The 57,671-nt window shown below is 53.5% G+C and carries 49 protein-coding genes and 3 pseudogenes (2 of these 52 cut by a window edge); 23 read left to right on the plus strand and 29 right to left on the minus strand.

Annotated elements, in window-relative coordinates; all coding sequences use genetic code 11:
- Nucleotides 1–1,570, plus strand: partial view of a choline dehydrogenase gene (gene betA / locus JCM12308_RS16905; protein ID WP_008550369.1) — the 3' portion only. It extends 83 nt beyond the left edge of the window; 1,570 of the gene's 1,653 nt are visible here — the last part of the coding sequence; its start codon lies beyond the left edge, outside the window; the stop codon is at nt 1,568–1,570.
- Between the two features lie 48 nt (nt 1,571–1,618).
- Nucleotides 1,619–3,082, plus strand: a complete 1,464-nt coding sequence (betB, locus tag JCM12308_RS16910; protein WP_174519198.1) for a betaine-aldehyde dehydrogenase — start codon at nt 1,619–1,621, stop codon at nt 3,080–3,082.
- A 47-nt stretch (nt 3,083–3,129) separates the two neighbouring features.
- On the opposite strand, the gene JCM12308_RS16915 is transcribed toward betB, so the two are convergent.
- The 6 genes from JCM12308_RS16915 to JCM12308_RS30215 all read right to left on the minus strand — a co-directional run bounded on the left by JCM12308_RS16915 (nt 3,130) and on the right by JCM12308_RS30215 (nt 9,894).
- The gene (locus JCM12308_RS16915; protein ID WP_008550662.1) at nt 3,130–4,443 is read right to left on the minus strand and encodes an HlyD family type I secretion periplasmic adaptor subunit; all 1,314 of its coding nucleotides are present in this window, start codon (nt 4,441–4,443) and stop codon (nt 3,130–3,132) included.
- Nucleotides 4,443–5,426 carry a type I secretion system permease/ATPase gene (locus JCM12308_RS32790; protein WP_306303350.1) on the minus strand — a complete coding sequence of 328 codons (984 nt, stop codon included), beginning with the start codon at nt 5,424–5,426 and terminating at the stop codon, nt 4,443–4,445. Before JCM12308_RS32790 ends, JCM12308_RS16915 begins: the two co-directional genes overlap by 1 nt.
- 80 nt (nt 5,427–5,506) lie before the next feature.
- Nucleotides 5,507–6,106 (minus strand): type I secretion system permease/ATPase, encoded by a 600-nt coding sequence (locus tag JCM12308_RS32795; protein WP_306303351.1) that lies wholly within the window; start codon nt 6,104–6,106, stop codon nt 5,507–5,509.
- A gap of 182 nt (nt 6,107–6,288) precedes the next feature.
- Nucleotides 6,289–7,314 (minus strand): hypothetical protein, encoded by a 1,026-nt coding sequence (locus JCM12308_RS30205; RefSeq protein ID WP_208978661.1) that lies wholly within the window; start codon nt 7,312–7,314, stop codon nt 6,289–6,291.
- Nucleotides 7,229–9,529: a hypothetical protein gene (locus tag JCM12308_RS30210; RefSeq protein ID WP_208978662.1), complete on the minus strand. Its 2,301-nt coding sequence runs from the start codon at nt 9,527–9,529 to the stop codon at nt 7,229–7,231. The genes JCM12308_RS30205 and JCM12308_RS30210 overlap by 86 nt, the downstream gene beginning before the upstream one ends.
- Nucleotides 9,530–9,546: 17 nt before the next feature.
- The gene (locus tag JCM12308_RS30215; RefSeq protein ID WP_208978663.1) at nt 9,547–9,894 is read right to left on the minus strand and encodes a hypothetical protein; all 348 of its coding nucleotides are present in this window, start codon (nt 9,892–9,894) and stop codon (nt 9,547–9,549) included.
- Nucleotides 9,895–10,521: 627 nt separating this feature from the next.
- Between JCM12308_RS30215 and JCM12308_RS16930 the strand changes: the two genes are divergently transcribed.
- Nucleotides 10,522–10,737, plus strand: a complete 216-nt coding sequence (locus JCM12308_RS16930; protein ID WP_054784524.1) for a hypothetical protein — start codon at nt 10,522–10,524, stop codon at nt 10,735–10,737.
- A gap of 51 nt (nt 10,738–10,788) precedes the next feature.
- Here the strand turns inward: JCM12308_RS16930 and JCM12308_RS16935 are convergent, their stop codons facing one another.
- From JCM12308_RS16935 to JCM12308_RS16945, 3 genes are read right to left on the minus strand one after another with little or no spacing between them, the layout of a single operon-like run.
- Nucleotides 10,789–11,601: a heme ABC transporter ATP-binding protein gene (locus tag JCM12308_RS16935; protein ID WP_054784525.1), complete on the minus strand. Its 813-nt coding sequence runs from the start codon at nt 11,599–11,601 to the stop codon at nt 10,789–10,791.
- 9 nt (nt 11,602–11,610) lie between these two features.
- Nucleotides 11,611–12,714 (minus strand): FecCD family ABC transporter permease, encoded by a 1,104-nt coding sequence (locus tag JCM12308_RS16940; protein ID WP_054784526.1) that lies wholly within the window; start codon nt 12,712–12,714, stop codon nt 11,611–11,613.
- A gap of 12 nt (nt 12,715–12,726) precedes the next feature.
- Nucleotides 12,727–13,602: a heme/hemin ABC transporter substrate-binding protein gene (locus JCM12308_RS16945; protein ID WP_054784527.1), complete on the minus strand. Its 876-nt coding sequence runs from the start codon at nt 13,600–13,602 to the stop codon at nt 12,727–12,729.
- Nucleotides 13,603–14,053: 451 nt separating this feature from the next.
- Here JCM12308_RS16945 and hmuQ point away from each other — a divergent pair, with 451 nt between their 5' ends.
- The 4 genes from hmuQ (at nt 14,054) to JCM12308_RS16970 (ending at nt 16,457) form a co-directional block, all read left to right on the plus strand.
- Nucleotides 14,054–14,377, plus strand: a complete 324-nt coding sequence (gene hmuQ, locus JCM12308_RS16955; protein ID WP_014283349.1) for a heme-degrading protein HmuQ — start codon at nt 14,054–14,056, stop codon at nt 14,375–14,377.
- Between the two features lie 121 nt (nt 14,378–14,498).
- Complete coding sequence (locus JCM12308_RS16960; protein ID WP_054784578.1) at nt 14,499–14,903, plus strand: MarR family winged helix-turn-helix transcriptional regulator; 405 nt, start codon at nt 14,499–14,501, stop codon at nt 14,901–14,903.
- Nucleotides 14,904–14,936: 33 nt separating this feature from the next.
- On the plus strand, nt 14,937–15,374 hold the full coding sequence (locus tag JCM12308_RS16965; RefSeq protein ID WP_054784529.1) for a PaaI family thioesterase: 438 nt from the start codon (nt 14,937–14,939) through the stop codon (nt 15,372–15,374).
- Nucleotides 15,375–15,740: 366 nt separating this feature from the next.
- Nucleotides 15,741–16,457, plus strand: a complete 717-nt coding sequence (locus JCM12308_RS16970; RefSeq protein WP_008550236.1) for a GntR family transcriptional regulator — start codon at nt 15,741–15,743, stop codon at nt 16,455–16,457.
- Between the two features lie 107 nt (nt 16,458–16,564).
- On the opposite strand, the gene gyrB is transcribed toward JCM12308_RS16970, so the two are convergent.
- The 11 genes and pseudogenes from gyrB to mtnA all read right to left on the minus strand — a co-directional run bounded on the left by gyrB (nt 16,565) and on the right by mtnA (nt 29,234).
- A complete protein-coding gene (gyrB, locus tag JCM12308_RS16975; RefSeq protein WP_008550360.1) occupies nt 16,565–19,018 on the minus strand; it encodes a DNA topoisomerase (ATP-hydrolyzing) subunit B in 2,454 nt (817 codons plus the stop codon).
- Between the two features lie 244 nt (nt 19,019–19,262).
- Nucleotides 19,263–19,886 (minus strand): LysE family translocator, encoded by a 624-nt coding sequence (locus JCM12308_RS16980; RefSeq protein ID WP_054784530.1) that lies wholly within the window; start codon nt 19,884–19,886, stop codon nt 19,263–19,265.
- Nucleotides 19,887–19,973: 87 nt separating this feature from the next.
- Entirely contained in the window at nt 19,974–20,594 is a 621-nt protein-coding gene (locus tag JCM12308_RS16985; protein ID WP_054784531.1) for a LysE family translocator, read from the minus strand.
- 13 nt (nt 20,595–20,607) lie between these two features.
- Complete coding sequence (locus tag JCM12308_RS16990; protein WP_054784532.1) at nt 20,608–21,237, minus strand: LysE family translocator; 630 nt, start codon at nt 21,235–21,237, stop codon at nt 20,608–20,610.
- Nucleotides 21,238–21,401: 164 nt separating this feature from the next.
- On the minus strand, nt 21,402–22,532 hold the full coding sequence (gene recF / locus JCM12308_RS16995) for a DNA replication/repair protein RecF (protein ID WP_008550254.1): 1,131 nt from the start codon (nt 22,530–22,532) through the stop codon (nt 21,402–21,404).
- 121 nt (nt 22,533–22,653) lie between these two features.
- Nucleotides 22,654–23,772 (minus strand): DNA polymerase III subunit beta, encoded by a 1,119-nt coding sequence (gene dnaN / locus JCM12308_RS17000; RefSeq protein WP_008550340.1) that lies wholly within the window; start codon nt 23,770–23,772, stop codon nt 22,654–22,656.
- Nucleotides 23,773–24,062: 290 nt separating this feature from the next.
- A pseudogene (gene dnaA / locus JCM12308_RS17005) lies at nt 24,063–25,531 on the minus strand (chromosomal replication initiator protein DnaA).
- 175 nt (nt 25,532–25,706) lie between these two features.
- On the minus strand, nt 25,707–26,141 hold the full coding sequence (locus JCM12308_RS17010) for a rhodanese-like domain-containing protein (RefSeq protein WP_008550732.1): 435 nt from the start codon (nt 26,139–26,141) through the stop codon (nt 25,707–25,709).
- A gap of 679 nt (nt 26,142–26,820) precedes the next feature.
- Complete coding sequence (gene rpsT / locus JCM12308_RS17015; RefSeq protein ID WP_037037191.1) at nt 26,821–27,087, minus strand: 30S ribosomal protein S20; 267 nt, start codon at nt 27,085–27,087, stop codon at nt 26,821–26,823.
- 178 nt (nt 27,088–27,265) lie between these two features.
- Entirely contained in the window at nt 27,266–28,039 is a 774-nt protein-coding gene (locus tag JCM12308_RS17020) for an enoyl-CoA hydratase (RefSeq protein WP_054784533.1), read from the minus strand.
- 90 nt (nt 28,040–28,129) lie between these two features.
- A pseudogene (mtnA, locus tag JCM12308_RS17025) lies at nt 28,130–29,234 on the minus strand (S-methyl-5-thioribose-1-phosphate isomerase).
- 237 nt (nt 29,235–29,471) lie between these two features.
- On the opposite strand from mtnA, the gene JCM12308_RS17030 reads away from it, so the two are divergent.
- Nucleotides 29,472–30,326, plus strand: coding sequence for a GNAT family N-acetyltransferase (locus tag JCM12308_RS17030; RefSeq protein WP_054784534.1), 855 nt, complete (start codon nt 29,472–29,474; stop codon nt 30,324–30,326).
- 45 nt (nt 30,327–30,371) lie between these two features.
- On the opposite strand, the gene JCM12308_RS17035 is transcribed toward JCM12308_RS17030, so the two are convergent.
- From JCM12308_RS17035 to JCM12308_RS17045, 3 genes are all read right to left on the minus strand, one after another.
- The gene (locus JCM12308_RS17035; RefSeq protein WP_208608900.1) at nt 30,372–30,821 is read right to left on the minus strand and encodes a GNAT family N-acetyltransferase; all 450 of its coding nucleotides are present in this window, start codon (nt 30,819–30,821) and stop codon (nt 30,372–30,374) included.
- A gap of 62 nt (nt 30,822–30,883) precedes the next feature.
- Nucleotides 30,884–31,234, minus strand: a complete 351-nt coding sequence (locus JCM12308_RS17040) for a type II toxin-antitoxin system TacA family antitoxin (RefSeq protein WP_083416829.1) — start codon at nt 31,232–31,234, stop codon at nt 30,884–30,886.
- Between the two features lie 36 nt (nt 31,235–31,270).
- Complete coding sequence (locus tag JCM12308_RS17045; RefSeq protein ID WP_054784536.1) at nt 31,271–32,194, minus strand: LysR substrate-binding domain-containing protein; 924 nt, start codon at nt 32,192–32,194, stop codon at nt 31,271–31,273.
- A gap of 310 nt (nt 32,195–32,504) precedes the next feature.
- Here JCM12308_RS17045 and amaB point away from each other — a divergent pair, with 310 nt between their 5' ends.
- The 3 genes from amaB to JCM12308_RS17060 all read left to right on the plus strand — a co-directional run bounded on the left by amaB (nt 32,505) and on the right by JCM12308_RS17060 (nt 36,611).
- Nucleotides 32,505–34,043: an L-piperidine-6-carboxylate dehydrogenase gene (gene amaB / locus JCM12308_RS17050; RefSeq protein WP_054784537.1), complete on the plus strand. Its 1,539-nt coding sequence runs from the start codon at nt 32,505–32,507 to the stop codon at nt 34,041–34,043.
- 12 nt (nt 34,044–34,055) lie between these two features.
- Nucleotides 34,056–35,255 carry an acyl-CoA dehydrogenase gene (locus JCM12308_RS17055; protein ID WP_008550412.1) on the plus strand — a complete coding sequence of 400 codons (1,200 nt, stop codon included), beginning with the start codon at nt 34,056–34,058 and terminating at the stop codon, nt 35,253–35,255.
- A 171-nt stretch (nt 35,256–35,426) separates the two neighbouring features.
- Nucleotides 35,427–36,611, plus strand: a complete 1,185-nt coding sequence (locus JCM12308_RS17060) for an NAD(P)/FAD-dependent oxidoreductase (RefSeq protein WP_054784538.1) — start codon at nt 35,427–35,429, stop codon at nt 36,609–36,611.
- On the opposite strand, the gene JCM12308_RS17065 is transcribed toward JCM12308_RS17060, so the two are convergent.
- Complete coding sequence (locus JCM12308_RS17065) at nt 36,608–37,564, minus strand: LysR family transcriptional regulator (protein WP_244271931.1); 957 nt, start codon at nt 37,562–37,564, stop codon at nt 36,608–36,610. The genes JCM12308_RS17060 and JCM12308_RS17065 overlap by 4 nt on opposite strands.
- A gap of 55 nt (nt 37,565–37,619) precedes the next feature.
- Between JCM12308_RS17065 and JCM12308_RS17070 the strand changes: the two genes are divergently transcribed.
- On the plus strand, nt 37,620–38,603 hold the full coding sequence (locus JCM12308_RS17070) for an aldo/keto reductase (RefSeq protein ID WP_054784580.1): 984 nt from the start codon (nt 37,620–37,622) through the stop codon (nt 38,601–38,603).
- A 626-nt stretch (nt 38,604–39,229) separates the two neighbouring features.
- A complete protein-coding gene (locus JCM12308_RS17075) occupies nt 39,230–40,078 on the plus strand; it encodes a hypothetical protein (protein ID WP_054784540.1) in 849 nt (282 codons plus the stop codon).
- Nucleotides 40,079–40,117: 39 nt separating this feature from the next.
- On the opposite strand, the pseudogene pap reads toward JCM12308_RS17075, so the two are convergent.
- Nucleotides 40,118–41,667: pseudogene (gene pap / locus JCM12308_RS17080) on the minus strand (polyphosphate:AMP phosphotransferase).
- A gap of 272 nt (nt 41,668–41,939) precedes the next feature.
- On the opposite strand from pap, the gene JCM12308_RS17085 reads away from it, so the two are divergent.
- Nucleotides 41,940–43,943, plus strand: a complete 2,004-nt coding sequence (locus JCM12308_RS17085; protein WP_054784541.1) for a bifunctional DedA family/phosphatase PAP2 family protein — start codon at nt 41,940–41,942, stop codon at nt 43,941–43,943.
- An 11-nt stretch (nt 43,944–43,954) separates the two neighbouring features.
- Here the strand turns inward: JCM12308_RS17085 and JCM12308_RS17090 are convergent, their stop codons facing one another.
- Nucleotides 43,955–44,272 carry an ArsR/SmtB family transcription factor gene (locus tag JCM12308_RS17090; protein WP_008550373.1) on the minus strand — a complete coding sequence of 106 codons (318 nt, stop codon included), beginning with the start codon at nt 44,270–44,272 and terminating at the stop codon, nt 43,955–43,957.
- Between the two features lie 438 nt (nt 44,273–44,710).
- Between JCM12308_RS17090 and JCM12308_RS17095 the strand changes: the two genes are divergently transcribed.
- From JCM12308_RS17095 to JCM12308_RS17115, 4 genes are all read left to right on the plus strand, one after another.
- Nucleotides 44,711–46,072, plus strand: a complete 1,362-nt coding sequence (locus tag JCM12308_RS17095; RefSeq protein ID WP_054784542.1) for a DEAD/DEAH box helicase — start codon at nt 44,711–44,713, stop codon at nt 46,070–46,072.
- Nucleotides 46,073–46,084: 12 nt separating this feature from the next.
- Nucleotides 46,085–47,155, plus strand: coding sequence for an alpha/beta hydrolase (locus tag JCM12308_RS17100; protein ID WP_208978666.1), 1,071 nt, complete (start codon nt 46,085–46,087; stop codon nt 47,153–47,155).
- Between the two features lie 74 nt (nt 47,156–47,229).
- Nucleotides 47,230–47,730, plus strand: a complete 501-nt coding sequence (locus JCM12308_RS17105; RefSeq protein WP_054784543.1) for an MmcB family DNA repair protein — start codon at nt 47,230–47,232, stop codon at nt 47,728–47,730.
- Nucleotides 47,731–48,037: 307 nt separating this feature from the next.
- Entirely contained in the window at nt 48,038–49,684 is a 1,647-nt protein-coding gene (locus tag JCM12308_RS17115; protein WP_054784545.1) for a GMC family oxidoreductase, read from the plus strand.
- Between the two features lie 60 nt (nt 49,685–49,744).
- Here JCM12308_RS17115 and coaBC read toward each other — a convergent pair whose 3' ends face one another.
- From coaBC to JCM12308_RS17130, 3 genes are all read right to left on the minus strand, one after another.
- Nucleotides 49,745–50,947, minus strand: a complete 1,203-nt coding sequence (coaBC, locus tag JCM12308_RS17120; protein ID WP_054784546.1) for a bifunctional phosphopantothenoylcysteine decarboxylase/phosphopantothenate--cysteine ligase CoaBC — start codon at nt 50,945–50,947, stop codon at nt 49,745–49,747.
- Nucleotides 50,948–51,087: 140 nt separating this feature from the next.
- A complete protein-coding gene (locus tag JCM12308_RS17125) occupies nt 51,088–51,453 on the minus strand; it encodes a VOC family protein (RefSeq protein WP_054784547.1) in 366 nt (121 codons plus the stop codon).
- Between the two features lie 157 nt (nt 51,454–51,610).
- Nucleotides 51,611–52,843, minus strand: a complete 1,233-nt coding sequence (locus JCM12308_RS17130; protein ID WP_054784548.1) for a penicillin-binding protein activator — start codon at nt 52,841–52,843, stop codon at nt 51,611–51,613.
- A 356-nt stretch (nt 52,844–53,199) separates the two neighbouring features.
- Between JCM12308_RS17130 and rsmI the strand changes: the two genes are divergently transcribed.
- From rsmI to JCM12308_RS17155, 5 genes are all read left to right on the plus strand, one after another.
- A complete protein-coding gene (gene rsmI / locus JCM12308_RS17135) occupies nt 53,200–54,120 on the plus strand; it encodes a 16S rRNA (cytidine(1402)-2'-O)-methyltransferase (protein ID WP_008550519.1) in 921 nt (306 codons plus the stop codon).
- On the plus strand, nt 54,086–54,493 hold the full coding sequence (locus tag JCM12308_RS17140) for a YraN family protein (protein WP_008550364.1): 408 nt from the start codon (nt 54,086–54,088) through the stop codon (nt 54,491–54,493). Before rsmI ends, JCM12308_RS17140 begins: the two co-directional genes overlap by 35 nt.
- A gap of 117 nt (nt 54,494–54,610) precedes the next feature.
- On the plus strand, nt 54,611–55,585 hold the full coding sequence (gene gshB, locus JCM12308_RS17145; RefSeq protein WP_083416828.1) for a glutathione synthase: 975 nt from the start codon (nt 54,611–54,613) through the stop codon (nt 55,583–55,585).
- Between the two features lie 192 nt (nt 55,586–55,777).
- A complete protein-coding gene (locus JCM12308_RS17150; protein WP_054784549.1) occupies nt 55,778–57,304 on the plus strand; it encodes a YifB family Mg chelatase-like AAA ATPase in 1,527 nt (508 codons plus the stop codon).
- Nucleotides 57,305–57,371: 67 nt separating this feature from the next.
- Nucleotides 57,372–57,671: the 5' end (the start) of a response regulator gene (locus tag JCM12308_RS17155; protein WP_208608898.1), read on the plus strand. It continues 1,944 nt past the right edge of the window; 300 of the gene's 2,244 nt are visible here — the first part of the coding sequence; its start codon is at nt 57,372–57,374; its stop codon lies beyond the right edge, outside the window.

Genomic DNA, 57,671 nt, shown 5'->3' on the forward strand with positions numbered 1-57,671 from the left:
GGTGGTTTTGCTGGAGTTTGGCGGCACGGATATCGGTCCGTTCATCCAGATGCCTGCCGCTTTGTCTTATCCGATGAACATGTCCCGTTACGACTGGGGCTATGAGAGTGCACCTGAGCCGCATCTGGACGGACGTCGGCTTGCGCTGCCACGCGGTAAGGTGATTGGCGGCTCTTCCTCCATCAACGGCATGGTGTATGTGCGCGGGAATGCCTGCGACTTTGACACCTGGGAAGAGATGGGCGCGAAAGGCTGGGGCTATCAAGATGTCCTGCCTTACTTCGAGCGTCTTGAAAATGCGACCTCTGGTGATGAAGGCTGGCGCGGCCGGTCTGGTCCGTTGCATGTTTCTCGCGGATCGCTGTGGAGCCCGCTTTACGAAGCCTTTGTTAAGGCTGGTGAAGAAGCTGGTTATGCACGTACCGAGGATTACAACGGTTATCGCCAGGAAGGCTTTGGCGAGATGGAAATGACGGTGCATGATGGCCGTCGCTGGTCCGCTTCCAACGCCTATCTCTGGCCGATCAAAGGGCGTGAAAACCTTGAGATCATCTCCGGCGCACATGTGAACCGTGTCCTCATGGAAGGTAAGCGTGCTGTTGGTGTTGAATACATGCGTGGCGGACAGCTGCATCAACTGAAATGCACCCGCGAAGTGATTGTTTCTGCCTCTTCCATCAACTCACCAAAGTTGCTGATGCATTCCGGCATTGGTGATGCGGCAGCTCTTTCTGCGCTGGGTATTGATGTGGTTGCTGACCGTAAAGGCGTTGGCGCGAACTTGCAGGACCATCTGGAGCTTTACATCCAGCAGGCCTGTACGCAGCCGATCACGCTCTACAAGCACTGGAACCTGCTCTCCAAAGGGGTGATTGGCGCACAGTGGCAGCTAATTAAATCTGGTCTGGGCACTTCAAACCACTTTGAAACCTGCGGCTTTATTCGCTCAAAAGCAGGCGTAAAGTATCCTGACATTCAGTTCCACTTCCTGCCATTTGCGGTTCGCTATGACGGACAGGCAGCGGCTGAAGGCCATGGCTATCAGGTTCATGTGGGACCGATGCGCTCCAAGTCTCGCGGTGCAGTGACTTTGCAGTCTGCTGATCCGATGGAGAAGCCAAACGTGCTGTTCAACTACATGAGCCACGAAGAGGATTGGGAAGACTTCCGAGCTTGTATCCGCCTGACCCGTGAGCTCTTTGCTCAGCATGCGTTTGATCCATTCCGCGGCAAGGAAATTCAGCCGGGCAGTGACGTTGAAACAGACGAACAGCTGAACGGGTTCATCAAGGAACACGTTGAAAGCGCGTTCCATCCATGCGGCACTTGTAAAATGGGTGACGCAAACGACGAAACTGCTGTGGTAGACAGCGAATGTCGTGTGATTGGCGTTGACGGTTTGCGCGTTGCGGATAGCTCCATCTTCCCGCAGATTACGAACGGAAACCTCAACGCGCCTTCCATCATGGTTGGTGAGAAGGCAGCTGACCATATTCTTGGAAAAGGTATGCTTCCTGCCAGTGACAAGCAGGCGTGGGTACACCCGAACTGGCAGAACGAACAACGTTAAGTGTTGGATTAAGAAATGACGAAAACAGATACTCTGACAAATGCATCCCTGCGTGCGCAGCCTAGTGGGTCTCACTTCATCGGCGGCACTTACGTTGAAGATACGATGGGTGAGGAGATCCTGAGCCTTTACCCGGCAACGCAGGAAGTGATTGCGCGCGTTCATTCCGCAACACCTGCGATCATCACCAAAGCGGTTGCTTCGGCCCGTACCGGCTTTGCAATCTGGCGCTCCATGGCTCCAGCTGAGCGCTCTCGCGTTCTGCGCAAGGCTGCTGATCTGATGCGCGAGCGGAACCGCGAGCTTTCCGAGCTGGAAACCCTTGATACCGGTAAGCCGCTTCAGGAAACACTGGTTGCTGATGCGGCTTCTGGTGCTGAAGCACTGGAATACTTTGCGAGCGTTGCTGCGACCTCCAACGGCGAGCACATCGACCTTGGCGGTTCTTATGCGCTGACGAAGCGCGAGCCACTGGGCATCTGCCTTGGCATTGGTGCTTGGAACTATCCTATCCAGATTGCTGCATGGAAAGCGGCACCTGCTTTGGCTGCTGGCAACGCGATGATCTTCAAGCCTTCTGAAGTGACCTGCCTGTCTGCTTTGAAGCTCGCTGAGATCTTCCGTGAAGCTGGTTTGCCAGATGGTGTGTTCAACGTGGTACAGGCGGACCGGGAAGCAGCGGCGGCTCTCGTGGCGCATCCTGAAATCGCAAAGGTTTCCCTGACCGGTTCTGTACCAACAGGCATGAAGGTTGCTGAAAAGGCGGCTTCTCAGTTGAAGCATATGAGCCTTGAGCTGGGCGGCAAATCTCCGATCGTGATTTTTGAAGATAGTGACATCGACAATGCTGTTGCTGCGGCGATGAATGCTAACTTCTATTCCACTGGTCAGATCTGCTCCAACGGCACACGCGTATTCGTTCATTCTTCCATCAAGGAAGAGTTCCTGAAACGTCTGAAAGAGCGTACTGAGAAGATCCTGATTGGTGATCCACTCAACGAAGACACACAGCTTGGTCCTCTTGTTTCCAAAGCTCAGCTGGAAAAAGTGATGGATTACATCGCTATCGGCCAGAGCGAAGGTGCTGTGCTGTATGCTGGCGGTGGTCGTCCGCAGGTGGATGGTCTGGGCCGCGGCCTGTTTGTGGAGCCAACCATCTTCACCGAAGTCAAAGACGACATGCGCATTGCGTGTGAAGAAATCTTTGGCCCTGTGATGTGTGTGCTGGACTTTGATGATGAAGCTGATGTGATCCGCCGTGCAAACAACACCGAGTTTGGTTTGGCTGCTGCTGTGTTCACTAAGGACATTCAGCGTGCCTATCGTGTGATTGATCAGTTGGAAGCAGGTACTTGCTGGATCAATAACTACAACCTGACCCCGGTTGAGATGCCATTTGGTGGTTTCAAGCATTCCGGTATTGGTCGTGAGAACGGTCAGTGGGCGCTGGATCAATACTCTCAGGTCAAGAGCATCTATGTTGAGATGGGTGATGTTGAGGCTGGCTGGTAAGCAGCCTCAAGCACCTTCTTGAATAAGCAGAATAGGGGTGCTTACCCCTATTCTCTCATGGCATGGGCGATCTGATCGACCATTGGCTTCATGATGTACGAGATCACGGTGCGGTTCTCGGTCTGAATGAATGCCTCAACCGGCATACCTGGCACCAGGTTCTTGCCGCCCAACTTATCCATTTCATCCTCGGAGATGGTCAACTCGGCCATATAGAAGCTGAGACCGGTTTTCGGGTCTTCCAGCAAGTCAGGCGAGATGGTTTTCACAGCTGCTGTCAGCTCTGGCGTTGTGCGCTGATCAAAGCTTGGCAGGCGGACTGTTGCTTCCTGATTTGGAGTAAGCTGGTCCACATCAATCGGCTGAACCTGCGCTTCAATCACGAGCACATCTTCTCGTGGCACGATTTGCATTACCACTTCACCGGGAGCGATCACACCGCCGATGGTGTGAATGGTGAGGTCGTGAACTGTGCCAGATTGCGGTGACTTGATTTCCATGCGCATCAGCTGGTCCTGAGCTGCGATCTTTTTCTCTTCAAGCTGAGCGATTTCCGCCCGTACCTGCTGAAGCTGTTCCAACGTCTTGGTCATGACGTCTTCTTCGATCTGCATGATCTGGATGTTGCGTTCTGCGATGGCTTCTTCGGTCTTTGCAATCTGAGCAATGAAATCGCCGTATTCACCCTGAAGCTTGGTTTTTTCACGCTTCAGAGCTGTCACACGGGACTCAGTGACCAGCTTCTTGGCGAGCAGTTTGTGCAAGTCTTCCAGCTCTCCATCGATCAGGCCAATTTCAATTTCCTTGGCATCACGCTGCTGAGACAGGCCGTCAATCTGCTTCTTGTACTGCTCAATCTGCGCCCGCATCTGGTCCTGACGACCGCGCAAGTTCTTGGTCTTTGCCACCATCATGCGGCGCTGACCTTCCTGGATGGTGTTCAGAACCTGTGAATGCGCATCGTCAGCAGCCCGTGACGGGAACAGGATTTCCTCTTCGCCGTCCCGCTCTGCAATCAAGCGAGCTTCCTGAGAGTAGAGGTTGTCCAGCTGTTTGGTGACGACAGCAAGGTTTGCTCTGGTGACCGTATCATCAAGACGAAGCAGAGTGTCGCCAGCATCTACGGTGTCGCCGTCGGTCACCATGATGGAGCGAACAATGCCGCCTTCCATGTGCTGTACGTTCTTGGTGTTGGTTTCAACAACGATGGTGCCGGGAGCGATGATCGCACCACGGATTTCCATCAGGCCTCCCCAGAGGCCGACGCCTCCAACGAGAATGACGACCAGAAGACCAGCGCAGATCAGGTGGAACCGGATGCTGCCTTTCAGCTGTTTGTCGCTTTCAGAATGGTTATGCATCACGCTGCTCCCTGTTTCTGCGGAGCCTTAGCTGGTTGTTTCGGTTTTACCTGCGGGGTCTGTACCGGAGTGACGAGTTGCTTCATCACCTCATCACGCGGACCAAACGCAGCCTGACGGCCTTCGTTGAGCACGAGCACCTTATCTACGGCTGCAATTGCGCTTGGGCGGTGGGCAATCACGATGACGATCTTGCCGCGACCACGCATGAGCTTGATCGCATGGGTCAGGCACGCTTCACCTTCGGAATCGAGGTTGGAGTTCGGCTCATCCAGCACGATCAGGAATGGCTCGCCATACATGGCACGGGCAAGTGCGATCCGCTGGCGTTGTCCGCCGGAGAGGGCATAGCCACCGGTGCCGATGACGGTGTTGTAACCATCAGGCAAGCCAGTGATGAACTCGTGCACGCTGGCGATTTTCGCAGCTTCGATGACATCATCCGGGTTCGCATCTTCCTTGAAGCGGGAGATGTTTTCCGCAACCGTTCCGTCAAACAGCTGAATGTCCTGAGGTAGGAAGCCAATGAATTGACCGATACGGTCGGACGACCATTGGTCCAGCTCGGAACCATCAAAGCGGATGGAGCCGGTGAGGGCGTTGGTGATGCCAACGATAGAACGGGACAGGGTGGATTTGCCGGAACCAGATTTACCGATTACGCCCAGACCTTCACCTGCTGCGAGGCTGAATGAGATGCCTTGCACGATTGGTTGGCGGATACCAACGGGACCACATGCCACGCCATCCAGATCTATCTTCTGGTGAGGCAGGGGCAGTTCCATCACATTGTTGGCGTCAGTCTTGTTTTCAATCACACGGCGCAGACGCGCCAGACCCTGACGGGCTGCGAGGAAGCCTTTCCATTGGGAAACGGCCTGCTCAACAGGTGCCAGCGCACGGGATGACATGATTGAGGACGCAATCATCACACCGGAGGTGACTTCCTGCTGGATAACAAGCCAGGCCCCCATGCCGAGCATGGCGGACTGGAGTACGAAGCGGAAGGTTTTAACTGCCGTTGCAAAGAATGCTGCTCTGTCGCCTGATTTGCGTTGTTTGATCAGGTAGCATCATTTCCCTGATGCCATCTGTTCTTCATGGTTTCCATCATGCCCATGGCCTGAATGACTTCGGCATTGGCACGGCTGGCTTCCACGATTGCGGAACGGCGGTTGGTTTCAGCAGCGGCTTCACTGGATGGCCGGCGGGAGGTGAACTCGTTCAGTCCTACCAGCGCGCAGATCACCAGCGCACCACCGATCGCCATCATGCCCAGATATGGGTGGAACAGATACACGATCGCGAAGTAGAGCGGCATCCAGGGCAAATCGAAGATGGCAGAAGGACCCGGGCCGGAAAGGAAGCTGCGCACCTGATCCAGATCCTGAACCGGGCGCATCTTGGAGCCTTTCGGACCAAGGATGAGTGGCAAGCTTGTTGAGATTTCGTAGGAGACGCCAGAGAGCTGGGCGTCAACACGCTGTCCAAGACGTGAAAGAACACGACTGCGGAGCGTTTCCAAAATGCCATAGAAAAGAAAGAGGACGCCTACAAGTGTTGCCAGAACGAGCAGTGTTGGCACTGATCCACTTGCGAGGACGCGGTCATAGACCTGCAGCATAAAAAGGGGGCCAGTCAGCATCAAAATGTTCAACAGCATGCTGACGCCGCCGATTCCAAGCAGTGCGGACCTTAGAGATCTGAATGCATGGGTGATTACAGATTCTTTTTGTCGTTGGCTGCCGGGCATAAGCTTTCTCCCAATTGTCTTCGGGGATTAAAGCAAGAAACCCCCTCCCGGTATTCGCCGGGAGGGAGCAGTTCGCTAGGTTACTTTGTTGATCAGATCAGGTTGTCGTCCTGGTTGATCGAATGGATCTGATCCACAACACCGCCGTCTTCCGTTACGATGGTATTGAAGTCATCTGCCTCAAAGTTTGCCTCTGTCAGATCATCAGCACTGATGCCGTTCAGGGTGTAGGTGTGACCACCATTGTCCAGAACTTCGATCACAACACTGTTGTTCTCTTCAGTGATCTGAACTTGAGATGCGTTCAGGTTGCCGAAATCGATAGTATCGGTTGCAGGATCGAAGTTCGTGATGACTTCTTCTGCTGCCCAATCCCAATTGATTTCTACGGTATCGCCACCGATTGCACCGTTGCCGTTGTTGGCTGCAGCTGCGAGAGCTGGTTCCGGAGCATCCTGTGTTTCGCGAGGACCTTCCTCCTGTTCAGTTTCTTCAGCTGGTGCTGCAACTGCATCATCGTCTCTGCTGCTGGAAGCGGCTGCTTCTTCAGGAGCGGATGGAGCTTCAGGTGCTTCTGGAATGTAGGTTGTGTCTACATTTTCAGCTTCAGACTGAGTTCCCACATCTGCCAGATTTTCGGCATTTGCGAGGAAGTCCTCAATCTTAGCCTGAGCGGCTGCATCATTTGCGAGGATGCTGTTTGCTGTCAGGTCTGCGACGACAATACCAACCAGAAGCAAGGACCGTCCGCCATTACCTGGCAGGGTGAAGAGGACGCCATCGTCAGTCTGTTCAACTTCGAACTGACCGCCGCCAATCCAACCGATGTTCACGGTGTCCTGGGCTGGGTTGAAGTCCTGTACCTCTTCCTGCTTGCCCCACTGCCAATCCAGTGTGAACTCGCGAGGAGAACCATCACCCGGATCAACTGGGTCAACCGGATCGACTGGATCCACTGGGTCCGGATCTGGAGTTGGATCTGGATCCGGGGTCGGATCTGGGTCTGGGGTTGGATCTGGATCCGGAGTTGGATCAACCGGAGGCTGAGTGCTGCACCCGCAAGCAGATCGCGGATTTCCTGCAGGTAGAAGGATCTTTGATGTCGAAGTTATCGGCATTCAGATCTTCAAGGAACACACCTTCCAGCAGGAGGGTCTGACCGCCATTGGATGGCAGGGAGATCACCAGACCGTCTTCGCTTTCAGTGAAGCTGATCTGATCTGAGCTGATCCAGCCAATGCTGATCTTATGTTCTGCCGGGTTGAAGTCGGTGATAACGCTGTTCTCACCCCAAGCCCATGTGAACACAACCACACCGTCGCCAGGAACCTGACCTGGAGTACCTGTGCCCGGGTCAACTGGGTCGACCGGATCGACTGGGTCAACAGGATCAACTGGGTCCGGATCTGGATCAGTTGGGTCAACAGGATCAACTGGGTCAGTTGGACCGAAGTCGCCTGGTCTTGTCTGGTGACCGTCTGTTGTGTCGCCTGCTGGTGCCTCTGGGGTCAGAAGACCTTCACGGCTAACAAGGGTCACGTCATTCTGGTCGAAACCGAATGGCACTTCGAGGTTATCTTCCATGACCTGGTCGAAGTGGAACTCAAGCTGACCTGGAACCAGATCATCAAGAGAGATGCCTTCGAAGAGGAAGCTCTGACCACTTGGCAGAGTAGAAATCAGCAGACCGTCGTCGGTTTCTTCAACACTCAGACGCTCACGTGTACCGTAGTACAGGAAGCTGATTTTCATAGTGGCTGGGTCAAAGTCAGAGATAACTTCGTGTACGCCGTACTCGTGGGACCGGATGTAGACTGTGTCGTCTTCGCGTGGACCCACGCCTTGTTCCCAAGAGACCACACCGCCCAGATCCTGACGCAGGTGTTCGTTCCCGACGATTCCGAAGTCTGAGATGTCGACATCCTGATAGGTCACTCCCTGAACGATCTGTGCCGCGGAGCTCCATGGGCTATCGATGACGATTTCACCAGAAGGTGCCTTGGTTACGATTAGGCCGTGCACAGATGTGCCGCCGAAGTCCAGCTCATCCGTGGCCGGATTGAAGCCAACAATATCGTCCGCGTTTGTATCTGCGCGGAACTTGGAGCCGCCTTCGTCTGTTGTGCCAGTTACGGTAGGAGGGTTGGAGCCGTCATTGTCATAGACAAGTTCGTATCCGCCGCCCTGACCCGGATTTGGCTGTTCTACTGTCTCACCGATTGCAGAGACAACTTCGTTGAACGCAGACTGTTCTGCGACAGAGAAGTTTGCCAGTGACAGGTCGGAGAGTGTTACACCCTGGAAGATGGTGGTGGAGAGGATGTTGCCGAGTTCATCGGTAATCACGATGCGGACTGTCTGTCCAAGTGCATCACCGCTTTCTTCGAAGATCTCGAACTGCTCGCCAGTCACACCCTGCAGGATGTGGATCATGTCGGTTGATGGATCGAAGTCCGGAACAACCTGAGATTCACTGTCCAGACCAAGCATGTACATGTCGCCGGTATGGCCGCCGTGACCGTCGTCGCCATCACCTGGATGACCACCATGACCGTCATCTCCATCACCCGGATCAACTGGGTCCACTGGATCGACAGGATCTACCGGATCGACTGGGTCAACAGGGTCCACCGGATCAACTGGATCAGTTGGATCCACTGGCTGGGAGTTGCCGCCAACAAGGTCTCTGATGAGCTCTGCTGCAGATGCATCCTGAATGGAGAAGTTAGCCATTGTCAGGTCGGCGAGGGAAACTCCGGCCAAGAGTAAGGTCTGACCACCATTAGAAGGGATAGAGAAGAGAACGCCATCGGCAGTCTCAGTCACGTTGAGCTGATCGGAGCTGATCCAGTCCACGAAGATCACGCCGTCTTCGGTGTCAAAGTCGTTCACGACTTCCTGTTCACCGTAGGACCACGTGACCACCACGTCTGCATCTTCCTTTGGCACGCCAACGCCTGGCAGAGAGCCGTTCAGGCCTTCATCACCAGTCAGGCGGTCCTGGAAGTAGTCGATCGCTTCGTCAACAGATGGGCTCTCGAAGCCACCAAACTGTTCAACATACTGAAGAATGGATGTGCCGTACTCATCCTGAGAAACGTTGCCACCCTGCAGGAGAGCAAGGGTGCCGTACGCACCACGCAGGTGAGCGGCTGCCAGAATACCGGTTAGAGTGAGGGTTACGCTAACCTCTTGGCCGTTCTGCTCGTATGTGAATTCCTGTCCAATAAAGTCATCTAGTGTCTGACCACTGTTGGACAGTCCGTTTTCGATAATCTGAAGATTGTAGCCAAACGCTTCCTGAATGGCGACTTCCTGCTTTTCAGCAGTCATGAAATCTTCAAGTGAGGTTACGCCGTTCTTGCCGGTCCACTGGCCATCCCATGTGTTGGTGCTGCGCCGTTGCCGTAGAAGACGTCATCATCATAATAGCCCAGGTCAATAAGCAGGGCTTCACCAAACTGGTATCCGACGAACCCAAGTGAGTTCATGGAGCGATAAGACATTGCGCTCCACTGGTCGTCGTTCAGATCCCCCCAACTGTCATACTCTGGAAAGAAGTCTTGCACCGGACCGCCTGCCCATTCGTTGAGCTGCCAATCCTGAATTCTGCCGTCGTTGTATCTTTCGCGATCCCAACCGGATTCGAAAGCCCGCAATGCGTCACGGAATTCGTCATATGTGCCACGATAGTCCATTGTATTCCCTCAGTTTTTATTGAGAGATTCCAGACGACTCCGAAATAAGAGGAGCTAGCCGAATTGCTAAGGTCCAGACGGCTCATTGAGCCTCTCTCGTTAAAAACGAACGCTGATGCGATCTGACTGCAATTTTTGTTCTTTGCGTTTCCAACAGCCGCATAGTTTGCAGTACCGGTGATCGCTTCCGCGTTCGACGAGGGTGATTTTTCTGGAAATTGGGGCCAAATTTCGAAAGAAAAATGGAGTATTTATTACGGACGAATTTAAAAAAATCGCCTCGATTCAATGTTTTACATCACAGAATACCGCTTTCAGATTCTCACGATTCTGTTTTCGTCCAGTATTTCCGTGGTTTAACGATTCTGGAGATTTAGAAAGAGCTTTGGTATTTTATTGGCGTTTGGGCTGCCTTATTTGCCTTATTTGGCTTGTATTACTTTAGGATATGTACCTACACATTCTTGTGTATTATGCGGATATCACATGTACTCCACATGCGATCTGGCGACCGACTCAAACTGTCTGAGCAATCCCTAAAATTCTACCCGCATACATTGATGATTTTAGCAATGTTGATTTGCTCCCAAAATAAGAGTGGCGACTAGCTTATTCTGGGAGGAAGCTATGGCCACGATCGCTCTAAGCATGGCTTTGGCTCTATGCTTTTTATCTGTTGCACTGCTGTTTCTGGCTGTAAGGAACAGGTGGACCGCACGCTCCAGGGTGCTGAAGCGCAAAGCGCCAATCAAAGGCGAGTTTGCACTCCATCCTCTCAATCTCATTAAAGAGGAAGAAGAGAAGATAGAGGGCGAACGCCTGAAGCGACGGGATGATCTCTAAAGGAACTGCGTGAGTTCACTGCCAGTAGGGCTGAGGCCGAACTGTCTTTGCTCAGGACGGGCGCAGTTCTGACCATGATTTGCCGAGGTTCTGGCCTTTCGCCAGATGGCCCCACTTGGTTTCCAGCATGCGATCATCAAGCTGGTAGACGGAGCGGAGAAGGTCGGTTGTCACCACATCCTGCGGTGTGCCATGAGCGACCAGATTGCCGTGATTGAGCACGAAGATCTTGTCTGCGTAAACACAGGCCAGATCGATATCATGCAGAACGGCGATAACACCGCCGCCTTCATTGGCGTACTTGCGGCCTGTTTCCAGCACATCGATCTGGTGCTTCAGATCGAGGCTGGCGGTCGGCTCATCGAGAAACAGGTAATTGGCCCGGCCTTCCTGTCGAGGCTCCCATACCTGACAAAGCACACGTGCCAGATGAACGCGCTGCTTTTCGCCGCCTGAGAGCTCCTGATAGTACCTGTGCAGGTAAGAGCTGAGACCGACACGGTCGAGCGCTTCCAGCACGCGCGGGCGCAATTGCTTGGCAGAGAGGCCATGTGTGCCGGAGACGAGCCCCAGCATCACCACTTCTTCAACTGAAAACGGAAATGAGAGCTGCGAGCTTTGCGGCAGGACGGCTCTGCGGCTTGCCAGCTCGACCGCCGGGACAGACAGGATCGAGGTGCCGTCCAGCATCACCGTGCCCGTGGTTGGTGTCAGATCGCCCGTCAAGCACTTCAGAAGTGTCGATTTGCCTGCGCCGTTGGGGCCGATGATGACGGTCAGCTCCCCCGGACAGCTGCGGAAGTAGACATCTCGCAGAAGCTTCTTTGGGCCTGCATGGACGGTGATGTTGATCGCTTCAAGCATCTGCGTTCCTCAGAGTTGGACCTGGTTCTTGCGACCAAGCAGGATGGAGAGGAACACCGGTGCTCCGATCACTGCGGTGATAATGCCGATTGGCAGCTCTGCGGGTGCAACGACGGTTCTTGCGACAACATCTGCAGCAACAAGCAGAGATGCTCCAAGCAAGGCGCAGGATGGAAGAAGGAAGCGGTGGTCTGGTCCAATTACCAATCTCAAGACGTGGGGCACAACGATCCCAACAAAGCCAATTGCACCAGCCGCCGCAACTGAAGCTCCGGTTGCTCCGGCAACCAGAATGATGATCAAGCGCTTGAGGTGCTGCGTGTTGAAGCCCAGATGGAAGGCTTCTGCCTCACCCAGTAGAAACGCATTCAAGCCTTTTGCGATAAACGGAAGCGAAATCAGGACAGCAAGCGCGAATGGCAGCGTGGACCACACTCGAGGCCACGTAGAGCTGCCCAGTCCGCCCATGCCCCAGAAGGTCAGGTCACGCAGCTCTTCGTCTGTACTACCGAAAACAAGGAAACCGGTGACTGCGCCAGCCAATGCGCCAAGGGCAATGCCTGCGAGCAGCATGGTGGCGATGGAGGTTTGGCCGCGCCGAGTGGCGACCTTGTAGAGCAGGGCGGTTGTCGCCGCACCGCCGATAAAGGCACCCCATGGCAGGAGGTAGACGGAATAGTCATCTAAAAACCAAGCAGGCAGACCGGAAGAGAGGGTGATCACACAAACTGCAGCGAGGCCTGCGCCGGATGATACGCCAACCAGGCCGGGATCGGCGAGGGGGTTGCGGAACAGGCCCTGCATCATAGCCCCGGAGGCCGCGAGTGAGGCACCAACAAGACAGCCAAGCAGCGTTCTTGGCATGCGAATATCCATCAGCACCACTTTATCTCTTAGGGTGAGCGCGGTTTCATCGCCCAGAAGCCAATAATCAATCGCGCCAAAAATATGTGAGACGGACACCTCTGTTGGGCCAACAGCCAGCGAGACAAAGCAAACCACCAGCAGCAGGGCCGTCAAAGCGCGGAGGGCATAGTGCTGGCAGATTTCTCGGCTTGTTCTTGCATGGGTTACTGGTGACTTGAACGCCTCAGACAGTGTCATCTCACTCATAGCCGCCTCGCCTTAGGATTTCGGGGTGGTCTTTGCCGCAATTTTCACGAAACGGTCGCTCAAATCACGGATCGCCTCTGCTGTGCGTGGGCCAAAGCCGAGCAGGTAGACGCCATCCATGACGATGAGATTGCCGTTCAGGCCTGCTGGGGTGAGATTGAAACCCGGCTCTTTCAGGATTTTGGACTGACCGCTGGAGCCTGGACGGGACATCATCATGATGACATCCGGAGCAGCTGCGATAAGCGCTTCCTTGGACACTGGTTTGTAACCACGCAGGTTAGCAAACACGTTGGTTGCGCCCGCAAGGCCAATGACAGCATGGGCGCCGGTTTCACGCCCTGCAACGAGTGGCTTGCCGCCCCCTTCAGAGATAACAAAGACGACTTTGAGTGGCTTGGCCTGCTTCTGCGCATACGCCAGAGCACTATCCAGATCCGCTTTGACTTTGGCTTTGAGTGCTTTGGTTTCCTCTGGAAGCTGCAATGCATTGCCAACAACATCAATCTTTTCGAGGATGCCTTCTGGGGAATAGACCTCTTTCACTTCTGTCAGATTGATGGAGGCTGCTTTCAGGACATCCACTGCGGTTTGCGGTCCTGAGCCTTCCATCATCAGAATGTGGGTCGGATTTGAGGCCAGCACGCCTTCTGCACTCAGGGCACGCATGTAGCCAACGTTGGGAAGTTTTTGCGCTTCAGTTGGGTAAAGACTTGTTGTGTCGACCGCGACGATCCTGTCCTGCGCTTCCAGAGCGTAGACGATTTCTGTCACAGACGAGCCAATCGAGATGATGCGCTGATCTTTTTGGAGATCTTCAGCCTGGACCTGACCAATGAACATGCCGAAAAACAGGCTGAGAAGCGCTGCGGCTGCATAAGGAAGCATAAGAGAAAACGATTTGAGAGCTCTGGTTAGAAGACACATAGCTGCACCCATTTGCGAGGAGGTATTTCATTCCTGCGGGCATGAGTGGCTTTTGGCTTCCCAAATTCGCCCGTCTAGTAAAGCGCTATCTTTTAGAATAACATGAGTGGAATACTCATATTTATAATAGGGGTCAATGTCAAAAATGAAAGTGATCAGGAAGTCAGGTGAATATACGAAATAATACTTGACTATTAAATTCATATTTTCATACATACCCGGATTGACCGCCTCCATGGGCGTGTCGTTAAGACCATTTTGCCAGCCAAGCGGTTTAATTCGCTAGCCAGCCTCCGCATGCCCTTCTTAATCCTGTAGTGGTATGTGTTTAGAGTGTGGCTCTGAAGACCTGAAACTTTGCTGGGCCTTTAACAGGAAAGGCTCAAGTACTAATTGGCTAAGGAGTTCCGGCGTGTACATCGCAATGAACCGTTTCCGCGTGGTGCGGGGCAAAGAAGAAGAGTTTGAAACCGTTTGGAAAAACCGTGAGCGTCATCTGAGCTCTGTTCCTGGTTACATTGAGTTTCGGATGCTCAAGGGTGAAACCGTGGAAGACCATACGCTTTACGCCTCCCACACCCTTTGGGATTCCTACGAGAATTTTCAGGCCTGGACAAAGTCCGAGGCCTTCGCGTCTGCTCATAAAGGCGCTGGCACCCGCATGAACTTCTATCTGGGTGGCCCACACTTTGAAGGCTTTGAAGTCATCCTGACCGAGACCCGCGAAGTCGCTTAAAGCCTTCCTGATTGGGAGCTACAACCTGCTGTAGCTTCCTTTCACCCCCTCCTAAGGATCAATTGCACTTATATATTTTGCGTGCAAACTATTTGCATGCAAAGTATATGGAGTGCTGGTGATGCGCCTTGATAACTGCATCTTTTATCTGCTTTCCCGAAGCGCCAGAAGCGGCGCGCGTTTCTATAAGAAACAGCTTGAAGAGCTCGGTCTTACGCCGGTTCAATCCATAGTTTTGCAAGCATTGGCAGTTCAGGACGGTTGCACCACGTCTCAGCTTGGCAAAGCGGCTGAGCTGGATAATGCCACGCTGACCGGTGTTTTGGATCGACTTTGCCCTGCCGGATATCTGGAGCGGAAAGCCAGCCCGGACGACCGGCGCACTCAGCACATTTTCCTCACTGAGCGCGGGCAGGAGATTGCCGAAGTTCTCGATAGTTTAACCGAAGAGGCAAACGCCAGGTTCCTTGCGGCGCTGAGTGATCGTGAGAGGGACGACCTCAAGGCACTGCTAACGCGGCTCTGATTTCAGAAATTTTCAATAGGACGGATTGGAAAGATGGACGTAAAAGTGATGTCAGGACTGGAGTTCCTGAAAGCCATGCAAAAAGCGGGCAATCGTCCGCCCATGGCAGAAACCATGAATGTAGACATTGACTGCATTGAGGACGGCCTTGTTCGCTTCAAATGCATGCCGACCAATGATCACCTGAACCCCGGTGGCACTGTGCATGGCGGTTATGCGGCGACAGCGCTGGATTCTGTGCTTTCGCTGGCCGTACAGACCAAACTCAAAGACGCTTTCAGTTTTCGCGGCACGTCAGAACTCAACGTCAAGTTCATACGTCCCATTAAGGTAGGGCAGGTTCTTTACGCGGAAGGTCGTGTTGTCAGCATGACACGGCAGACCGGCATCTCTGCTGGCGAAATCCTCGATGAGGACGGCAAAATCTATGCTTACGCATCTGGAACTGTGATGATCAAACCAGAATCCTGATCAAACAGTTCTGGTTAGGAGCACATAATCGCCTCTATGTGCTCCTTCCTTTGTGGACAAATTAGCTGGCTAAATTAATTTATTTCCGGTAGCTTCTTTTGGTGTTCCGTTGGTTGAAACTCTTCAAAACTGCCAATAAATTGGAACATATAGCTCTGTAGCTACAATTTTTTATTCGATTAAATTCGGGCTACAACAAAGCGCGCAACAATACGCCCTACCCCTAAGGAACTATATTTAACAATTGCACATAACATAGTTTACACGCTATACGTGCTTATGGTGTTCCTGTGATGAGAAATCCGAAGCTATTTGCCCGAATTGAGCTCTCGGAGTCGTCCTCATCCAAAAAAAAGCGCTTCTGTCATGCTGCACACGATCTCGGACCGTTCCCTCATTTCTCGTTTTGGAATTTCTCCTTGGTCATCTTCCAGCAATCGTAAAAGTGACGCTGTCTATCATTACCTGGAAGAACAGATCATCGTTGGTGCCCTTAAGCCCGGTGAAGCAATCGCCGAGCAGCAAGTAGCAGATGCCTGTGACTGCGCACAGGGAACTGTACGTGAAGCTATGTTGAAGCTACAGCAATCCGGCCTTGTTGTGCGCCACGATTATAAAGGCACGCGAGTTGCTGGTATCAGCCGTGCGGAAGCTGTTGAGATCGTCAAAATCCGCATGCAGTTGGAAGAGCAGGCGGGTCGGATGATCGCCTCCAACATTTCTGGCGAGACGCGGGATCGGCTCTTTGAAATTCTGGATGCCATGTGTCAGGCAGCCGATGCCAACGAGGTGTTTCTCTGCAGCGCTTATGACCGGCTGTTCCATGCCACGTTATTCAGTCAGGCAAACTTGCGGGGTCTAGAGCCAATTCTGGAACGGTGTGCGCTTCATATGCATCGTGTAACGCTCTCACATCGGGACATCCCGCTGTGCGGTACGGATATCCATGAGAAGCACATCACAATCATTGAAACCCACTGCAACGGCACCCCGGAAGAGGCTGCCAACGCTGCTCGTGGGCATGTGAGCTTCCTATTTGATCGCTGGATGTCCGAGCACACCTTCCTTAGCCTTTCCGTTTAAGGCTCTCCATAGCAACAGAGATTTGGCGCGCTTGCCATGTGCGCATGAAAAAAGCCGGAGTGCAGATGCATCCGGCTTTTCTGATTTCTTACGCTGTCGCGCGTTACTTAAACATCGAGGTTCGCAACGGACAGGGCGTTGGTCTGAATGAAGTCACGGCGTGGCTCAACTTCATCGCCCATCAGCTTGGTGAAGATGTCGTCAGCCGCGTCAGCTTCCTTGATCTTAACCTGCAGTAGGGAGCGGACATTCGGGTCCAGAGTGGTTTCCCAAAGCTGCTCTGGGTTCATCTCGCCCAGACCCTTATAGCGCTGCATGGAGATGCCTTTGCGACCCTGCGCATATACAGCTTCCAGAAGTGCCTGAGGGCCGCGGATTTCGACAGACTTGTCTTTGCGAACCAGAGAAGCTGCCTTGTGGTAGACCTCATCCAGATGCTTGAAGTGGCTGTCGAGACGACGCGCATCGGCAGAACCGAGCAGAGCTGCGTCGATGGTGGTGACTTCTTTCACGCCGCGAACGACACGGCTGAAGATGAGATCACCCTCTTCAGTTGCTTCACCTTCCCAACCACGCTCAAACTCGTCAGCCAGAATATCCAGACGACGTGCGATGTAAGCAGCAGCTTCCTGTGCTTTTTCGTGGTTGTGCAGGTTGTCGGAGTTCAGCGCACCAGCGATGGCTGCCTGTTCAACAACTGCTTTGTCGTAACGGGAATGCAGGCCGTTGAGGATATCGGAAACCTCACGGGCTTCTTCAACAACCGAGCGCAGATCTTCACCCAGACGAACTTCACCGTTTGCGAGTGCAAGGGAGGTTTCATCCAGACCGCTGCCGATCAGATATTCTTCAAAGGCTGCCTCATCTTTCAGGTACTGCTCGGACTTGCCGCGCGTGACCTTGTAGAGTGGTGGCTGCGCAATGTAGACGTAACCGTTTTCGATCAGGTCTGGCATCTGACGGAACAGGAAGGTCAACAGCAGCGTACGAATGTGCGCACCGTCGACGTCCGCATCGGTCATGATGATGATCTTGTGGTAGCGCAGCTTTTCGAGATTGAATTCCTCGTTGCCGATACCGGTTCCCAGCGCGGTGATCAGCGTGCCGATTTCCTGCGAGGAGATCATCTTGTCGAAACGTGCGCGTTCGACGTTCAGGATCTTACCCTTCAGCGGCAACACAGCCTGGTTGGATCTATCACGGCCCTGTTTGGCAGAGCCACCCGCGGAATCACCCTCCACTATGAAGAGTTCAGCTTTAGAAGCGTCGCGCTCCTGACAGTCAGCCAACTTACCCGGTAGGGAGGCGATATCCAATGCGCCTTTGCGGCGGGTCAGCTCGCGCGCTTTGCGCGCCGCTTCGCGGGCACTTGCAGCTTCCACCACTTTGGAAACGATGGACTTTGCCGGAGCTGGGTTTTCTTCCAGCCACGTGGAGAGCGCTTCACCAACGAGGTTCTCAACCACCGGACGGACTTCTGAGGAAACCAGCTTGTCTTTGGTCTGGGAGGAGAACTTTGGATCCGGAACCTTCACGGAAAGCACGCAGGACAAGCCTTCACGGCAATCTTCACCGGTTGGGCTCACTTTCTCACGCTTCAACAGGCCGGAGGTGTCTGCGTAGCCGGTCAACTGACGGGTCAGTGCGGCGCGGAAACCTGCGAGGTGAGTACCACCATCGCGCTGCGGGATGTTGTTTGTGAAGCAAAGAACGTTTTCGTGGTAGCTGGAGTTCCACCACATCGCCACTTCAACAGTGATGCCGTCTTTTTCGGCCATCATGGTGACTGGTTCTTCGATGAGCGGATGCTTTGCACGGTCCAGATAACGGACGAATGCTTCCAGACCGCCTTCGTAGTAGAGCTCTTCAACATGAGGCTCGACACCACGATTGTCGGTCAGGATGATACGAGCACCGGAGTTCAGGAACGCCAGCTCGCGCAGGCGGTGCTCCAGAGTATCGTAGTCAAATTCGGTTTTGGTGAAGGTTTCCGGAGACGGGGTGAAGGTCACCTCGGTACCAGACTTACCTGGTGCGTCGCCAACAACTTCCAGAGGACCAGCAGACTCGCCGTGATGGAAGCGAATGAAGTGCTCTTTGTCATTGCGGTAGATGCGCAGGTCCAGAGTGGTGGACAGCGCGTTCACCACAGAAACACCCACACCGTGCAGACCGCCGGATACCTTGTAGGAGTTGCTGTCAAACTTACCACCAGCGTGGAGCTGGGTCATAATAACTTCGGCTGCGGAAATGCCTTCTTCCGGGTGAATATCAACCGGGATACCGCGTCCGTTATCGGTCACCGTGACAGAGCCATCAGCATTCAGCGTTACGGTCACATAGTCGGCATGACCAGCCAGCGCTTCATCGATGGAGTTGTCGACAACCTCATAGACCATATGGTGCAGGCCGGATCCATCATCGGTGTCACCGATATACATGCCAGGACGCTTACGTACAGCATCCAGGCCTTTCAGCACTTTAATGGAATCTGCACCGTATTCACCTGCGCCATTTGCCTGCTCAGGTCCGCCATTTTCAGGGGTCGACGTTTCGCTCATTCGAATCACTTCACACAACGGTTTTCATTGAAGTTCATGTTATAATTGGTTGGGCAAATGGTTCAAGCAATCAGGGAGTTTAAGCGCTCGTAAACCAAGGGAAATATTGCATAATCACTGTTTTTATGGGGGGATAATTTCCTTAGCGTGCATCACTGCGTTTTGCATGCACGAACTACGCCCCAAGTTTTGGGTGGAGCACCTCTGATTTTCGGAAAATTGAAGCTAGTTTCTGGTTCTTTTTCTAGCGCGCAATCATCAGCACTGCGATGCACAGAAGACCCAGTGCAGCCAGTCGGTTAATCAGGTACATGGTCCTTTCAGAGCTGAGCAGTTCTCTGAATTTTACAGCCAGAAACGAGTAGACACCGTTGATGGTGAGCAGCACAACAGACAGTACCAAGGCCAACTCAACAAAACCCAGCAGGTTCATCTCTTCAACGCTCACCAGATTTGGCATGAGCGCGAGATAGAACATGATCGCTTTTGGGTTGGAAAGGTTGAACAGCAGCCCAGCAAACAAGGAGGTTCTGGCTGATGTTTGTGGCGTTACCGAAGCTTCCCGTTCTTCGGAAGGCGTTGCATTGGCGCTCTTCCAGATGCCCCAAGCGATGTAGGTGAGATAGGCCGCTCCGAGCCATTGCAGGACAACGAAAGCGCCAGAGAAGCTGCTTGCAATGGCAGCCAGACCCAATGCGGCCATGGAGAACCACAGCAAATCTCCGCTCAGCAACCCGAAGCAGAACAGCATGGCTCCGCTGCTGCCAAAGCTCATGGCGCGGGCGATGATCGCAAAGACGGCGGGGCCGGGGATGACAGCAAGCGTGAAAAGCGTGCCGGCAAACAGGGCAAGGCTCGTTACATCCATAGAAGTGCAGCAGTTCTTTCCTGAAGACGAACATCTTCAGTATACGGCGCCGTGTGCTTTCGCAAGCGCCGTTCCTGAGCTGGTGCGTTAGCGGGTAACCATGGTTGCTGCTACGCCAACCATCACCATGCTGGACCCTCTGTTGAGGCGCTTAAATGCACGCTGTGAAGACATTAGTTTCTTTGCGGAAACAGCCAGATACGCATAGATGCCAAAGACGATGAACAGCACGCAGGCCATGGTCGCGGCGAGCTCCCAATAAGCAAGCAAGCCGATCTTATCCATGGGCACGATGTTTGGCATCAGCGCCATGTAGAAGATTACCACCTTGGGATTGGAGAGGTTCATGGACAGGCCAGCCAGCAAAACAGCCAGACGGGATGTTGCTTTTACTGCTGCATCCCCTTCTTGCGTTGGGGTGACGCCTTTAGAGTTCCACATGCCCCAAGCCACATAAAGCAGATAAGCCGCACCAAGCCATTTGAGGACAACAAACACAATGGCGTAATTGGTTGCGATGGCGGCAAGGCCCATGATCGCCAGCGTAAACCAGAAGAGGTCGCCACAGATCATGCCGACCACAAACATCGGCGTACCGCGCATGCCCTGACCGAAGATACGGGCCAACAATGCCGCGATACCGGGACCGGGGGTAATGGCTGCAGCGAACAGGGTTCCTGCAAAAAACAAAAGAACTGCCAGTTCCATCTTGTTGCTCTTCTTATTTCGCGACGATTGCAGCAGCGGCGCCAAACATTGCAACGCTCGCGCTCTTATTCAATCTGCCGACGGCTTTTTCTGAGGTCAGGAGGCTTCGTGCCCGTACGGTCACTCCAATATAGATCGCAAAGACCACTGACAATACGGTAAGCGTGACGAACATCAGTTCCACCAGCCCGATGGTCGTGATGGTTTCCATCGGCACCACACTTGGCATCAGCGCTGCATAGAACAGCAAACCTTTTGGATTGGAGAGCGTGATCAGCATGCCAGAGACCAGCGTTTTCGCGCTGCCCCTGTTGTTTTTCGGCATTGCTGCTTGCTCATCCATCTGTTGCGTTTTCAAGCCGCTGGCGCGCCAGAGTTTCCAGGCCAGAAAGAGTAGATAAGCAGCGCCTGCGTATTTGACCACAGTGAACGCCAGAACGTAGGTACTCGCCAACTTCGCCAGACCGAGAATTGCCAGAATAAACAGGCACATGCTGCCAATCAGCATGCCAGAGACAAACGTGAGTGTGCCTTGCAGACCAAACCCGAGCGTGCGCGACACCAGTGCGGTGATGGCAGGGCCCGGAGTGATGGCAACAACAAACAGGGTTGCCCCGAAAACAAGAAGAATTTGCAAGTCCATGGGGATCACATTGCTCTAAAACAGAAGGTTTGAAGCACTTTGTGTTTCTTGCCCGAAAAGCAGTCTCCACCTTCCGAGAACACCACTTCAGAATAAACACAGGGAAATTGGGCTGACAAGCGAGATAAAAGGGCATTGCCTTTAAGTGAGCTCAACCAAACCCATCAGCTCAGCTTAATGCCGCCGCCTTCGACTTCAAAAATCTGCGCTGCGCTTGGCAGGTCTTTGAAGAGGTTTTGGTCGGTGCCGGTCATGAAGACCTGACCACCGAGCACTTCCAGACGCGTAAAGAGAGCTTCGCGGCGACCCGGATCAAGGTGAGCAGCAACTTCGTCCAGCAGCAGAATTGGGGTCATGCCGGAGATGGACGAGGTGAGGTCTGCGTGCGCAAGAACCAAACCGATCAGCAGGGCCTTTTGCTCGCCTGTTGAAGCTTGAGCCGCCGGCATCTGCTTTTCACTGTGAACCACATAGAGGTCTGAGCGGTGCGGGCCATCCAAAGTGCGGCCAGCGGCACGATCGCGGAAGCGGCCTTCCACCAACAGCTCGCGGTAACAGTCTTCGCGATCCGACGCGCTCATGCCAATAGTGGCTGTTTCAAAAGCGCCTTGCAGATGGATTTCCGCAGACGGGAAGGGAAGGCCGAGCTGTTTTTGGGTTTCCAGCGTTTTGGCCAGCAAGCTCACGGTTTCACTGCGCGCCAGAGCAACGGCGGTGCCCAGTTCGGCAACCTGTGCTTCGATGGCATCGAGGAACTCAGGTGTTCCGCCTTCAGAAAGCAGGCGGTTTCGCTGGCGCAGAGCTTTTTCAAAGCTGGCGACCATTCGGCCATGAGATGGATTGAGCGAAAGCACCAAACGATCGAGAAACTTACGCCGATCAGAGGCAGAGCCCGTGAACAGGCCATCCATGGATGGGACCAGCCACAGCACGCGGAGGTATTCCAGCAGAGCTTCCGAAGAGCGAGCTTCTTCGCCATCAATGCGGACGCGGCGCCCCGGTTCACCTGCCGTCAGGCCGGTGCCGATGCGCGTTTCGCCATACTCGCCATCCAAGACGGCGCTTACTGCCCAGCCACCGGCCCCATCAGCGCGTGCGATATCGCCAAGCGTCGCGCGGCGAAGGCCGCGGCCTGCGGACAGAAAGGAGATTGCTTCGAGGATATTGGTTTTGCCTGCGCCGTTATCGCCTACAAAAGCGATCATCCGGCTGTTCAACTCAACGCTTGCTGCGCTGTAGTTTCGAAAATCCGTTAGCGCGAGGCGAGAAAGCGCCACAGGCACTGGATCCGACATTCAGGCTCTCTTTGGTTCAATAAACTTCGCAGGTGCTGCTCTCCGAAATTCGAAAGGCATTTTCGGGAACGCATACCAAGAAAAGAAACGCCCCCGGCTGTGGCAGCCGAGGGCAAAAAATTTATACGCGCATTGGCATTAGAACGTAGATCGCTTCGTCGCTGCCTTCATCGCGGATCAGGGTCGGAGACCCGGAGTCTGCGAGGGTGAAGAGCGCGGTGTCTGCTTCCAGCTGCGCTGCGATATCCAGCAGGTACTTGGAGTTAAAGCCGATCTCGAATTCTTCGTTGTCGTACTCAACTGCAACTTCTTCAGTCGCGGTACCGGAATCCGGGTTGGTCACGGTCAGGACGATCTTACCTTCGCTGAGCGCCATCTTCACTGCACGACCACGGTCGGATGCGATGGTGGACACGCGGTCGACAGCTTCTTTGAAGACATCACGATCAACGCGCAGTTCCTTATCGTTTCCTTTCGGAATAACGCGCTCGTAGTCTGGGAAGGTGCCGTCGATCAGCTTGGAGGTGAGGATGATGTCACCAATGGTGAAGCGGATCTTGGTCTCGGAGATCTCGACCTTGATTTCAACTTCAGGATCGTCCAGCAGCTTCTGAATTTCGCCAACGGTTTTGCGCGGTACGATGATGCCCGGCATGCCGTCAGAACCTTCTGGCGCCTCAAGCTCAGCCTGAGCGAGGCGGTGACCATCGGTTGCAACTGCGCGGAAACGCAGACCTTCACCGATGTCCAGAGAATGCATATAGATACCGTTGAGGTAGTAACGGGTTTCTTCCGTAGAGATCGCGAACTGGGTGCTGTCGATTAACTTGCGGATGCCACCAGCAGTCATAGTGAAGCTGTGAGAGAACTCACCTGCTGTCAGATCAGGGAAGTCGGTGACTGGCAGGATCTGCAGCGCAAAGCGGGAACGGCCTGCGCGGATTTCCATGGTGCTGTCATCACCGGAAGTTTCCAGAACGACCTGGGAGCCATCTGGCAGTTTACGCACGATCTCGTAGATCATGTGTGCCGGAACGGTGGTCGCGCCAGGTGTTTCCACCATTGCTGCGATGCTTTCCACGACCTCAAGATCCAAGTCGGTTGCTTTCAGTTTCAGGTTGCCACCTTCAGCCTGCAGCATAACGTTGGAGAGGATCGGAATGGTGTTCCGCCGTTCAACCACACGGTGTACGTGGGTCAGAGACTTCAAAAGCTCGGTCCGCTCAAGTGTCACTTTCATGCGAAACGTCCATTCTTCTGGGCGGAGCTGCGTGCCGGTGCAGCGCACTCCGCGAATTACTAATACAAAATGCTCAGAGCTTGCCGCATTCAATCAAACAGAATGCGTTCCAGCGCCCATGCAAACCCCGCTGTGTCTGCACTGCCCCATTACGTCGAGTTTGACCTCCTGCGGGGTCGTTCAAACTGCACGTTTAGCTCTCAAAATGCAAGAGGGGCGCTGCAAGCAGCGCCCCAATAATCACCAAAATCCTGCACGGAGTCCATATACTCCTATGTAGGGAACGCTAATTACGCGTCCAGCATGCGTTTCAGCAGCTCCAGCTCCTGTGCCAGACCATTGTCTGCCTTGGAGAGCTCTTCGATTTTACGAACTGCGTGAAGCACTGTTGTGTGGTCACGGTTGCCGAAGCGACGACCAATCTCTGGCAGAGACCGTGGGGTCATCATCTTGGCGAGATACATTGCGATCTGACGCGGACGCACGATGGTGCGGGTACGGCGTGCAGAAAGCAGATCTGCTTTTGTGACGTTATAATGTTTGGAAACGACGCGCTGAATGTCTTCGATTTTAACGCGACGTGGCTCAGCTGCACGGATGAGATCACGCAGAGTGATTTCAGCCATTTCCAGAGTTACCGGAGAGTTGGTCAGCTGATTGTGTGCAACGAGACGGTTCAGAGCGCCTTCAAGGTCACGACCGGAGGAGGTGACGTTGCGCGCAACGTAGTCCAGAACAGCGTCCGGCACGGTGAAGTTCGGGTATGAGCGCTGCTGCGCGCGCATACGGTCTTCGATGATGGCGCGACGAAGCTGGAAATCTGGCTCGGAGATATTTACGACCAGACCACCTGCCAGGCGGGAGCGAACGCGATCATCCAGCTTTCCAATTCAGCCGGAGCGCGGTCAGCTGCAACAACAACCTGACGAGCACCATCAATCAATGCATTAAGAGTGTGGCAGAACTCCTGCTGCACCTGCTTGCCGTGAAGGAACTGCATGTCATCGATCAGAAGAAGATCGATAGAACGCAAAGTTTCCTTAAAGGACATTGCAGACTGTGCCTGAAGCGCTGCAACAAAGCGGTACATGAAATGCTCTGCAGTGAGATACAGAACGCGGCGACCAGCCATACGGGCCTGATTTGCAATCGCCTGCATCAGGTGGGTCTTACCCAGACCTACAGAAGCATGGAGGTAGAGTGGGTTAAAGGTTACAACGCCGCCGCCTGCAACTTGCTTAGCTGCAGCAAGAGCGAGAACGTTGGATTCACCTTCAACAAAACTATCGAAGACGTATTTCGGATCGAGGGAAGCACCTTCGAGCACGTCTTTGGAGGAGAGGTCGGAACGACCAGCCCGGCCACCCATCATAGCAGGTGCTGGGGATGCGGCGCGCAGTCCAACAGGATCGTTTACCTGAATTGGGCGCATATCAGCTGCCTTGCCACCCAGTGCTGGGCGTGCAGCTGGCTTAGCCGCTGCTGGACGTGGACGAACAGCACCACGTACGGTGAGTTCGATTTTATGAATGTCGTCGCATTCATTTTTCCAAAGTCCCATCAGACGCTCTGAGTAATGAGACTGGATCCATTGCTTTAGAAACCGAGTAGGAACGGACAGACGGACGGTGCCGTTGTTGTGCCCTTCCATATCAACGCGTGCAAACCAGCTGGTGAATACGTCTTCACCAAGTTCCGCACGTAGACGCTTCTTAACGCGATCCCATTGCTCCGGCCCTGGAGCTTCCTGAACGTGCATGCTCGCCTCCTTGCAGCCGTTGGGTATTCCGCCACAGATACCCAACCTTTAAATCAAATTTGCTCATTTTGAGCTTTGTTGTACCAGACGCTTTTTATTTCGTTGTCATTAGACAAAAACATCACATCGGTGCGACGCCAACGCACCGTTGCTGAATTCTAATATTTCTTGGGAGCTATCCTTGGCTCCACGGAAGGCCTTGCGCCTTCCACCCAGAAACCGAGCCTCGATGACCTTCAGCATCATGACCGCCTTCAAAGCCATCTGCTACGTTGTAGCAGTTTGTATAGCCAAGGGCTGTCATTGCAATCGCTGCTGCCTTACTTCGTACTCCAGAGCGGCACAAAAAGTAGATTGCAGCGTTTTGGTCAAGTCCTTTTTGCGCCAGAAGGTCAGAAAGTTGACTCGCAAAGCCCTCGTGAGGGCCGTTGGATGGGAATCCCTGCCATTCAGCGAGGATGACTTCCTTACCCAACATGGAAAGATCAGGTATGCCTACAAAGGTCCATTCAGCGTTGGTTCTCACATCTACAAGAGTTGCAGAACTATCAGCTTTCAAGCTCTCGAAAACATCCGTTACGTTTCGATCGCCTGCATAGGCCTCATGCATAGAACTTCCATTTACTAACCTAGACGCATTCCGTTAACTCACCCAAATGAGTGGGCCACTATAAAAAGACTCAAAATCGAATTTCAAGAAAAATCCAAAGGGGGAAGCAATAAAAGCAGCAAAATGACGCAACAACTCTAGTAGCCTAGATTGCAATTACTATAAAATGCAACGTCTAGACTTTACGCCTTCTGACCAGCCTTGCCCGACCCTGGTTCGATTCTTCTAACTTGTATGCTGGGATCGGGTAGCAACCCGACTTCTTCTTGACCATACACAGCCGATTTTGGTCCCGCAATAGCGGAAAGTTTACAAAACGCAAATGCCCTTTCTGTGACGCAAGGTCAAGCCCATATGTCGTCAACGGCTAAGTTCGGCAAAAAGCAGTGAACTCAACAACTTTCTTCATATGCACTTGGTTAATGGCGGGCGGCTAAGGCGAATAAAAAAAAATTATCCGGCCGTCACTTGACTCGCCAAGAATCTGCTCTTTTCAGCTGCGACAATTTTAACCTAGAGCTAACCTATTGTTTTTTAAGGATTTTCCTTGACAGGCTCCGAGACTATTCCACAGGCTATTCGCCGCGAAAATGCCCCAGTTTTATCCTAGGGTAAGCTTATCCAGCTAACAAAAAAGCCCGGCCATACGACCGGGCTTTTTTAGTCCAAAAAACTTGGATTAGGCGCCGAGTGCCTTAATACGAGCATTCAGACGGGATACCTTGCGAGACGCAGTGTTCGCATGGATAACGCCTTTAGTAGATGCACGCATGATTTCAGGCTGTGCAACTTTGAATGCTTCGTTAGCAGCTGTCTGGTCACCCGCGACAATTGCTTCTTCCACTTTACGTACGAAAGTACGTACGCGGCTACGGCGAGCCTTATTAGTGGCCGTCTGGCGGGCAATTTTACGTGCCGCCTTCTTGGCCGAAGGAGTGTTGGCCATGGGCTCTGTCCTGATCTGTCAGTAAGAACTGTTTTCAAATCGCGAACGAGGCCGCCCAGAGCCGCCCCGGTCAAACGAATTCAGTGACGAACAAAATCCGCCACCGGTTGTGGAGCGCTTATAGTTGGGAGTCTTAGCCTCGTCAATGAAAAAAGGTGTAGACCTGCCCAAAATCGGCTTATCCGTCTTCGAATTCAGGTTTTCTCTTTTCGATGAAGGCCTTCATACCTTCTTTTTGATCGCTGGTTGCAAACATAGAATGGAACAAGCGACGCTCAAAACGAATACCTTCTGCAAGGGTTACTTCGTAAGAGCGGTTTACACTTTCCTTCGTCATCATAACAATTGGAGTCGAGAAAATTGCAATCTTTTCAGCAGCTTTGAGTGCTTCCTCGACCAGATCGTCATTTGCAACAACGCGGGAGACAAGACCGGACCGCTCAGCTTCAGCTGCATCCATCATACGGCCTGTCAAGCACATTTCCATTGCTTTCGACTTGCCAACAAGCCTTGTTAATCTCTGTGTACCACCTGCACCTGGCATAACGCCAAGTTTGATCTCTGGCTGGCCAAACTGAGCAGATTCCGCTGCCAGAATGAAATCACACATCATGGCAAGCTCACAGCCACCGCCCAGCGCGAAGCCTGCAACAGCTGCGATGATCGGCTTACGCTTCTGCGCGATCTGGTCCCAGCTGGTGATGAAGTCCATCAGATAGGTCTGCGGATAGTCGTACTCTGCCATCACTTTAATGTCAGCGCCCGCAGCAAATGCCTTTTCGGAGCCGGTGATGACTGTCGCGCCAATTTCAGGATCGCGATCAAAAACGTTCAGCGCTTCATCGAGCTCAGCGATCAGGTCGCTGTTCAGCGCGTTCAATACTTTCGGGCGGTTTAGCGTAATCAGGCCAACCTTGCCGCGTGTCTCAACCAGAATATTCTCGTAGGACATATGTCCCTCCCAATAAAATCAACTTGGATTTCTGCCCTAACATTGAAGAGTGATGGCTTAGCGGCAAGGTAGCCGTTTGTCTTAGTTCTATCAGGCGGTGGCGTTCGCCCGCTCCGGGAACAGCCCCGCAAGCCCTACTTTGCTTGCCGCGCAGACACCGCGTTCGGTGATCAAAGCGGTGACGTATTTGGATGGTGTTACGTCAAACGCAAAGTTGGAGAGTGGGGTTTCCGGTGGGCAGATGCGCACCTTCTCGACGTCACCAGCGGCTGTTTCACCGCTGATCCATGCAACTTCTTCACCGCCACGCTCTTCGATCGGGATTTCCTTCAGGCCATCTGCGACCGTCCAGTCGATGGTGGAGGAAGGGAGTGCCACGTAGAACGGTACGCCGTTGTCGTGAGCTGCAAGCGCTTTGAGGTAGGTGCCGATCTTGTTGCAGACGTCTCCGTGTGCGGTGGTTCTGTCGGTGCCGACGATGCAAAGGTCCACCATGCCGTGCTGCATAAGGTGGCCGCCAGCGTTGTCGACCAGCAGCGTGTGCGGAACACCGTGTTCGCCCAGCTCCCAGGCGGTGAGGCCAGCGCCCTGATTGCGTGGGCGGGTTTCATCTACCAGACATGGACCTTCAGCCTTTGTTATGGGCGTGATAAATCGGAGAGGTCGCGGTACCCCAGTCTACAGTGGCCAGCCAACCAGCGTTGCAGTGGGTCAGAATGTTAATGGTGTCGCCTGGGCTTTTCTGCGCGGCGATCTCTTCGATGAGCTTGAGGCCGTGTTTACCGATGGACTCGTTGCAGGCCACGTCTTCATCGGAGATCTCGATGGCACGCTGCCATGCGGCGTCTGCGCGTTGTTCCAGTGGCAGTTGAGAAAGGCAGCTGCGCATGTCGTTCAGCGCCCAGCGCAGGTTGATTGCTGTGGGGCGGGTGGCATGCAGCACCTCCCATGCATTGTCCAGCGATGCATCACTTGGGTCTCTTGCCATTTCCAGCGCCACGCCAAAGGCGGCTGTTGCGCCAATCAGCGGGGCTCCGCGGACCCACATGTCTTTGATGGACACAGCTGCGTCTTCCAGCGTGCGCAGCTCGACCTCAACAAAACGATGGGGGAGGCACGTCTGGTCGATGATCCCGACTGTTTTACCAGCTTCCAGCGGCCAAATAGAACGGTATGCCTTACCATGAACCTTCATCGCGACGTCTCCTACCCATGTGAGCGATATGTGCGTCAGATTATCGGATTTTTCGAAGGCTCCATCTGCAATTTATCGCGTCCGGTTTCTTTTCCTCATAAAGTTCTTCAGGTGACCGGTTCCGCTTCGTCGATTTAGATGAAACCCCTTCATCTCCTCTTTAACCATAATGCGCTACGCTGATCTTCCGTGTCTGTTTACACTTCAACTATGCCGGGTTGATGAAAGAGGCTCTCAATGGCTCCGCAAGATACTGATATTCGCATTATGGACGAGGATGGCATTCTGACCATGTTGGATTGGGCCGCATCTGAAGGCTGGAATCCGGGTGAGGATGATGCTCCTTCCTATTATGCGGCGGATTCTGAAGGGTATCTGGGCTGTTATCTGAACAATCAGCTGGTTTCGATGGTCTCTGCGGTGAAGTACGGCGAGACCTTTGGCTTTCTCGGCTTTTACATTTGCCACCCGGAGTTTCGCAGGCAAGGTCTGGGTGCATTGATATGGAATGCAGCCATGCGACGTCTGGAAGGGCGGACCATTGGTCTTGATGGGGTGGTTGAGGAACAGGACAACTATGCCAAGTCCGGTTTCAAGCTCGTTCACCAGAACATGCGGTATTGCGGCCTTTCCAACATCACCATGCCGATGGACCAGCGCATCTCCATTATTGGCAAGGGCATTCTGCCCAGCATCATCGAGTATGACCGCAACTACTTCCCCGCAGAGCGTGCTGCCTTTCTGGAGCGATGGCTTGAGCCCATGAACCCGATGCGGCGCGGTGTTTATCTGGTTGAGAACGGAAGTGTGCAGGGTTACGGCGTTATCCGTGCAGCGCGAGATGGCTTCCGCATTGGACCGATGGCAGCAGAAACGCCTGAAGGCGCAGATCTCATCTTCCGCGCATTGGCTGGCAGCGCAAAAGGCCAGATGATCAACATCGACCTGCCTTTGCCCAACGAACAAGCCGTCGAACTGGCAGAACGCTACGAACTATCACCCGTGTTCGCTACCGCCAGAATGTATAAGGGACAGGACCCCAACCTGCCACTGGACAAAATCTATAGCTTTGCGAGTTATGAGTTGGGGTAAGATAGAGAATTTAGGCTTCTGTATGGGAAGAAATGAGCACGCTCCTCAATTATCGGTAGGCTGGCGCTCGATTTCTTGCTCAATGGATTTGAGCGGCTTGAAAAGAGTAAGCGAGCTATTTGAGTCTATGGATTTAAAGAAGCCAAACTTCTCATAAAACGGCACCACATCCTCCGAAAGAGCATGAACCACAACGGCCGTAACCCCAACAGACTTACTCACTTCATAAACTCGATCAAAGGCATCCAATAGAAGATCTGTGGCAATGCCATTCCCTTTCCAATCAACATCAATCGCCAGCCTGCCTAAAACAATAACTGGTAATGGGTTCGGCGTATTTCGAGCAATCGTCTTAGGGGCGATTTGCCTTTGGACTTGGCCCGCCGCTAGTGAATAATACGCAATGACATTACTTTCATCATCTGCAATCACGAACACACGAGAACCATTACTTCTCTGCCATTTCAGCGCTCTTTGCTGAAGCCAGAGATTCATGCTGTTTACACCACAGTCAAACTGGGAAGTGTCGTGGGAGCGACCGAATATCTCCGGCGGTCTCATTCCCAACTTCTTTTCCGTTGACGGGCTTTGACAACGTATTCCGATGGTTTCGCAGGCCCCTCAACAGCTTTCGAAAATGCGTCGTAGCCAGCTTCGTCCCAGACCATTTTTGTTTGATCAAGCAACTCATCTTCCGCATACCGGGTTGCAGCATCAATCACCACGTCGGTTTGCGAGCGGCCCTGCATTTTTGCCACTCTATCGATAAGCTGAGCGACATGCTCCGGCATCCTGAATTGTTTAGGACGACGTTGGGAGGGAACATTCCTGCTTTCATCTTTTGAGGCGGCTCTCATGATGTATTCCTGCTCCTTGCGATAGGAACAAACAATAACAGATGACAGCATTCAATACAATGTATTGCATTCATTGGAATCTAGCTTCTACTGCGGCAGCAGCGTCTCCCGGTCTACCTGCTGTTCGCGAGCTTCTTCTTGTAGCCAGGCCTTGAAGGACTTCACGACTGGGCGGAGGGTGCGGTTTTCGGGGTAGACGAAGTGGTAGGCTGAGGAGAGTTTCAGGCTGATGTCGAAGAGGCGGACCAGAGTGCCGGCGGCGAGTTCTTCTTCGATAAAGAACTTTGGCACCAGCGCTACCCCTAAGCCTGATGCGGCGGCCTGCGAGATCATGGTGAACTGATCGAAGCGCGGGCCCTGAAAGGCGCCATCTGTTTCGACACCTGCCAAAGAGAACCACTTTTGCCATGCATCCGGGCGGGTTGACTGGTGCAGGCGCATGACGTCTACCAGATCCTCCGGCGTGCGCAGGCTGTGCCTGTCGCGGAAGGCTCTGGAAGCGACCGGAATGACCTCTTCCTGAAACAGTGGCTCTGCAATGGCACCAGCCCAGACGGGTTCGCCGTAATGAATGGCGCCGTCGAATGGCTCTACTGAGAAATCAAAGGGACGCAGGCGGACGGAGAGATTGAAGCTGGCTTCCGGGTAGCGCTCGTGGAAACGCGGGAGGCGGCGGGCGAGCCAGCGGGTGCCGAAGGTTGGGAGCACGGCGACGTTCAGCACATCCTCACTGCCCGCAAAGGACATCACCTGACGGGTGGCGCTGGTCATCTTTTCCAGCGTGCCGCGGATGTCGTGCAGGTAAATGCGTCCCGCATCTGTCAGAACAATGCGTTGGCGAATCCGTTTAAACAGCTCTACACCCAGACGCCCTTCCAACAAGCGCACCTGTTTGCTCACTGCGCCTTGAGTCAGGAACAGTTCTTCTGCGGCGCGGGTGAAACTGCCATGTCGCGCAGCGCTTTCAAAGGCAATCAAACAATCAATCGGGGGGATAAAACCACGCTTCATCCTGACCTCTCATGATGCCGTGGACAGCTCGAAACTCCTGAAATCGCGAGGTTAGGCACAGCCAACACGATTAAATTTCGTTCTATCTGGCATCATCTCCTTCATAAAACAGAATCTCAAATAGGCCGGCACCCATTATTATCTTACTGATTTTAAGCAGTTTTCTTCCTGACGCAAGATCCAGACGAAATTATCAGTCATTCCATATGCGAATGAATAATGGAAAAGACGTAGCTTTTACCGATGGTCCGGACAAGAGACACTCTGTTCAAATAACGAATTTAGCATCTCTCACAGTTTGGGGACTTCAATGACCGTAGGTCTGGATACCGTGAAATTCGCAGAAGAAACAATTGAACTCATGGAGCGTATGGGTGTTGCCCGCGCTGCTTTGGAAGGTGGCACTCTGGCTGCAACCTCTCCAAACACCGGTGAAACACTGGCGATGATCAAGGAAGACAGCGTTGAGGAAACCTCCGCTGCGATTGGTCGTGCGCATGACGCTTTCAAAGAGTGGCGCAAGCTGCCTGCACCGCGCCGCGGTGAGCTGGTTCGCCTGCTGGGTGAAGAGCTTCGCACCTACAAAGACGACCTTGGCAAGCTGGTGAGCCTGGAAGCGGGCAAGATCACTTCTGAAGGTCTGGGTGAAGTTCAGGAAATGATCGACATCTGCGACTTCGCAGTTGGACTTTCCCGTCAGCTTTACGGCCTGACCATCGCGACCGAGCGTCCGGGTCACCGTATGATGGAAACCTGGCATCCATCCGGCGTTGTTGGCGTAATCTCCGCGTTCAACTTCCCGGTTGCAGTCTGGTCCTGGAACGCAGCACTGGCGTTTGTTTGTGGTGACTCCGTTGTCTGGAAGCCATCTGAAAAATCTCCTCTGACAGCAATGGCTGTTCAGGCGCTTTATGAGCGTGCAGCTGCCAAATTTGGTGATGACGCACCAAAAGGCCTGTTGGAAGTCATTCAGGGTGGCCGTGAAATCGGTGAAACTCTGGTCGACGATAAGCGCGTCCCAGTTATCTCCGCAACCGGATCCACCCGCATGGGTCGTCAGGTTGGCCCGCGTGTTGCACAGCGCTTCGGCAAGTCCATCCTTGAGCTGGGCGGCAACAACGCAGCGATCGTGACCCCGTCTGCTGATCTGGATCTGACCCTGCGCGGCGTTGCGTTTGCGGCTATGGGCACCTGCGGTCAGCGCTGCACCACACTGCGTCGTCTGATCACCCATGACAGCGTGTATGACGCGCTGATCCCGCGCCTGATCAAAGCATACTCCTCCGTCAAGATCGGTATCCCAACCCAAGACGGTACTCTGATCGGTCCGCTCATCGACAAAGACGCATTCGACAATATGCAGAAGTCTCTGGAAGCAGCGAAAGCGGCTGGTGGCACCGTGCATGGTGGTCAGCGTGTGATGGCTGACGAATATCCGGATGCTTACTACGTTCAGCCAGCGATCGTTGAGATGCCAGGTCAGGTTGGTCCTGTTCTGGAAGAGACCTTTGCTCCGATCCTTTACGTCATTCGCTACACCGATTTTGATGATGCGATTGAAATTCAGAACGGTGTTGGTGCTGGTCTGTCTTCTTCCGTCTTCACTAAAGACATGGGCGAAGCTGAAACCTTCGTTTCTGTTGTTGGCTCTGATTGCGGCATTGCAAACGTCAACATCGGTCCGTCCGGCGCTGAAATTGGCGGCGCATTCGGCGGTGAGAAGGAAACTGGTGGTGGCCGTGAAGCTGGCTCTGATGCCTGGAAGGCATATATGCGCCGCGCAACCAACACCATCAACTACTCCGGCGCTCTCCCATTGGCGCAGGGTGTGAAGTTTGACGTTGAATAAGGAATTTTGAGAATGAGTAGTGATCCAACAGGCGGAGGCGTCTTCAATTGGGAAGACCCGTTCCTGATGCGCGACCAGCTGAATGAAGACGAAGTCCTCATCATGGAAAGCGCGCGTGCGTACGCTCAGGAAAAGCTTCTGCCACGCGTGATGGAAGCTTACCGCGAAGAGAAAACTGATCGCTCCATCTTTAACGAGATGGGCGAGCAGGGTCTCCTCGGCGTGACCCTTCCTGAGCAATATGGTGGCTCTGCTGCGTCCTACGTGGCTTACGGCTTGGTTGCGCGTGAAGTTGAGCGCATCGACAGCGGCTACCGCTCCATGATGAGCGTGCAGTCTTCACTGGTGATGTACCCAATCTACGCTTACGGCTCTGAAGAACAGCGCATGAAGTATCTGCCGAAGCTTGCTTCTGGTGAATACGTTGGCTGTTTTGGTCTGACCGAGCCGGATGCAGGTTCTGACCCGGCTGGCATGCGTACCCGCGCTGTTAAGACTGAGAGCGGCTACCGCATCACTGGTTCCAAGATGTGGATCTCCAACTCCCCAATCGCAGACGTGTTTGTGGTTTGGGCGAAGTCTGAAGCGCATGACAACCAGATCCGCGGTTTCGTTCTTGAAAAGGGTATGGAAGGTCTTTCCGCACCTAAGATCGAGGGCAAGCTGTCTCTGCGTGCTTCCATCACCGGTGAAATCGTAATGGACAACGTGGAAGTGGGTGAAGACGCGCTGCTGCCTAACGTTTCTGGTCTGAAAGGCCCATTCGGCTGTCTAAATCGCGCTCGCTACGGCATCTCCTGGGGTGCGCTGGGCGCTGCGGAAGATTGCTGGATGCGTGCTCGCCAGTACGGGATGGACCGCAAGCAGTTCAACCGTCCGCTGGCACAGACACAGCTGTTCCAGAAGAAGCTGGCAGACATGCAGACCGAGATTTCACTCGGCCTTCAGGCTTCCCTGCGTGTTGGTCGTCTGTTTGACGAAGGCCGCGTTGCGCCAGAGATGATTTCCATCGTGAAGCGCAACAACTGCGGTAAAGCGCTGGATATCGCTCGTCAGGCACGTGACATGCACGGTGGTAACGGCATCTCTGAGGAATTTATGGTGATGCGCCATGCTCAGAACCTTGAGACCGTCAACACTTACGAAGGCACGCATGACGTTCACGCCCTTATTCTGGGTCGTGCGCAGACTGGCCTTCAGGCTTTCTTTTAAGCCCTGATCTACAGCGCGTTCCTGAAAAAGCTGGGAGGCATCTTTCAGGAATACGCTTAAACTCTTGGGAGGCGTTTTGTCTCCCTTTTAGGCCGACGCTCGCGAATACCCGCCTAAATATTTCGGGCGTCGGTTCTTACTTTCTCCATTTCTCAGTATTCAGGTGTAACTATGGCGATAGCTTCAGTTGATGTTGCTATTATTGGGGGGGCTGTCATCGGATCATCGGTGGCGTACCATCTTGCACAGCGCGACGATTTTAAGGGTAGCATTGCGGTCTTTGAGAAAGACCCATCCTACCAACATTGCGCCTCGGCGCTTTCTGCCGCTTCTATTCGCCAACAGTTCTCCTCTGCCGTGAACATCGACATTTCGCTCTATGGCATCGATTTCCTGCGCAACATTGGTGATCTTCTGGAAGTTGACGGCGATAAGCCGCGTATTGATCTGGTTGAAGGCGGCTATCTGTTCCTCGCTACACCGGATAAGCGCAGCATTCTGGAAGAAAACCACGCTCTACAGCAGAAGATGGGCGCGGACATTGGTTTTCTGGAAGCTGATGCGCTGAAAGCCAAGTTCCCCTGGCTCAATACCTCTGATCTTTCCGCAGGCTGTCATGGCCTGTCCGGCGAAGGCTGGTTTGACGGGTATGGGTTGATGCAGGCGTTTCGCCGCAAAGCGCGCTCCCTGAACGTGCCTTATGAGCCGTATCAGGTGGTTCACCTTGAAAAGATCATGGGCGGCAGCTGGATTCTGACGCTCTCCAACGGTGAACAAGTGGAAGCTGGCGTGGTGGTGAATGCTGCCGGGGCTTCCGGCGGGACACAGATCTGTCTGGAGGCTGGGTTTGACGCGCCGGTTCACTCCAAAAAACGGATGATCTTTACTTTTGAATGCCGCGATGAGGTTCCCGGCCTGCCGTTGCTGATTGATCCGAATGGAACCTATGTACGCCCTGAAGGCACCGGCTTTATCTGTGGCAGTTCACCGGATGAAGAGCAAGACCCTGATTGTTACGATTACGAGGTGGACTACTCCTTTTTCGAGGAGCACCTGTGGCCAACACTGGCAACGCGTATTCCTGCATTCGAAGCCATCAAACCTGGCGCTGCTTGGGCAGGGCATTATGATGTGAACCTGTTCGACCACAACGCCTTTATGGGGCCAGTACCAGGCATCGAAGACTTCTACATCGCCCTAGGCTTCTCCGGTCACGGCCTGCAACAAAGCCCTGCCGTTGGACGCGCACTTGCAGAGCATATCGTGACAGGCGGCTATGAAACGCTGGACCTTTCCGAACTCGGCGTTGAACGTCTGGCTGCCAACAAGCCGCTGATTGAGCGGAACGTGGTTTAACTGGAGGTGGCCTGCTGAGGTGGGCCGCTGAGTTTGCTGCGGTTTTGGATGATCAGGTCGGCCAGGAAGTCTGCCATGACGCGCATTCGGGGGGAGTGGGCGAGGTCGGAGTGCATGACCAGATAGATAGGTTGTTCGACACCAATATCCGCATTCACGCAGACAAGACCAGCATCCGATGCAAGGAAGTGCGGTAGGACGGCGAGGCCGAGACCGGCTTGTGTCGCTGCGACTTGCGTTGCCAGTGATGATGTTAGAACGGCGGGTTGGCGGCCTTTCAGAGCGCGTTCAATCCATTTTGCATTCACCAGATGCGAGAGCGCTTCACACCAGGAAATGAAGTCATCCTGCTCATAATTCTCCTGGTCAGCCCATTTTGTTCGTTTGAGCGCATAGTCTTTGCTTGCGTAGAGGCCAAAGCCAAGTGTTCCTAGACGGCGGAGGGTGACGTTGCCGCTTTCTGGTTTCACCATGCGAATGGCTAGGTCTGCATCGCGGCGGTGCAGGTTGACTGAGCTGACGTCGGTCAGGATCTCTATGTGCAGCTCTGGGTAGTTTGCACGAAACTCTGGCAATGCGGGCAGGATCAGGTGGGTGGCGAGGTTTTCTGCCGTGGCAAGACGGAGTTTGCCAGAGATGCCTGCCTGTGCTTTTGCGCCGGAAGCGAATGCTGTGGCGGCGGCTTCCAGCGCTTCGGCTTTTGCCAGCAGATCGCGGCCATCTTCAGTGAGCTGGTAGCCAGACTGGTGCCTGATAAACAACGGAATTTTCAGCGTTTCTTCGAGGCGATCGATCTTTCTTGAGAGTGTCGCGACACCGATGCTCAGGCGATAAGCAGCAGCGCTGAGTGTTCCTGTTCTGGCGACAGCCAGAAAGGCTTTGGTGTCATCCCAAACAAGATCGCGCAGGATTTCATTTCCACTTTCGGAAATCTGCTTTCCAGTTTTGCTCATATTTTCCATTTTTGAAACATGGCAAGTAATCAGCAGCAACACAAGGAAGATGCTGATGAAAACTCGCCAACTCGGTTCCAAACTCAATGTTTCCATGCTCGGCCTGGGATGCATGGGAATGAGTGAGTTCTATGGCTCACATGATGACAGCGTATCCTTGCGCGTGATGGCGCGAGCGGTTGAGCTGGGCATCGACTTTTTTGATACAGCAGACATGTACGGCCCTCATCACAATGAGGAGCTGATTGGCCGCTTTTTGAAGGAAACCAAGGCGCCGCTTAAGATCGCAACGAAGTTTGGCATCAATCGCAAACCCGGTGAATACAAGCGGACGATCGAGAATAGTCGGCAATACGCACGGCAGGCTTGTGAAGCTTCTCTGAAACGTCTGGGGCTTGATTACATAGACCTTTACTACGTTCACCGCGTGAACCCAGCGCAACCCATTGAAGATGTGATGGGGGAGCTTTCGTTGCTGGTTGAGGAAGGTAAGATCGGCAATATCGGGCTTTGTGAGGTCAGCGAAAAAACGCTTCGCCGGGCTCATGCCGTTCATCCGATTGCAGCGGTGCAGACAGAGTATTCTCTTTGGTCGCGTGATGTGGAAGAGGCGATCCTGCCGACCTGCCGCGAGCTTGGGATTGGCTTTGTGCCTTACTCTCCCTTGGGCAGGGGCTTTCTAACGGGCAGTTTCAATTCTGAGACGCAGTTTGAAGAAGGTGACTTCCGCGCAAATCTGCCGAGGTTCTCTAAAGAAGCGCTGCAGGTGAACGAGGGGATCACGAAGGTTATTGTGGAGGCTGCCGCTCAGAAGCAATGCACGCCTGCGCAGCTCTCTCTGGCTTGGCTGCTGGCGAAGGGCGACGACATTGTGCCTATTCCGGGAACCAAGAGATTGCGCTATCTGGAAGAGAATATTGCGGCAACCGAGATTGCGCTTTCTTCTGAGGAAGTTGAGGCATTGGAGGCTAAGCTTGCTCTCATTTCAGTTGTCGGCGAACGGTACACACCTGAAGGCATGAAAGGGCTGAATGCTTAGACTGACTCCCTGACTGCTGGAAAAACTTATCCCCCTTGGCGAAAGATGGTCCCATACTAATCCCATGCCCACGTGACGGGCAGCTGGCGGGCCGTCCGTCGGCGTGTCGTGGGCTGGGTGGGGCTTTTGTAAGGGGTAACGCATCTTGCAGAGGTCCGGTGGCACCGATTTTCAGGCGTGACTGCATGGTCTGAGAGGAAGGGCCCAACCTGAAGGGCATCACGCAGTGGCATTTGCTGGTCAGAGCAGTACATGCCAAGGGCAACGGACCTGTTTGGATACGGAAACTTATCTGAGCAAAGCCGTTGTCTTTCCGGGAAACCGGCTATCGTGTCTTTCAGGATAAGAGGCGATGTTGGCCATACCAAAATGCCCGGGCAAGGCGCGTAGCCAATGCCGAAGACTCTATTACTAACTCAATGCGCAGGTATTGCCTGCCGCCTTGCTCCTCCCGATTTTCGGGAAATCTAACTTCACCACTGCATGGGATGCCATGTGGTGCTGTTGGTGTTTATTTTCCCGCTCCAGTGCCATTCAGAACAGCAAAACGCTGCATTTTCCTTCAATCTGACAAGCAGAGGGAAAGCCCCAGCATGACCAGTTGACCACGTGAAGGAGGGTGGACCATGTCATCTTCAGTTGGTTTGGACACAACACGTATTCATCCGCAGATCTCTGCGGGTGATCTACAGAGCATCAAAGGCGCTTCAGACCGGGAGCATATTGGCAATCCGGCGACGCGGCTCTGGGACAAGATTGTCGACTGGTTTTGCGGCACTGATCGCGTCAACGCGAAGAAGCTGGTGTTTGATCTGTACTCCCCAAGCGTGACGGATCAGAACAAGGTCAAAGCCTTTGAGCAACTGCGCGAGATAGCTGGTGCGAATTTTCAGGAGAACTTCAAGGTCTATGACGGTCCGCGTTTTCAGAGCTATAGCGTGCTGGACTTCAAACTGGAGTTTGATGTGCGCAGCCCTGATCCAGACAGCGTGGAAGGCACCCTGAAGAACGACATCATGATGGAAGGAATTAAGATCCCGGAACAGCAGGGATTGCAGTTTCAAAAGGACTTCGACCGTAGGCAGGAGCGCACGTTCACCCTCAATTCCGAACCCATTGAAGATTTGAGCGTTCTGGATCAGTTTTCATCTCAAGAGCGAGCTGCGATCTATGCGATTTGCCATCAAGGTTTGTTTCCGCTGTTATCGGGTCCCGTGATGTGCATGTCCAATCATCAGGAGATGCGGTTTGATATCATCAAGCCGGGGCCGGATGATTTGCGGATTCAAGCCTACATGGAAAAGGACATTGCTGCGGACGTTGAAAGCGCCGACTACGAACGGCTGCAGCAGCAGGTTGCGGAGTACGAAGGCGTGAGGAAGTCGCTGAAGATTGAGGCGGTGATCAACGTCTGGCGCGGCGGACGGGAAGTTGATCTGGTTTCCGCAGAAGTCCTGTCACAAAACAGCGTGTGACAGGACGTAACTTAACAAAGGCAGACGAAGAGAGCTGGCTCAGATCTCTTTGTCCTTATCCTTCTTCTTCATCGCTTTTTCGAGCGCATTCACGGTGGTTCTGAGCACCTGAATGCGAGCGTAGCGCTTGTCTTCTGAGGAGATCAGCGTCCATGGTGCGTAGCGAGTTGAGGTGCGGTCCACCATGTCACCAGCTGCGATGGCGTATTCGTTCCATTTGAGGCGATTGCGCCAGTCTTCCTCAGTGATCTTGTAGTTCTTGTAGGCGGTTTCTTCACGAGCCTTGAAGCGGCGCAACTGCTCTTCTTCAGAGATCGCGAGCCAGAACTTACAGAGGATGAAGCCAGAATCCGTCAGTTCTTTCTCGAAAGCGTTGATTTCGTTGTAGGCGCGCATCCAGTCAGCTCGGAGCAGAAGCCCTCGACGCGCTCAACCAGAACACGCTCATACCAGGAGCGGTCGAAGATTGCGCTGTGGCCCTTCTTCGGCAGGCGACGCCAGAAACGCCAGAGGTATGGATGCAGCTTTTCTTCCACGGAAGGCGCTGCGATTGGGTGCACTTTGTAGTTCCGCGGGTCCATGGAGCGGGTGAGGCGGCGAATGGAGCCCCCTTTGCCAGCTGCGTCATTGCCCTGGAAGACTGAGATGAAACCGAACTTTTTGAAACGCTTGCGGTCTGTCAGGTACGCCATCTTGTCCTGAAGCTCTTCAAGCTCTTCCTTGTACTCCTCTTTGGAGATGGTCGCGGACAGATCAATCGCATCCACCGCATTGGCCTGAGACAGGGTGGTGACCACGGCAGGCGCTGAAACCGGTTTGCCGTTGCCGCTTTCCAGCTTCTTCTTCATGGACTGGGCGATGGTTTCTGCCAGTGCAAGGTCACGAACATCCGGATCCTGTGACGGGATCACGAACCACGGCGCGTAGCCAGTGCTGGTTTGCAGAGAAGCTTTTTCACCTGCGGTCTGAGCTGCGCGATAATGTTCAGCACCGGACCATTCCTCAATGAAGTTGCGGCCTTTTTTGCCTTTGGCTTCTATATCATGCAGGCGTTCCTGCTGCTCTGCCTTGGGCAGGGTGAACCAGAACTTGAGAAGGAGAATGTTCTCGTAGGCGAGCATTTTTTCGAAGCGGTTGATGGCAGACAGCTGGCGTTCCAGCTCTGCGTCATCAATCTTGCCCATAACCGCATCACGCAGAGGTTCCTGATACCAGGAGCCAAACACAATGGAGGTTTCACCGCGTGCAGGCAGATCCCGCCAGTAACGCCAGTAGTTTGGTCGGGCGCTTTCAGACTCGCTGCGCTCTTCATGATAAGCGTTGCAGAACAGGTAACGCGTATCCATCCACTCGTATAAACGGGAGATTGCCGCGCCTTTACCCGAGCCGTCAACACCAGCGAGCAGAATGATTGTTGCGAAAGCTTTGTTCTCTCTCAGCTTATGCTGAACTTCCAACAATTCCTCACGGAGTTCAGGCAGTCTTTTCTGAAGCAGCTCTTTACTGACTGTCTGAGGAATGTTTGCAGACTGAAACATGCAAGTGACCTTCGCATCTGGGGCATGGCGTAAAATGTTATTTTTGCTCATTCGGCTTTGGGCCAAGAATAGCCATTCTGTATTATTGCTTAAAGAGCTAAACGATGTTTTTCGTCACCAGAATTAACGTATGGGTCTGATTAGTGGGACTATTATGCTTTTTGCAGGGAATAGGGCTTGTTATTTCCCTTTCAAAGGGCCAGATGCCTGCATATAAATGTAACAGAATGCGCACCATATTTTGGTCACCTTGGCACGATGTATACATTTTCAGTGGTCACCCAGCGATCTAAGTAATTTAAGAAAGAGCTAGAGACTTTTCAGTGAACGTCGATTTCGTCACCACATTCCTCAACCACATTGTTGATTTCATTGCAGCAAATCCGGCTTTTGCTGGCCTTATCTGTTTTATCGTCGCAATGGGTGAAGCGCTCTTTCTGATCGGGCTGGTGTTTCCAAGCACTGTTGTTCTTGTGGGGGCTGGTACGCTTATCGGTCTTGGTGAACTGCCGTTTCTGAGTATCTTTTTATGGACGACTGCAGGCGCCGTAACGGGCGACGCTTTTTCCTACTGGTTTGGTTACTTTTACAAAGACAAAGTACGGACAATCTGGCCTTTAAGCCGCTATCCGGACTGGCTAAAACGTGGTGAAGATTACTTTGCCAAACACGGCGGTAAGAGCATCTTTATTGGCCGTTTTGTGCCAGGTGTGAAATCTGTTGTGCCGGGCATTGCCGGCATGGCGGACATGAGTTTTGGCCGCTTTACCTTCTTCAACGTGACCTCTGCGTTTGCCTGGGCTGCATTGCATCTGGTGCCGGGCGTGATGGCTGGTTCCGCACTGTTTGCGATTGGTGAGATCAACACCCGCCTTGCGATTATCCTTGGTGGTCTGCTGCTGGTTCTTCTGATCGCCGTGGCGATTATCCGCTGGCTGATCATGTTTATTCTGCCAATTGTTGGTGGTTCGCATCAGGCAATCGTCAACTGGTTTGGGCGACGTCCTGATCGCTTCAGCCAATGGATTGCACGGACGTATGATCCTGAAAACCCACGCAGCGTGGGCATGCTGGTCTCTGCGTTCTTCCTGCTGGTAACGCTGCCGGGCTTCATCTGGTTTACCGGAGCCGTTGCTCCGGGCATGCCGATGGCGCGGGCGGACCTTGCGATCAGCAATTTCTTCCAGATCGCCCGAACACCGATCATCGATAAAATCATGGTCATGATCACCATGATGGGCGATGGCACGGTGACTGCGACCGTTACGCTCGCCGTGGGTATCTATCTGTTTGGCCGCAAGGCATGGCGTCGTGCGACAGGTTTTGTAATTGCAATTGTCAGCTCCTCGATCTTCGTGGTCATCACCAAAGCGTTGATTGGCCGGGATCGTCCGATTGAGCTGTACTCTGGCGCTGATGCATTCTCATTCCCATCAGGGCATGCCACCATCAATACGGTGCTGATTGGTGTGATTGCGGTTCTGGTGGCCCATGAACGCTCACGTCTGAGCAAGACGATCATCTATTCTGTTGCCGCGACCTTTGCGATCCTGATCGGGTTCTCGCGGGTTTATCTGGGTGCGCACTGGCTTTCAGATGTGCTGGCAGGCCTGCTGTTTGGCTCAGGTACCGTGTTCTTCTTCTCGTTTGTCTTCGGGCACATTCACAATGAGAAGGTGGGCAGAACGGCTCTGACGATTATCTCGCTATGTGCATTGGCGATCGCCTCCTCATGGCACATCAGCCAGAACTACTCGACAGCAGCTGAGGCCTATGAGCCGCGCAGCGAGTCTGTTGTGATCCAGAAGTCCAGCTGGCGCATGCAGGATTGGCGCTTGCTGCCTGCCAAGCGCGTTTCCATTACGGGTGAACTGGAAGAGCCGATTACGCTGCAATGGTCCGGCACACCGGAACAGCTGGAGCAGGAACTGACCAAGCTTGGTTGGCGCAAGGCACCGGAATGGTCCTTCCCGACTGCGACTGGCTACCTGAAAGGGGAAACCCCAGCAGGCGAGCTGCCACCAGTGCCGCACACCAATGCGGGCTTCCTGCCTGCACTGACGATGGTTTACGAAAGCGATCAGGACCACCGGCAGGTGTTCTGGCTTTGGGAAACACGCTTCAAGCTCTCCGATGTAAACGGAGACATTTCCCATCTGTATATTGGTGGCGCACTGGACGAAGAAACCGTCCGCCTGTTTGGTGAGTTCTCAGGTCTGAAGTCCGAGGATGAAATTCCGGTAGATCTTCATATGTTCAACCAGCTACCAAATGCAGAAGAGAAACGCAGGTGGGACGGTAGCTCAGTGGTTATCGCGGGGCCTTAAGGCAGGCCCTGCTATGCTTCTTCCTGAGGAGCGCAGTAAAGACCGTAAAGAGTTTGCAGAACGGATTCCACTTCGGCGCTGGCCAGAGAATAATAGATTGTCTGAGCACTGCGACGGGTGGAGACCAGATTGCTGGCACGCATCTTGGCAAGATGTTGTGAAAGAGCGGACTGGCTTAAATTCACAGCTTCTGCAAGTTCACCTACAGTACATTCGCTCTGAACAAGTCGACACAACACCATCAGGCGCTTGGGATGCGCCATGTTAGCAAGAAGCCGGGCAGCTTCCTCAGCGTTTTCTTCTAAGTCTTCAAAATTTGCATCAATCAAAGCTCGAACCCTAATCTTTAATGTTATTAGCAGCAGGCCAGTTTTAGGATAATGGCCATAAAAGCAGCATCATTTTTCTTGGTACCCATACATAAAGAAGAACATGAAACATGCAAGTAGCTGGACTGCTCTAACCGGAATTGTCGCCCTTTTCTTGTCAGGACAACCAGAATATTATGCTCCCCGGCAATAATTCTAGCATAATGTGGCGGGTCTATGTTAATAGCCCGATCAAACCACGCCCCAGAGACTATTCCAGTAGAATTAACTGATACAGCGTGCTGCTGTGCTGGATTTCTCGAAGGCAAACTTCTTCAAGCTTGTTTCACGCATCTGCTTAATTGAGGAACGGATTTCACGTTTCAAAGGACTGCGGGAAGCACATGACGAAATCAGCAGAACCGGGAACGGATACTCTGCTTATCTGAGAGATCACTGTTGACCGACTTTGACAAACTTGGTGTTGCAAAACCATTTCAGATCGCCCTGAAATCTAAAGGCTATAGCGAGCCAACACCTATTCAGGAAAACGCAATTCCGTACATTCTGGATGGCAAGGACCTGCTTGGCCTTGCTCAGACCGGAACGGGTAAAACCGCCGCTTTCGCAGTGCCGCTTCTTCAGCGCTTGCTTGAGAGCCGGTATCGCGCTGCGCCGAAGAGCGTGCGTAGCCTTATTCTGACGCCAACCCGCGAGCTGGCGGATCAGATCACTAAGAACATCAAGGCCTATGCGGGCCGCACCAAGATGTACACCAGCTGTGTTGTGGGCGGCGTGCCGTTTCCTCCGCAGTTCCGCGCCTTGCAGCGTGGTCTGGATGTGCTGGTGGCAACGCCAGGCCGTTTGCTGGACTTGCACCGCAAGAACGGCGTGAGCTTTGATGAGCTGGAAATCTTCGTTCTGGATGAAGCGGATCAGATGCTGGATCTGGGCTTTATCGCAGAGCTGGAAGAGATCGCTTATCTGCTGCCGAAGAAGCGTCAGACCCTGTTCTTCTCCGCGACCATGCCGCGCGAGATCCGCGATCTGTCGGAACGCTTTTTGACCAATCCGGTTGAGGTGAGCACCGCTCCACCTGCGACCACGGTTGAGACTGTGACACAGCAGATTGCGCATCTGGAGAAAGATGCCAAGTTCCCGCTGCTGAAAGAGCTTCTGGAGAAAGACGAGTGCGAGCGCGCACTGGTGTTTACTCTGACCAAGAAGGGCAGCGCCCGTCTTGCAGCACGTTTGAATGCAGATGGAGTGCCTGCTGAGGCGATCCATGGCGACATGTCTCAGGCAGAACGCCAGAAGACGCTGGACAAGTTCAAGCGTGGTAAGCTGAAAACACTTGTGGCGACCGATGTTGCAGCTCGCGGGATTGATGTTTCCGACATTTCTCACGTGATCAACTTCGATATGCCGAACGCGACGGAGAACTACGTTCACCGTATTGGCCGTACAGCGCGTGCGGGTAAGAGCGGAACGGCGATCACCTTCTGCTTGCCGGAAGATCGCGGCATGCTGCGTGCCATTCAGAAGCTGATTGGCAAGAAGATCGCGGAGATGGATGGTTTCACCTTCTTCCCGTCTGATCGTGAGCCGAAAAGCGCGCGCAGCAATGCACAGGTGGCTGGTAAGCGAGCAAAAGGTAGCGGTCCACGCAAAGGGCCGGGCAATGGCAAGTTTGCGCAGAAGCCAAAGGGCAAACCTGCTGGCAAGAAGTCTCCTCCTCGTCGTTCACCGAGCAAGTCTTCCGACAATGCATCCGCACCAGCGGGTGATACTGGTGGTTACCTGAAGCGCAAGAAGCCCTAAGCCCATCCGCTGATGCTGGACTTAGCGGAGCGACCAGGTGTGTCTTCACGCGGGTTGGAGGTGAAACTCCAATCTGGTGGCCGCAGCGGTGTGCTGGTGGTGGTGTTCTCGCAGGTTCGCATTCCTTCCGGCAAGTTCGGACTGGAGCGCCTGTTTGCCAAGACGCAGCATGCCTGCGTTGTTCTGAATGATACCACCTCACAATGGTACCTTGATGCAGAGCAAGAAATTGATCAAGCCATCGACCTTGCTATCACTCAGGAGCAGCCTGAACGGATCATCTATTACGGCGCTTCCATGGGTGCTTATGGAGCACTGATAACGGGTCTGCGCAGGCAAGATGGCGAGATCTATGCCTTTTCGCCTGAGCTGGAACTGGGCACAGCAGGCACGCAAAGCGCTGATTATCTGGCGCGGCCCGCCCCGGATAAGCTGGAGTTGCTGGGACCTCTGGCAGGAGACCTGAGGCATCCAGTGCATCTGCTGTTCGGGTTGTTTGATTGGGTCGATACCTGCGGTTACCTGGCGGTTCAGCGCCTTCCTGAGAGCGAAAACCTGAACTGTTATGGGATTGCCGGGCCGCATGCGCTGCATGACCAGCTTTATTCGCTCAACACCATCCGCCAACTGATCAAAACGTTCCAGCGGGACATAGCTGAGCTTCTTGCGGATAAGAACCTGCTGAATTCGCAAAGCCTTACAGATTGTGAGGTATTTGCTCAGCTGGGACATGCATTGGCGTGTGGTGAGGTTCCTTCTTTGGAAGCTTCAGAGGCATTGCGTAGCAATCCGGGCTATGGATTGCTGGAGGCAGAGTGGCTTGCTTTGCTTGGTAAGCACCATGATGGAGCGGAGCTGCTTCGGGAGTGGCATGAGATCCTTCACAATGATGCGGTGATGAGGACGGCTCCCAAGCGATGGCGGAAGGCATTTTTGATGCGGGCTGCAGAGCTGTATCTGCAGGCCGGACAAGCATCGCAAGCTCGTGATGCTCTGGCAGATTGCATCAGGTTGTTCCCGGTTGATGAGAACATGCGAGAATTAGCGGGTCAGTTGGATATCGTAGTGCAGGCCCCTTACTAAAGATCCCTTTAATCTCCGATTGAATTTGCCTGACAGCTTGCTAATATCACAAAGAACAAAGTGGGAACGATTTCATGGAATTTGTGAAGGGCTCAAATCGCGTTCAACTTGATGATCCTCTGGTCGATGGTCGTCAGTCTGACCGCGCATTGAAAATCCAGCGGGGAGTGCAGCGGTATTTGCGCGTTCTGGGTCATACGAGCCTTCCTGAAGTCACGCTTGCATCGGGACGGCGGGCTGATCTGGTGGTACTTGGTAAGAAGTCAGAGATCTGGATTATCGAGATCAAGTCATCCATCGAGGACTTCAAAGCCGACAACAAATGGCATGAGTATCGCGATTACTGCGATCGCCTGTTTTTTGCGACCAGCCCTGATGTTCCGCAGGAGATATTTCCGGAGGAGACCGGGTTCATTCTGGCGGATGATTACATGGCAGAGATTATCCGCGAAGCGCCGGAGCACAAGCTTTCAGCGGCCACCCGTAAAGCCGTGATTTTGCGATTTGCGCAAGCTGCTGCGAACCGACTGCATGATTTGACTGATCCAAACCAGAGAAACCTGCGGCGGGGATAAGCTGGGGAAGAAACTCAGCAAGTCTCTGTGTTTCAATGAGTTTTTCATCGAATACACCACGAGAAGTTGCAGGCCTTACATACTCACCAGAATGTTCAGGTTTCCGTTTAGGGAAAGGCTCACTAACATCAGACCATAAAACAGCTCGCCGCATTCAGGCGAGTGCAAAGCTCTGGTTTTGAGGCGTGTTCTCAACTGAGAACCGGGAGAACTTCTCAGGAATACGCCAAAGACCATTCTTGCTGCTGCATTTTCGAAAGAGAAGAGGCCTTTCGGGAGTGTGCTTTTGTTTCTGGGGAGGGGCACAATGGATTTTGATTATGTGATTGTTGGAGGTGGCTCGGCGGGATGCGTGCTAGCAGCTCGCCTTTCTGAAGACCCTTCAATTTCTGTTTGCCTGCTGGAGGCTGGTGGCGAGGGCAAGTCCGTTCTGGTACGCGCCCCACTTGGTATCGCGGCAATGGTTTCTGCAAAGCCCTTTGCAATCAACAACTGGGCTTTCGACTCTGTTCCGCAGACCGAGCTGAATGACCGCACGACATTCCATCCGCGCGGCAAGGCGCTGGGCGGTTCTAGCGCGATCAATGCGCAGCTTTATATTCGCGGCCAGAAAGAAGACTATGACGGCTGGGTCGAGCAAGGTGCGGATGGCTGGTCGTTTGATGAAGTACTGCCTTACTTCAAAAAGTCGGAGAGCAATCAACGCGGTGAAAGCTCTATGCATGGGGCTGACGGACCTTTGCAGGTCTCAGAGCAACGTTCTCCGCTGCCAATCTCTCACGCCTTTCTTGCTGCTGCTGAAGGACGGCAAATCAAACGGAACAATGACTTTAACAGCGGTGATCAGGAAGGCGTCGGGCTCTATCAGGTCACGCAGTTCCATCAGGACGACAAGAAGGGCGAGCGCTGCTCAGCGGCGGCTGCCTATCTTCACCCAGTCATGGACCGGCCAAACCTGACCGTCATCACTCATGCTCGCAGCACGCGGGTGTTGTTTGAGGGCAAGAAAGCTGTTGGCGTTGAGTATAAGCAGAAACGCAAGTTGGCGGTGGTGAAGGCGAAGCGGGAAACGATTGTTTCTGCTGGTGCTTTCCAATCTCCGCAGCTGCTTATGCTTTCCGGCATCGGGCCTGCGGATGAGCTGGCGAAACACAACATTCCGGTGCTGCATGATCTGCCGGGCGTGGGCAAGAACCTGCAGGACCATCTGGATTACACCATCAGCTATCGCTCCAACAAAACGGATATGCTGGGATTGGGGCTGAAGCCGGGTATTCAGCTGTTCAAGGAGATTATGCGGTGGCGGAAAGATGGGTCGGGCATGATTGCCTCGCCAGCAGCAGAGGGTGGTGCATTCCTGAAAACCAGTCCAGAACTGGATCGCCCGGACGTTCAGCTGCATTTCGTCATCTCCATCATCGATGATCATGGCCGCAAGCTCTATGGCGGTTACGGATTTGGCTGCCACGTTTGCGTTTTGCGTCCGAAATCAACGGGGGAAGTGGGGCTCAACTCCGCTGACCCTATGGATGCTCCACGGATTGATCCGAAGTATCTGACAGATCAGGAGGATCTGGATGTTTTGGTGAAGGGCATCCGTATGACACGGGATATTCTGGAAGGGCCCGAGCTCTCTGAGTATCGGGAGGACATGATCCACGATTTTGGCCGCGACGAACACAGCATCAAACAAGCAGTGCGAGAGCGGGCCGAGACAATCTATCATCCTGTCGGCACCTGCAAGATGGGCAAGGATGAGATGTCCGTGGTCGGGCCTGACCTCAAGGTGCATGGAGTTGAAGGGCTTCGCGTAATTGATGCTTCAGTCATGCCGTCTCTGATCTCCGGCAACACCAATGCGCCAACAATCATGATTGCCGAGAAAGCATCCGACATGATCCTGGGCAAACAACCGCTTGGCGCTGAGCACGAAACCGAGCAGGTATCTGCCTAAACAGCAAAAGGCCGGTACGATTGCACCGGCCTTTTAAAAATCATTTCAGTCGCTGGGCTCTCAAGAAAGCTCTGCGATCTTCTGGACGAGCTGGCGGGCCACTTCGTCCTTACCCATTTTCGGCCAATCCTCGACGCCGCCATGTGTCACAAGCCGCACCGTGTTGTTGTCACCACCCATCACGTTATTCTCGGGGCTGACATCGTTTGCTACAATCATATCAGCGCCTTTGCGCTCCAGTTTTCCGCGCGCGTTGGCGATAAGATCGTTTGTTTCGGCAGCAAAACCAACAACCAGTTTCGGGCGTTTGTCCTGTAGGTGACCAACTGTTTTCAGGATATCCGGATTTTCGACCAGGTTGAGCGCTGGCGGCAATCCGCTGCCATCCTTCTTGATTTTCTGGTTGCTGTCATGCGCTACGCGCCAGTCTGCAACAGCAGCGGCCATAATCGCGATGTCAGCAGGAAGGGCGCATTCAACAGCGGCCAGCATGGCGTTTGCGGATTCAACGCGGATGGTTTCGACACCCTTTGGGTCTGCCAGAATTGTCGGCCCAGAAACCAGTGTTACCTGCGCTCCGGCTTCGGCAGCAGCTTCTGCAATGGCATAGCCTTGTTTGCCGGAGGAGCGGTTGGCAATGTAACGCACCGGATCAATCGGCTCATGCGTTGGGCCAGCGGTGATGACGATACGCTTGCCCTTCAAAGGCAGATCTTTGGGAGAAAGGAGGTCTTCAATCGCAACTACGATTTCCAGCGGCTCAGACATGCGGCCATAACCAGCTTCGCCTTTTTCCGCCATTTCGCCCGCGTTCGGTCCAACGAAGTGAAGGCCATCAGCTTTCAGTTGCGCCACGTTGCGCTGGGTCGCCGGGTGACTCCACATTTTGGAGTTCATGGCAGGAGCAACGAGGACCGGCTTGTCGTTTGCTAATAGCACGCAGGAAGCCAGGTCATCTGCCAGCCCATGAGCCATCTTGGCCATGATGTTTGCGGTGGCAGGGGCAACAACGACTAGGTCAGCTTCACGAGAAAGGCGAATATGGCCCACATCGTGCTCCGCTTCGCGGTCAAACAGCTCGGTGAACACGGTGTCGCCGGTTAAGGCGCCAACTGCGAGGGGGGTGATGAACTGGGAGCCGCCATTGGTGAGAACCGCACGAACCTTTGCGCCACGCTCCTGAAGGCGGCGGATCAGATCCAGCGATTTATAGGCCGCAATTCCGCCTGTGATGATGAGAAGAATGCGCTTGTCTGAAAGCATTATTAAAACCACCTTTTGCGCGGGCGTAGACCCACCAACTCATTTCCTGAGCTAGTTCTATCCGGTTTCCCTACGGATTTCATTAGTTTCCTAAAGGCTATTCGTCCCATTGGGTAAATCGCGGTGGTGCAGATCCGGGATCAGAGCCTGAACTTATCCGGATGGGGCCAGATTTCCTGTTCGGGCCGGTCAAATTGCATCAGTTCAATCAGGTTTCGACCATCCTGAATAAACGCAATCCAGACACCCTCTGCCGGGCTTTGAGGGGGCAGAACAACGTTTTTGCCCTTAAGGGCTTTGTGCAGGTCATCAACCACATAGGCAACGTGCGGCGTTGTTTTGATCACATCGGGAAGGGGATTGTCATCATCAAAGTTCATCCACTCGATGGCGTAGGGGCCATCATAATAGCCAGTGGCTGTCAGCTTTAGTTTGTCATTGTGGTCCGCTTCCGGCAGCTTTTCGGTGGTTGGGATGCCAACATGATGAAAGCGTAATTCCTGCATCACTGTGTGCCTTTGTTCGGCATGAGACGAAACCAGCCTAAGCCAGAGTAATCACCGTAGGGCCAACAGGACCGGCACAATTGGAAGGATTTGAAAATGCCAATAAAAAAGCCCCGCTCAGATGAGCGAGGCTCTTTAACATCAGAATTTGCAGAGCTTAGAACTGGCTTGCAAAGCTGCGCGGTGCCGGAGCAATTGGCTCTGCTTCGCGCTTGCCGGTCACGGCGTAAACAGCCAAACCACGGTTGTTCAGGCCATCCTGCTGGAAGCGGAAGATGCCATCAATGCCGAGGAAGCCATCACGGTTGGTCAACACGCGGTCAGAGAAGCGATCCGGCCCAGCGGAACGCACCAGCCCAGCGGCCAGAATGGTTGCATCATATGCCAGCGACGCATTACGCGGTGGCTGAGAACCATAGGTTTCGCGGTAACGGGTTGCGAGACGCTCGAAGCTCTGGTTATCCGGCCCCGGGAACCAGCTGCCAACCATAACAGGAGACTGAAGGATTTCCGGCGTGTTCCACTGACCACTGCCGATCATCTTCACTTCGCCAAGGTTAGCGCCCATCTCGGTCATCACCTGCACAACGAACGGAGGAACACCGCCGCCTTCAGGCACAAACAGAGTGTCTACCTGAGAAATGGAGCGGCTCAGGCTGGCAACGCGGGCACGAATATCTTCAGCATTGCCCGGAATGTAGCGCTCAATGGTGATGATACGGCCATTCGTTTGCCCAACTGCCTGACGGAAGGCTGCTTCAGCAACTGCGCCGTAGGCATTGTTTGGAAGCAAGGCTGAGTAGGAGCGACGTTCCTGCTCTGCTGCGTAAGAAACGATGCGGTTTACGTCAGAAACCGGCAGATAGCTGAGCAGATATGTGCCCGGCTTGGCTGCATTGGTATCAGAGGAGAACGCAACGATTGGAACACCAGAACGACGTGCAACTGCTGTTGCACCCTGAACAGCTGGCGCGAAGACAGGGCCGATCAGCAGCTCAGCGCCTTCACTGATTGCCTGCTGTGCCGCGATGCTTGCGCCTTCAGCGGTGCCGCCGGTGTCTTTTACGAGGAGCTGGATGTCAGCGCCCTGAAAATCTTCGAGTGCAAGCTTGGCGGAATTTTCAAAGAGGGTTGCCACAGAAGCAGCGGACTGACCTTCGCCTGAGTACGGCAGAAGCAGGCCGACACGCACTGAACCGTTGCCGATAGCACGGCCAGAGACCAATTGCAGCTGTCCGTTCGGGTTTAAATCAGGCTGAAGAGGAGTGTTCACCGATGAGAAGTTAGGTGAATTAACACAGCCAGCCAACAGGACCGAGATGCCAAGTGCAGCCCCTGTCACAAGTTTGCGGAAGCTCATTCCACGCAGTGTGGCTGATCCTAAGCTCATGGATGCCCCATCTATTCCAAAGGCCGTAAGATCAATCCCTCGTTTAACAAGGAATGAAATCCGGCAATTTACATTTAGAGTTCACCGCATGCCCGCATGCACTCAGCTCTAATCGATTGTTTTGCGCCGTCCCTATCCGAAAACCGGTTCCCACTTTTCGGGGAGAGGCTGTCATTTGGTTTATTTCTACAGATCCACCGCAGTTAATACAGCCTCAACCCAAGGAAATCCGCGATTTTTTTAAGGATTCTGTCAAAAACTCCCCGTTGTAATTAGTCATTTTGCGGTTTGTTGGTTAGATGTGCACTCTCTACTGTGCAAAACTTGCTCCATTCTGGAGCTTTCACGAGGCGACCATGGATCATTCCGAAGCTGCATCTGAGCGGAAATACTACATAGGCGAGCATTCGCTGAACGCTAAACGGATTGAACCGGGCCTGCACATCGTTTCAACGCCAATCGGCAACCTGCAGGACATCACAATCCGTGCGCTGGAAACCCTTGCAGCTTGCGATCTTATTGCCTGTGAAGATACCCGTGTGACGGGTGTTTTGCTGCAACGCTATGGCATCCGCACGCAGATGATGACGTATCACGAGCACAACGCCCAGAAGCAGCGTCCGAAGATTATGGAAGCGCTTGAGGCGGGCCGTGCGGTGGCTCTGGTTTCAGATGCCGGGACACCGCTGATCTCCGATCCGGGCTTCCGTCTTGTGGGTGACGTGGTTGAGCAGGGACACAAAGTAATTCCCATCCCTGGTGCTTCTGCCATGCTGAGTGGTCTCGTTGGAGCTGGTCTTCCGTCTGATACGATTTTGTTCGCTGGTTTTCTGGCAAACAAGACCCACGGCAGGAAGAAGCGTCTTGAAGAGCTGAAGGATATTCCGGCAACGCTGGTGTTTTATGAAAGCCCGCACAGAGTTGGGGCTTCGCTTGCTGACATGAATGAAATTCTTGGAAAGCGACAGGCCGTTGTGGCACGAGAGCTGACCAAGCGGTTTGAGACCTTTCAGCGAGGAACCCTTGCAGAACTGAGTGATTTCTTCTCGGGGGATCGCCCCAAGGGAGAAATTGTTATCCTTGTCTCACCACCTGAAGAGCAGGAACTGACCGAGGTTGATGCAGACGCGCTGCTGATGGAGGCATTGAAAGAAATGCCAGTGAGCGCAGCGGCGAAGAAAGTCTCCAAAGCAACCGGGGTGGATCGAAAAACGATTTATGCCCGTGCGATGGAGCTGAAAAATGCAGGATCCGCAGAAGACACCGAGAGCGACTAAGAGCAATCTTCTCAAGAAGCAGGCGGCCTACCGCAAAGGGCTGCAAGCGGAGCTGAAGGCCGAGATGCTGCTTCGTCAGGCGGGCTGGCAGATTCTGGAAAGACGCTACAAAACCAAGCAGGGCGAGATAGATCTGATCGCCGAACAGGACCAGACAATCGTGTTTGTGGAGGTGAAGGCACGGCGGGGTGTGGATGATGGCTTATATGCAATCACGCAACGCTCTCAACGACGGATCGCCAATGCCGCGCGGGAATGGGTTTCTCACCACCATGAAGTGGTGGGAAAAACCTTGAGATTTGATGCGGTTATTCTGCCAAAGCACGGGGAAGCCCAGCATTTTCCTAATCTTTTCGAAGCTGAAATTTTTTAGGAAACAAATATTTTATCGCAAAAATGTAGACAAATTGCTTTCTGACCCACATATCTGCGGCTAACATCCATTATTATTTACGTGGATTTCTACCCCTGCGTTATTTTAGGAGTGCCTATGCCCCAAGCAGCTACTTCTGGTGCCAAGCGGCCGCTTAAAGTCGCGGTTCAGATGGACCACATCTCCACCATCAACATTGCAGGCGACAGTGCTTTTGCCCTGATGCTGGAAGCGCAGGATCGTGGTTACGAACTGTATCACTACACACCAGAGCGGTTGGCGCTTTGGGGTGAAAAGGTTATGTGCCGCGTTGAGCCGGTGACGGTACGCGATGAAGCTGGCAATCACTTCAGTTTTGGTGAGCCACAGCGCGTTGATATGTCCGATATGGACGTGGTGCTGATGCGCCAGGATCCTCCCTTCGATCTGGCTTACATTGCAGCAACCCACATTCTCGAGAAGCTCTCGAAGACAACGCTTGTGGTGAACGATCCGATTTCTGTGCGCAATGCGCCTGAAAAGCTGTTTGTAACCCAGTTCGCTGATCTGATGCCGCCAACACTGATCACTCATGATCGCGAAGAAATCGATGCCTTCCGTGAAGAACATGGCGATATCGTCATGAAACCGCTGTTTGGCCACGGCGGTGCAGCGGTATTCCGCGTGACACAAGACGACCTGAACTATGGGTCTCTCTACGACTTCTTCTCCGTGACTTTCCGCGAGCCATGGGTCATTCAGAAGTTCCTGCCGAATGTAAAGCACGGTGATAAGCGCATCCTGCTGGTAGACGGCGAGTTCGCCGGTGCAGTGAACCGTGTGCCTGCTGAAGGCGATCTGCGCTCCAACATGGTGCGTGGCGGTTCTCCGAAGGATAGCGATCTGACTGAGCGTGAAAGAGAAATCTGCGCACGCCTTGGGCCAACATTGAAGGAGCAGGGCCTCATCCTCGTTGGTATCGACGTGATTGACGGAAACCTCACCGAGATCAACGTGACAGCACCGACGGGCATTCGCGCCATTCAGAAACTGGGCGGCCCTGATGTAGCGGCCCGAGTTTGGGATGTGCTTGAAAGCAAGCTGGAAAGCTAAACAAGATCAAGGCTCTGTTTCACGACAGGGCCTTTTCATTTTTATCGGATCAGCCGTTTCTTTTACTCAAGAAATTACCTGAAGCTTTTAAAGGAAGCTTTCGTATTTCTGAGTATTCAAGGCTTGTGTGTTTCCCGTTCGTTCCTGCTTAATTACTGCAATTCTGATAAATTGTGGCTGCAGGAGTGTCTGGTGTTTTCTCGCATCTCTACCGTTTCCTTTCAGGGCGTCGATGCTGCCAATGTTGATGTGCAGGTGCAGATTAGTCCCGGCTCTGTCTACTTCACTCTCGTTGGTCTGCCAGATAAAGCGATCGCAGAAAGCAAGGAACGGGTACGCTCCGCACTCATTGCTTCCGGGCTGGCGCTGCCAGCCAAGCGCGTAACGGTAAACCTGGCGCCTGCTGACCTTCCCAAGGAAGGCTCCCATTACGACCTACCAATTGCTCTGGGGCTTTTGGTGGCTATGGGCGCTCTGCCAGCTGAGGCGGTAGAAGGCTTTGTTGTTATTGGCGAACTTGCACTGGATGGCAGCATTTCCCACGTCAATGGGGCTCTGCCAGCCGCAATCGCAGCTGTTGCCAATGAGAAAGGGTTGATTTGCCCGGCAAGCTGCGGATCAGAAGCTGCATGGGCTGACGAAAACCTGAAGATCATCGCCGCAAGCTCACTGGTTCAGCTTTATCGCGCTCTGAAAGGGGAGATAACACTATCCGATCCGAAACCGCGCAGTTCACCACTTGCCGCCAGTTCTTTGGATCTAGCAGATATTCGCGGTCAGGAGACGGCTAAGCGTGCTTTGGAGATTGCTGCCGCAGGCTCTCATAACCTGCTGATGGTTGGGCCACCTGGTTCCGGGAAAACCTTATTGGCCAGCAGATTGCCTTCGTTGCTCCCACCGCTTTCTGCTCGTGAGCTGCTGGAAGTCTCTATGATCGCTTCGATTTCCGGAGAGCTCGAAGACGGAGCTTTAAGCAATCAACGCCCTTTCAGAGCACCCCATCATTCTGCTTCCATGGCCTCTCTGGTGGGGGGAGGGGTAAAAGCAAAGCCCGGCGAAGTCTCATTGGCACACAACGGAGTTTTGTTTTTAGATGAGTTACCGGAGTTTGACAGCTCCGTTCTGGATAGCTTACGGCAACCCATCGAGAACGGAGTGGCAACAATAGTGCGAGCCAACTACCGCGTCAGCTATCCATCCAAAGTGCAGGTTGTTGCAGCGATGAACCCATGCCGTTGCGGTTATGCTGGCGAGCCCGGACATACCTGCCGACGAGGTGATAAATGCGCCAGTTCCTACCAATCACGCGTATCCGGACCATTTCTTGACCGAATGGATTTGCAGTTGCATGTGCCAGCAGTTTCAGCAAAGGACTTGATCAGTCCAACAACTTCGGAAAGCTCCGAGACAGTAGCCCAGCGCGTGGCAAGAGCGCGAGCTATTCAGCAGGCACGATATGCATCGCTGGGACTGGACATAACTGTAAACGCTCATGCAAGCGCGCGGATCATCGAACAGATTGTTGCGCTTGATAATGGCAGTAAGGAGTTGATTGAGCAGGCTTCCATTCAGTTTGGACTGTCTGCGAGAGGCTATCATCGCGTTTTAAAACTCTCTCGTACAATCGCAGATATGGATGGCTCGGATAAGGTGCAAAGGATTCATCTGGCTGAAGCATTGAGTTTCAAGCGCTCTTCAGCCTATTTGGCAGCAGCATAATCTGCTATATCCTACCAATTGAATTTTACTGAATTTCCAAAATAGTTCGGCTGGAGCAAAAGCAGTGTTGAAGCGGAGACTAAAAACCGAGGAGAGCACCCACGTTGTTACTCAGGCTCGCGTGTCTCTAATCAAGCAAACAGAAGCCTCTGAGCAGTCCTCGTTTATTCTCAAGAGCCTTTCCATCTTCGTTGGTGTTGTTTGTCTTGCAATCGCGCTGCTTTTGACGGATTGGCGCTCTGCGCAAAGCCTTTATGTGGTGTTACTTGCCTTTGGCGCAGGTGCAGTTCTGTTCCGCCGTTTTCCTGCAAGTGATGTGATTGCACAAAGCTGGAAAGCTGCTCAAATCCAAAGTGAGGTGGAGCAG

The organism is Pseudovibrio denitrificans JCM 12308, assembly GCF_001310815.1.
In the GTDB taxonomy this organism is placed as follows: domain Bacteria; phylum Pseudomonadota; class Alphaproteobacteria; order Rhizobiales; family Stappiaceae; genus Pseudovibrio; species Pseudovibrio denitrificans.

Bases quoted from the DNA above. Each gene is read 5' to 3' on its own strand.
- JCM12308_RS16915 (WP_008550662.1), bottom strand. From the start codon at position 4,443: ATGCATAACCATTCTGAAAGCGACAAACAGCTGAAAGGCAGCATCCGG.
- JCM12308_RS32790 (WP_306303350.1), bottom strand. From the start codon at position 5,426: ATGCTCGGCATGGGGGCCTGGCTTGTTATCCAGCAGGAAGTCACCTCC.
- JCM12308_RS32795 (WP_306303351.1), bottom strand. From the start codon at position 6,106: ATGCTGTTGAACATTTTGATGCTGACTGGCCCCCTTTTTATGCTGCAG.
- JCM12308_RS30205 (WP_208978661.1), bottom strand. From the start codon at position 7,314: ATGCCGATAACTTCGACATCAAAGATCCTTCTACCTGCAGGAAATCCG.
- JCM12308_RS30210 (WP_208978662.1), bottom strand. From the start codon at position 9,529: ATGACTGCTGAAAAGCAGGAAGTCGCCATTCAGGAAGCGTTTGGCTAC.
- JCM12308_RS30215 (WP_208978663.1), bottom strand. From the start codon at position 9,894: ATGGACTATCGTGGCACATATGACGAATTCCGTGACGCATTGCGGGCT.
- JCM12308_RS16930 (WP_054784524.1), top strand. From the start codon at position 10,522: ATGGCCACGATCGCTCTAAGCATGGCTTTGGCTCTATGCTTTTTATCT.
- JCM12308_RS16935 (WP_054784525.1), bottom strand. From the start codon at position 11,601: ATGCTTGAAGCGATCAACATCACCGTCCATGCAGGCCCAAAGAAGCTT.
- JCM12308_RS16940 (WP_054784526.1), bottom strand. From the start codon at position 12,714: ATGAGTGAGATGACACTGTCTGAGGCGTTCAAGTCACCAGTAACCCAT.
- JCM12308_RS16945 (WP_054784527.1), bottom strand. From the start codon at position 13,602: ATGCTTCCTTATGCAGCCGCAGCGCTTCTCAGCCTGTTTTTCGGCATG.
- JCM12308_RS16960 (WP_054784578.1), top strand. From the start codon at position 14,499: ATGCGCCTTGATAACTGCATCTTTTATCTGCTTTCCCGAAGCGCCAGA.
- JCM12308_RS16965 (WP_054784529.1), top strand. From the start codon at position 14,937: ATGGACGTAAAAGTGATGTCAGGACTGGAGTTCCTGAAAGCCATGCAA.
- JCM12308_RS16970 (WP_008550236.1), top strand. From the start codon at position 15,741: ATGCTGCACACGATCTCGGACCGTTCCCTCATTTCTCGTTTTGGAATT.
- gyrB (WP_008550360.1), bottom strand. From the start codon at position 19,018: ATGAGCGAAACGTCGACCCCTGAAAATGGCGGACCTGAGCAGGCAAAT.
- JCM12308_RS16980 (WP_054784530.1), bottom strand. From the start codon at position 19,886: ATGGATGTAACGAGCCTTGCCCTGTTTGCCGGCACGCTTTTCACGCTT.
- JCM12308_RS16985 (WP_054784531.1), bottom strand. From the start codon at position 20,594: ATGGAACTGGCAGTTCTTTTGTTTTTTGCAGGAACCCTGTTCGCTGCA.
- JCM12308_RS16990 (WP_054784532.1), bottom strand. From the start codon at position 21,237: ATGGACTTGCAAATTCTTCTTGTTTTCGGGGCAACCCTGTTTGTTGTT.
- recF (WP_008550254.1), bottom strand. From the start codon at position 22,532: ATGTCGGATCCAGTGCCTGTGGCGCTTTCTCGCCTCGCGCTAACGGAT.
- dnaN (WP_008550340.1), bottom strand. From the start codon at position 23,772: ATGAAAGTGACACTTGAGCGGACCGAGCTTTTGAAGTCTCTGACCCAC.
- JCM12308_RS17010 (WP_008550732.1), bottom strand. From the start codon at position 26,141: ATGCATGAGGCCTATGCAGGCGATCGAAACGTAACGGATGTTTTCGAG.
- rpsT (WP_037037191.1), bottom strand. From the start codon at position 27,087: ATGGCCAACACTCCTTCGGCCAAGAAGGCGGCACGTAAAATTGCCCGC.
- JCM12308_RS17020 (WP_054784533.1), bottom strand. From the start codon at position 28,039: ATGTCCTACGAGAATATTCTGGTTGAGACACGCGGCAAGGTTGGCCTG.
- JCM12308_RS17030 (WP_054784534.1), top strand. From the start codon at position 29,472: ATGGCTCCGCAAGATACTGATATTCGCATTATGGACGAGGATGGCATT.
- JCM12308_RS17035 (WP_208608900.1), bottom strand. From the start codon at position 30,821: ATGAATCTCTGGCTTCAGCAAAGAGCGCTGAAATGGCAGAGAAGTAAT.
- JCM12308_RS17040 (WP_083416829.1), bottom strand. From the start codon at position 31,234: ATGCTGTCATCTGTTATTGTTTGTTCCTATCGCAAGGAGCAGGAATAC.
- JCM12308_RS17045 (WP_054784536.1), bottom strand. From the start codon at position 32,194: ATGAAGCGTGGTTTTATCCCCCCGATTGATTGTTTGATTGCCTTTGAA.
- amaB (WP_054784537.1), top strand. From the start codon at position 32,505: ATGACCGTAGGTCTGGATACCGTGAAATTCGCAGAAGAAACAATTGAA.
- JCM12308_RS17055 (WP_008550412.1), top strand. From the start codon at position 34,056: ATGAGTAGTGATCCAACAGGCGGAGGCGTCTTCAATTGGGAAGACCCG.
- JCM12308_RS17060 (WP_054784538.1), top strand. From the start codon at position 35,427: ATGGCGATAGCTTCAGTTGATGTTGCTATTATTGGGGGGGCTGTCATC.
- JCM12308_RS17065 (WP_244271931.1), bottom strand. From the start codon at position 37,564: ATGAGCAAAACTGGAAAGCAGATTTCCGAAAGTGGAAATGAAATCCTG.
- JCM12308_RS17070 (WP_054784580.1), top strand. From the start codon at position 37,620: ATGAAAACTCGCCAACTCGGTTCCAAACTCAATGTTTCCATGCTCGGC.
- JCM12308_RS17075 (WP_054784540.1), top strand. From the start codon at position 39,230: ATGTCATCTTCAGTTGGTTTGGACACAACACGTATTCATCCGCAGATC.
- JCM12308_RS17100 (WP_208978666.1), top strand. From the start codon at position 46,085: ATGCTGGACTTAGCGGAGCGACCAGGTGTGTCTTCACGCGGGTTGGAG.
- JCM12308_RS17105 (WP_054784543.1), top strand. From the start codon at position 47,230: ATGGAATTTGTGAAGGGCTCAAATCGCGTTCAACTTGATGATCCTCTG.
- JCM12308_RS17115 (WP_054784545.1), top strand. From the start codon at position 48,038: ATGGATTTTGATTATGTGATTGTTGGAGGTGGCTCGGCGGGATGCGTG.
- coaBC (WP_054784546.1), bottom strand. From the start codon at position 50,947: ATGCTTTCAGACAAGCGCATTCTTCTCATCATCACAGGCGGAATTGCG.
- JCM12308_RS17125 (WP_054784547.1), bottom strand. From the start codon at position 51,453: ATGCAGGAATTACGCTTTCATCATGTTGGCATCCCAACCACCGAAAAG.
- JCM12308_RS17130 (WP_054784548.1), bottom strand. From the start codon at position 52,843: ATGAGCTTAGGATCAGCCACACTGCGTGGAATGAGCTTCCGCAAACTT.
- rsmI (WP_008550519.1), top strand. From the start codon at position 53,200: ATGGATCATTCCGAAGCTGCATCTGAGCGGAAATACTACATAGGCGAG.
- JCM12308_RS17140 (WP_008550364.1), top strand. From the start codon at position 54,086: ATGCAGGATCCGCAGAAGACACCGAGAGCGACTAAGAGCAATCTTCTC.
- gshB (WP_083416828.1), top strand. From the start codon at position 54,611: ATGCCCCAAGCAGCTACTTCTGGTGCCAAGCGGCCGCTTAAAGTCGCG.